Below are 56,295 nucleotides of genomic sequence, written 5' to 3' on the forward strand. Positions count from 1 at the left end.
CACGCTGGCGCCGTCGGGCATCCGGGTGAACAGCGTGTCGCCGAGCTGGGTGTGGTCGGCCCCGATGGCACGGCGTTCGGGAGGCGACCGTGCCCTGGCCGACGAGGTGGCGGCCGGTTTCCACATGATCCCGCGGATGGCCGACGCCCACGAGGTGGCCGACGCGATCCGCTTCCTGTGCTCGGCGTCGGCGTCGTTCGTCACCGGTGAGGACCTGCACGTCGACGGCGGCTACTCGGCGCTCAGCCCGGAGGGGAAGGTCAACCCCTGGGAGCGGCACGCACAGGCCGCGGCCGGGCGCGCAGAATAGTAGACACCTCATAATTCTACTGTGTAATCTATAGATATCAGCGTATTTCCCCGAGAGGCGGGACCCATGAAAATCCAGCGGCAAAAGCTGTTGTCCACGATCACCTATATTCCGGAAAAGGCGTTCGACGGATACACGATCTTCACGCCGCTCGCCGAGACGCCCGGCACCACCTGGCTGGTCGACATGCAGGGACGCATCATCCACCGCTGGGACCTGCCGGGCCAGGTGCGCCTGCAGTCGCACCTGCTGGACAACGGCAACATCCTCACCGGCCTCGCCCACAAATCGAATTACTCGTTCCTGCCGTTCTCCGGCGGCGAGATCGCCGAGATCGACTGGAATGGCGAAACGGTCTGGAGTTACGAGGACAAGGACCTCGACCTGCACGACTGGGTGCTGCGCGAGAACGGCAACCTCATCGTCCTCAAGTACACCGACGTGCCCGACGAGATCGCGCGCCGCGTGCAGGGCGGGCGCAGCGGCGGTCTCGCCGCCGAGATCGACGGGAAGATGACCTCCTACGTGATCCAGGAGATCACGCGCGAGGGCGACGTCGTCTGGGAGTGGACCGCCTACGAGCACATGGACCCCGAGCTCGACGCCGTCGACCCCACCGGCACCCGCTCGATCTGGCCCGGCTGGAACGCGATCGAGGAACTGCCCAACGGCGACCTGATGATGAGCTCGTACAACACGAGCACCGTCGTCATCGTGAACCGCGAGAGCGGCGAGGTGACCTGGCGCTGGGGCAAGGGCGACATCGCCTTCCAGCACAACCCGACGTGGCTGGAGAACGGCCACATCCTGCTGCTGGACAACCAGCGCGTCAGCACCAAGTGGATGCCGCCGGACTCCAGCCGCGTGATCGAGGTCGACCCGGAGACCAAGAAGGTGGTCTGGGAGTACCGCACCGAGAACCCCGTCGACTTCCACAACACCTACATGGGCGGCGCGGAGCGCCTGCCCAACGGCAACACCCTGGTCTGCGACGCGGCGCACGGCCGGATCTTCGAGGTGACGCTCGACGGCGACCTGGCGTGGGAGTACGTCGTCCCGTTCTTCGGGCGCAACGACTCCTACGGCCTGAGCAACGCGATCTTCCGGGCGCACCGGTACGCGCCGGACCACCCCGGGCTTCGCGGACGCGACCTCAGCGGGTCCGCCCATGAGCACCTCAACGCCGAGTTCGGCCCGGGCGCGAAGTTCAGCGAGAAGAAGGCCGTGCCCACCCGCGCGCCACGGTCGGCGAACGGCGCATGAGGCGCGTGCGCGGGGCGGCCGTGGCGGCCGCCGTCATCGCGCTGGCCGGCCTCACCGCGTGCGGATCGGACTCCGGCGGGTCCGGCGGCGCGGACGGCAAGGGCGCGACCCTCACGGTGTCGGTCGTGCCCTCGGCCGAGGCCGCGATGCTCTACGTGGCCCGTGACCAGGGCTTCTTCAAGGCCGAGGGCCTGACGGTCCAGCCGACGCTGTCCGCCAACGGCCCGGCGAACGTGGCGTCGGTCGTCAGCAACAGCTCGCAGTTCGGCCACGGCGCCGACACCGTGGTGCTGCTCGGCCGCGCCAAGAGCCTGCCGCTGGTCGCGGTGGCCGCGGCCGCGGGCACCACGGCGGATCCGAAGCTGAACAACAGCCAGACCCTCGTGATGCCCAAGAGCGGGATCACCCGGTTCCGCGACCTCACCGGCAAGTCCGTGGGCGTCGTCGCGGTCAAGAACCAGCTTGAGCTGTTCATCCGGCAGCTCGTCGACCAGGACGGCGGCGACTCCGGCAAGGTCCGGTTCCTGCAACTGCCCTTCGCCGACATGCCGGACGCGCTCACCAGCGGCCGGGTCGACGCGGTGACCGAGCTGGAGCCGTTCGTGACCGAGCTGGAGTCCAAGGGCGCGGTGAGCATCGGCTCCTACTACGGGATGGTCCTCGGCGACCAGATGCCGTACAACTACTGGTTCACCAACGAGAACTACGCCAAGCAGAACCCCGCGGTCGTCGCCAAGTTCACGCGGGCGCTGGAGAAGGCGGGCCGGTACTCGGTGGACCATCCCGAGGCGGTGCGCAAGGCGCTCACCGAGTACACCGGGCTCCCGGCGGACCGGGTGGAGAAGGTCAGGCTGCCGGACTACAACGTCAAGCTCGACGCCGGCGTGCTGGAGAAGGTCGCGGGCATGCTGGACAAGTACCGGTTCGGCGCCGGCAAGGACAGCGTGAAGGGGGCCGTCTTCACCCCCGCCCAATGACCCCGGCGAAGACCGACGCCCCCGGAAGCCTCACAAGGGCTTCCGGGGGCGTCGTCGTCCGCGCGCCGGGTCAGTCGCGGCGCGGCCCGCCGGCGGCGCGGGGGACCAGCGCCATCACGCGGGCGGGGCTGCCCGTGCCGCCGACCAGGCGCAGCGGCGCCACGATCACCACGGCGCCGCGCGGCGGCAGCCTGTCGAGGTTCGTCAGCGAGGTGACGCCGTACTTGCCCGCCCCGAGCATGTAGTAGTGCACCGGGGTCGGCGGGTCGAAGGTGGGCGAGGCGCCCGCGTCGGTGCCGACCGTCTCGACGCCGACGCCGACGATCCCGGTCTCCTGGGCCAGCCACCGGGCGCACTCCGGGGCGATGCCGGGGGTGCGGGGGCGCCCGGAGGCGTTGTTGAGGAACAGCGCGACGTCGTGGGCGCGGGCGTCCCATCCGGTCCGGTAGAGCAGCCAGCCGCCGTCGGGCAGCGGCCCGTGCTCGCGCGCGAAGTCCTGCAGCTCCTCCTTGGTGAGCAGGTAGTCGGGGTCGGCCGCCGCCTCCGCGGACTTGTCGATGACGACGGCCGGGCCGACCAGGCGCCGCAGCGGCACGCCGGCGACGTCCTCCCCGCCCTGCCCGCTGACCCAGTGGATCGGGGCGTCCAGGTGCGTGCCCACGTGCTCGCCGAGCTCCAGGTCGTGCCAGCGCCAGCGCGGGCCGCGCTCGTCGTAGTGGGAGATCTCCCGCATGCGCAGGCCGCGGGTGTTGACGAAGGGCTCGGGCACGCGCATGACGGGCGTGCCCTCCGACAGCGGCTGGGTGAGGTCGACCAGGTCGACCTCACCGTCGGACAGCGCGGCGAGCAGGGAGCCGAGCGGCGTGGTGGCGGTCACTTTCAGATCTCCAGAAGGTCGGTGCCGAGCAGGATCTCGCCGTCGAACGTCTTCGCCACGAGGCGCACCCACTCGTCGTCGCCGACGAGGTCGTTGTCGGGCAGGATGTGGTTGAGCACGACGGTCCGCACGCCCGCCTCGGTCGCGATGCGCCCCACGTCCTCCGGAGAGGTGTGGTCCTCGCGGTAGTGGCGCAGCACGGCCTCGGGCGCGGCCGGGAAGGTCTGTAGCATGGCCTCGTAGTGCAGGACCTCGTGGACGAGGACGTCGGCGCCTCGGGAGAAGCCGGCGATGTCGTCCTGTCCGCCGCGGTCGCCGCTGAAGACGATGTCGCGGTCGGGCGTGCGGAAGCGGTAGGCCACCGACGGGACGAGCCCGTGGTTGACCCGGATGGCGCTGACGCTGACGCGCTCGTCGCTCATCACCACGACGGGCTCCCGCTCGATGGGCCCGCTCATCTCGAACTCGTGCGGGCGGGGGATGGGGTCGAAGGGAGGCCGGCCGGTCTCCTGTTCCCGCAGCCGGAAGTCGAATTCGTTCAGGCGCGCGTAGTCGGCCAGCAGGCCCACCAGGCGGGGCGGCCCCCAGACGTCGACGGGCGCGCGGCGGCCGGCGAACCACGTGTAGGCGAGGAAGTTCCCCAGCTCGCTGTTGTGGTCGAAGTGCTGGTGGGTGACGAAGACGTTGTCCACCTCGGTGAAGGACAGCCCCGCCCGGACGAACTGGTGCGGCGCCCCCTCGCCGCAGTCCACGAGGTAGGGCACGCCGTCGACGACCACGACGTTGGCCGGGCCGTGCCTGCTCTCGTTCTTGTGGATGGTCGGGCCGCCGCCGCTGCCGAGGAGGATCAGCCTGCTGCGGGCGGGCGCCTGCGGGCCCCCGGGGTCGGTTGACATGTGAGCGCTCCTTCAAAGCTTCGTACAGAAACATTCAACACCTAACTCCGGAAAGGTGTCTACTTAGGTCCCGTCCCGCCGTGGAGGAGCGCCCTTCTGGCCTTCGCCGAGGCGGGGAGTCCGGCGGCCCGGACCGCGCGCCTGCCGCTACGCGCGGGCGCGCAGGGCCGTGCGGAGCCGCTGGGGGCCGCCGAGGAGGTCGGCGGCGGCGGCGTACCCGCTGGCGCCGGCCAGGCCGGGGCCCGGGTGGGTGCTGGCGCCGATGTGCCACAGGCCCTTGACCGGGGTGCGGTGCGACCGGGTCGAGCCGAGGGGCCGCCACACGAGGTTCTGGTCGAGGTCGGTGGCGCCGCCGTACGGGTCCCCGTCCACCAGGTTGACGTCGCGGCGTTCCAGTTCGGCGGGCGGGAGGACGGCCATGGCCGCGATCCGCGCGCGCAGGCCGGGCGCGTGCGCCTCGATCCGGTCGAGCACGCGGCCGGTGTACCGCTCGACCAGCTCGGGGGTCCAGCCGTCCAGCGTCTCCGTACGGTCGGCCGCGTCGCCGGTCGGATGGCGGGGCACCTCCTGGAGCTGGATCCAGAGCGCCGCGCCGCCGGGCGGCACCCGGCTCGGGTCCAGGACGTACTGCTGCCCGACCACGATGGTCGGGTGCGCGGGAAGCAGCCCCGCCTCCGCCTCGGCGCAGGCCAGCGCCACCCCCGCCCCGCCGTCGCACAGGTGGACGAGGGGGACGGCGCCCAGCTCGGCCCGCCGCCAGGCGAGCGGCTCGGTCAGGGCGAGATGGATCTGCATGGCGGCCCGCCCGTGCCGGAACCGGGACGCCTCGGCACGCACCCGGGCCGGCACGGCGCCGGCGTCGGCGAGCAGGCCGCCGTAGAGGGCCCGCGGCGTCACCGACGCCAGGACCTGCCCGGCCGCGAAGAACCGGCCCGCCGCGACCACGCCGCCGACCCGCCTGCCCTTGGTCTTCACGCGGGTGACCTCCGCGCCCACCCGCACCTCGCCGCCGTGGTCCTCGATGACGCCGCGCAGCGCCTCGGCCAGGCGGCCGGCGCCGCCCTCCAGCACGGGAAGCCCGGCCCGGTGCAGGCCCGACAGCATGAGCATGCCGGCCACGCCGCCGGTCGCCCCGCCGGGGGCGAGCCCCGCGTGCAGCAGCCAGGGGGCGAGCAGCGCCTCCACGTCCCCGCCCGCGAAGCGCCGGGACGCGAACCCGTGGCCGCTGGAGAGCGCGTCTCGGACGAACTCCTTCATGCCGAACAGGCCCACGGTGCGGGCGACGCCGAGCAGCCCCCGCATGGCGGCCGGCGAGCGCGGGTCGTGGTTGAGGATCCCGCCGAGGTGGGGGGCGAGCGCCCGGATGCGGGCCAGCTCGGCCAGGTACGCCCGCCCGTCGCCGGACGGCAGGCCGGCCGCGGTGCGCTCGGGGTCGCGGTGCAGGAGCACGACGTCGCCGTCGCGGCGGACCGTGGCGGTGACGACGTCCTCGGCCGCGCGCCAGCGCAGCCCCCGCCCGCGCAGCTCGGCCGCCAGCAGCGGCCAGGCGGGGCCGCCGAGGAAGGTGCCGTGCCAGGAGCTGAAGGTGTCGTGGAGGTAGCCGGGGAGCGTCAGCGGTTCGGTGGCCACGAGCCCGCCCGGCCGCGCCTCACGCTCGAAGACGACGACCCTGCGGCCCGCCTTGGCCAGCAGCGCCCCGGCGACGAGCCCGTTGATCCCGCTGCCGATGATCGCGATGGGGCCGCCGGACGTCATCGGGCGGCCTCGCTGCGGGTCCCCATCCGTCCTCCTTCGATAGACATAGCAGAGGGTTGAGATGTTACCCTTTTGGCCGGCGCCTTCAAGCGGGCGGAGAGGGGATTCGATGAGTTCGATGAGCACGGGACGCGCGCCCCGGATCCACCCGGTGATCCACGTGGCCGGCGTCGCGCAGATGCTCGCCGAGATCGGCAAGGCCGTCGCGCACGACGTGGACGGCGTGTTCCTGATCGACCACGACGCCGACGACGCCCGCCTCTTCCGGTGCGTGGCCGCGGCGCGCGAGCGCCACCCCGGCCTGTTCCTGGGGGCCAACGTCATCAAGCGCGGCCCGCACGCCTCGCTGGCCCTCCTGCACGAGGCCTTCCCCGGCGGCGTGCCGCTCGACGCGCTCTGGACGGACCGGGCCGCGGTCGGCCTCGGCGGGCCGGAGCCGGAGTTCGAGCGGTTCGCCGCCCTGCGCGCGGGCATCGGCTGGCACGGCCTGCAGTTCGGCGGCGTGGCCTTCAAGTACCAGGACCCGGTGCCCGACGCCGTGCTGCCCGACCTCGCGCGCGCCGTCCGCGACCACGTGGACGTGCCGACGACGTCCGGCCCCGGCACCGGCCAGGCCGCCGGCCGCGCCAAACTGGAGGCGCTGAGGTCGGGGCTGGGGGACCGTCCGCTCGCGCTCGCCAGCGGTGTCACCCCGGACAACGTGCGGGTCTTCGCCGACCTGGTGGACCACATCCTCGTCTCGACCGGCGTCAACGCCCCCTCCGGGGGCATCGACGAGCGGTTGCTCGCCGCCCTCCTGCGCGCGGTGCGTGAGGAGCGCTGAGAACGGGCCCGAGAACGGGTACGGAGGCCGCCACAGGACGGCCTCCGTACGACGTTCGGACCCGGCGGGTCACGGCGTCCGGCGGATCAGGCTCTTGAGATCGGGAGCCTGCTTGATCCAGCCGTACTCCTTCATGAAGCCGCCGAGCACCTCGAAGGTCTTCTCGTCCACGTCGGTCCGGTAGTCGGCGATGGCCATCTTCGCCGCGACGTCCGGCTTGATCGCCGTGAAAGTAGGGATGATCTTCCGCACCTCGTCCGGGTGGGCCTGGGCGTACTCGTTGGCCTCCCTGAGCGCCGCGACGAAGTCGTCCACCGTCTTGGCGTGCTCCTGCACGTAGGACCTGGAGGAGAAGTACGTGGAGAAGGCCGTGCCCTTGCCGGCCAGATCGCCCTGCGGGTTGCGCAGGACCACCTCGTCGCCGGCCGCGCTCGCGCCGCTCAGGAACGGCTCGATGAGGAACGCGGCGTCGACGCGCCCGCCCTCCAGGGCCGCCCGCATGTCGGGGTAGGGGAGGGCGAGGAACTTCAGCGAGCCGGGGTCGCCGCCGGCCTTCTCCATGGCGGCGCGGAGCACCAGGTCGTTGACGCCCTGCAGCGCGTTGACCGCGACGGTCTTGCCCGCCAGGTCGCCGATCGCCTTGACGGGGCTGCCCTTCTTGACCACGATCGCCTGGCTCAGCGGGTCGCCCTGGGCGATGGCCCCGGCGATCACCGTGATGGGCAGCCCCTTCGCCTGGGCCTGGATCTCGGGCACGGGCGCCGCGAAGCCGAACTGGTACTCGCCGCTCATCACCGCCGCCGTGGCGGCGGCCCCCGTCTGGACCTCCTTCAGCTCCAGGTTCAGCCCGTGCTTGGTGAAGAAGCCCTTCTGTTTCGCGAGGTAGAGAGGGGCGACGTCGATGGTCGGGATGATCCCGACCTTGACGGTGGTGGTTCCGCCCGCCCCGGGCGCCTCGTCGGCCGTGCCGCCGCAGGCCGCGGCCGCGACGCAGATGAGAAGAACCGCGCTGGCCAGCTTGCGCATGGACCACTCCTTGCGGGTGGGAGTTCTGATGAGAAGTGCTCGGGGCGCCGGCCACCCGGAGTGGGGACAAGTTACGCACTACTTCGGCGAGGTGTCAACGATATGCCGCCGGTCTTGACGGTGGGCATCTCCGCCGATTCAATGGTCAACGCATCACCAGAGTGACGTGTTAATCGTTGGGAGCGCGTATGACCCGGCCGTTGTTGCGGGATACCGGCATGAAACTCGGCATCTTCTCGGCGAACTGCAGTAGCGGGCTGGCCGTGACCAAGGTGCCGGAGCGCTGGTCGGGAAGCTGGGAGGACAACCTGGCCATGGCGCGGCTCGCCGACGCCGCCGGCATCGACTTCCTGCTCCCCATCGCCCGCTGGATCGGCTACGGCGGCGACACGAACTTCCACGAAGGCGTCCTGGAGCCCATCGCCTGGGCCGCGGGGCTGCTGGCCAAGACCGAACGCATCACCGTCTTCTCGACGATCCACACCGCCTTCAACCACCCGCTCGTCACCGCCAAGCAGATGGCGACGCTCGACCACATCGGCCAGGGACGTGCCGGGCTGAACATCGTGGCCGGGTGGAACAAGCCCGAGTACGACGCCTTCGGCGTGGAACTGCCCGAGGGGCACGACGCGCGATACGCGCTCGGACAGGAGTGGTTCGACCTCGTCCGGCGGTTGTGGACCGAACCCGGATCCTGGGATCACCAGGGGACGTACTTCACCCTCAAGGGGGCGGCGAGCGACCCCAAGCCGTTCGCCGGGCCGCTGCCGATCTTCAACGCCGGCGCGTCCCCGCAGGGCAGGGAGTTCGCGGCGCGCAACGCCGACTTCATCTTCACGCCCTTCATCGACCTCGCCATGGCCGCGCAGGTGCGGGCCCGGGTCACCGAGGCCGCGGCGGCGCACGGCAGGACGGTCGGCATGCTCACCTCCAGCCACGTCGTCTGCCGGCCGACCCGCGAGGAGGCCAGGGAGTTCTACCGCTGGTACTCCGAGGAGAACGCCGACTGGGACGCGGTCGACAACCTGATGGCGCTGCAGAACACCCACGCGCAGTCGTTCTCCAAGGAGATGCTCGCCGGCTACCGCTGGCGCTTCGCCGCGGGGCACGGCAGCTATCCGCTGGTCGGCACCCCGGACGACGTCGCCGCCGAGCTGGAGGCGATGTACGGGGCGGGGGTCGGCGGCACGACGCTGGCCTTCTTCGACTACGTCAAGGAACTGCCGTACTTCGCCGACGAGGTCCTGCCGCGCCTGCGTAAGAAGGGCGTCCGCCTCGTGTAGGCGCGCGGCCGTCCCCACAGGACCCCGCCGGACGCTCCGTCCGGCGGGGTCCTCGCGTTCAGCGCACCGAGAACGGGTCCCGCGTGGCGCCGGTGAGCTCCACCCACACGGTCTTCAGCTCGGTGTAGTCGCGCATCGCCTCGAAGCCGTTCTCCCGGCCGATGCCGCTCAGCCCGTAGCCGCCGAACGGCGCGGCGGGGGAGTAGGCCCGGTAGGTGTTCACCCACACCGTCCCGGCCCTGAGCCGGTGCGCGACCCGGTGGGCGCGGTGCACGTCGCGGGTCCACACCCCCGCGGCCAGGCCGAAGCGGGTGCCGTTGGCCAGCTCGACCGCCTCGTCCTCGGTGGAGAACCGCATCACGGTCACGACCGGGCCGAAGACCTCCTCCTGGACGATCTCCATGTCCGGCGTCACGTCCGTCAGCACGGTCGGCGCCACGAAGAGCCCCGGGAGGCCCTCGACCGCCTCGCCGCCGCACGCCACCGTCGCGCCCTCGGCGCGCGCCTGCGCGACGCGGGCCAGGACCTGCTCGTGCTGGGCGGCGTTGACGAGCGGCCCCATCTGGGTGTCCTCGTCGGTGGGCGACCCGAGCCGGATGGCCTGGGTGCGCTCGACCACCTGGCGCAGCACCTCCTCGTACAGGGAGTCGTGCACGAGGAGCCGCGAGCCGGCGATGCACGTCTGCCCCGAGCCGATGAAGACGGCGTTCATCGCCCCGTTGACCGCCGCCTCCACGTCGGCGTCGCCGAACACGACGTTGGCGGACTTGCCGCCGAGCTCCAGCGTCAGGCGGGTCATGTTGCCGAGCGCGGCCCGTCCCACGGCGATGCCGGTCGCCGTCGAGCCGGTGAAGGCGATCTTGTGCACGCCGGGGTGCGCGGTGAGGGCCTGCCCCACGGCGGGGCCGTACCCGGTGACGACGTTGTAGGCCCCGTCGGGCAGGCCCGCCTCGGCGAGCGTCCTGCCGAGTTCGACCGCGGTGACGGGGGTGTGGTCGGACGGCTTGACCACCACCGGGCATCCGGCGGCCAGCGCGGGGGCGAGCTTCCAGGCGAGCAGCAGCAGGGGGGCGTTCCACGGGATGATCGCCCCGACGACGCCGACGGGCTCGTGGCGGGTGTAGACGAACATGTCGGCGCGGTCGGTGGGGATCGTCTCGCCCTGGAACTTGTCGGCCAGGCCGGCGAAGTAGTGGAACCACTCCGCGACGTAGCCCACCTGCGCGCGGGTGTCCTTGAGCAGGCGCCCGCTGTCCCGGGACTCCAGCACGGCCAGGTGCTCCAGGTCACGGGTGATCAGGTCACCGGCGCGGCGCAGCACGCGGGCCCGGTCGAAGCCGGTGAAGGCGCCCCAGGAGCCGTCGAGCGAGGCGGCGGCGGCGCGCACCGCGGCGTCGACGTCGGCCGCGTCGCCGTCCGCGACACGGGCCCAGACCCGGCCGCTCGCCGGGTCGACGCTGTCGAATGTGCGGCCGGAGAGCGCGGCGCGGCCCCGTCCGTTGACGAGCATCGGGAAGGTCTGCACATCGGCGGCAGGTCGGACGTCTGCGGTCATCGATGCCTCTTTCGGTGGGGGACCCCTGCAGAATAGTTAACAGATCACTGAGGTGACAAGTTTAGCATTATGCCTCCCGTCCGGCACCGGCGATATGGGGGTGGCTATCATGACCCGTGGGCAAAACGTGCCATAGGGGTTGATATGGCAAAGGAGTGGTTGATGTTCCAGGACAGTGCCCATGTGGACACCTTCGTCCTCGATCGTCTGCCGCCCCGATCCCAGTGGCCCGAGTTCGGCTACGAGCTGCCCGACCTGCGGCTCCCCGACCGGCTCAACTGCGCGCAGTGGCTGCTCGACGACCGGGTGGCCGGCGGCGCAGGGCCGCGTCCCTGCCTGATCGGTGAGGAGACGAGCTGGAGCTACGCCGAGCTCCAGGCCGCCGCGAACCGCGTGGCCGCCGTGCTGCGCGACGATCTCGGCGTGGTGCCGGGAAACCGGGTGCTGCTCCTCGGCCCCAACTCCCCGATGCTCGTGGCCTGCTGGTACGCCGTCATGAAGGCCGGCGGCGTCGCCGTCACCCTCGTCCCGCACCTCAAGGCCCGGGAGCTCGCCGAAGTGGCCCGCCACGCGGCGATCGAGGTCGCGCTCTGCGACCGGCGGTCGGCGGGGGAGCTGATCGCGGCGCGAGAGTGGTCGGAGCTGTCCCGGATCGCCGCGTGGGGCGGGACGGACGGCGACGCGGCGGACCCGGGCGCCGGCCCGCTGATCGACCTCGACGCGCTCATGGAGGACCGGCCGGACGACTTCGCGACGGTGCCGACCTTCGCCGACGACCCCTGCCTGATCGCCTTCACCTCCGGCTCGACCGGCCGCCCCAAGGCCGCCGTGCACACCCACCGGGAGCTCGCCGCCATGTGCGCCTGCTTCCAGGGGGCCGCGCTCAACCCGGCGCCCGGCGACGTGTTCACCGGCAGCGCGCCCATCGCGTTCACGTTCGGACTGCTGGCGCTGGCCTGCTACCCGATCCACTGCGGCGGCTCGGTGGTCCTGCTGGAGAAGGGCGGCCCCGAGCCCCTGCTGCGGGCCGTGGAGGAGCACGCGGCCACCATCTGCTTCACGGTCCCGACCGTCTACCGCACCTGGCTGCGCGACCACGAGCCGGACCTGGCCCGGCGGGTGGCCACGCTGCGGGTGGCGGTGTCGTCCGGGGAACTGCTGCCCGCCGCGACCTGGCTGGCCTTCCATGAGGCCACCGGCATCTCCCTGGTCAACGTCCTCGGGTCCACCGAGATGCTGCACGCCTTCATGAGCACCGGCGCCGACCCGCCGCGGCCGGGCTCGGTGGGCAAGCCGGTCCGCGGGTACCGGGCCACCATCCTCGGCGCCGACGGGACGGAGCTCAAGGACGGCAGGACCGGGCTGCTCGCCGTGAAGGGCCCCACGGGCTGCCGGTACCTGGACGACGCCCGGCAGGCCGAACAGGTGCGAAACGGGTGGAACCTCACCGGGGACCTGGCCCGCCGGGACGCCGACGGGTACTACTGGCTCGAAGGGCGCTCCGACGACGTGATCGTCTCGGCCGGGTACAACATCTCCGCCATGCAGGTCGAGGAGACGCTGCTGGAGCACCCCCAGGTCAGGGAGTGCGCCGTCGTCCCGCGCCCGGACGGGCTGCGCGGGCACGTGGTCAAGGCCTACGTCGTGCCGGGGGAGGGCCTGCCGCCGGGGGAGGAGGGGGCCCGCGCGCTGCAGGTGTTCGTCACCGAGCGGATCGCGGGCTACAAATCGCCCCGCGTGATCGAGTTCCTGGACAGGCTGCCGCGCACGGCCAACGGCAAGATCGCCCGTCAGGCGTTGCGGCACCGGTCGGCCGGCAGCGGGCAGGTGCGGCTGTTCCCGGACTGAGCCGTTCCCGGCGCGCCCTAGCGCACCCCTTCGTCCGGCGTGGCCAGCAGGTCGAAGTGCCGGTGCGCCTGCTCCTTGAGCGCCGGGTAGACCACGTGGAACAGCTCGACGGACTGTTCCCGCGCCGCGCCGCCGGACGGCAGCCCGGGGTCCAGGAAGGGGAACTGCCGGAAGTTGTGCACGAGCTTGGTGCGCACCCGGAACGCCTCGCCGTCCGTCAGCTCACGGCGCCCCCGCTCCGCGCCGTAGGGCGAGAACTCGGCGAGGAACGTCTCGTAGCGCGCGGTGAGGCCGGCGAGGTCCCAGGCGCGCTCGATCAACGGCCCGAGGCCGAAGCCCGGGGAGGGCTCGCCGGTCATCAGGCTGACGAACCGGTCGATGTCCAGGTCCTTGACGAGGTTGACGACCTCGGGCTCGCGGTCGCCGAGCGAGATCCAGGTCGCGTCCTGGACCGAGCCGAAGCCCAGGAACCGCAGCCGGCGGGCCAGGCGGGCGCGTTCGAGGCGGGAGTCCTCGGGGAGGGTGTGCCACAGGACCGTCATCCGCTGCGGCGAGAGCTCCTCGCGGCCCAGCCGGAAGATCCGGTCGTCGCCTTCGGCGATGACGCGCTCGGTGCGCTCGGTCAGGCGGTAGGCGACCAGGCGTCCGTTCTTCACGCGGGAGATCAGGTCGCGGCGGGCCAGCCGCGTCAGGGCCACACGGGAGGCGCCGACGGAGAAGCCGAACTCGCCGAGCAGCCGGACCAGGCCGCCCGACCACACGCTGTCGAGCCGGTGACGGACGTTGTCGGCGAGTAACGTCACGACGAGGTCCTGAGGCTGTGGCGGCTCCAGCCACCCCGCCATGGGCACCCCGGATGCCTCGCCCGTCTCCGTGACCTTCGACGACTTGCTGTTCTTGGTCATCTGCGCCCTTTACCCCTTACCTGGCCCCGTGTCCTAGAAGGCTGTCAAGTGTCCGATTGGTGACCGGCCTCTTGACAGGCGCTCCCGCCTGGCTGAGTATACCTAACACCTCAGTGCGTTGAGCTGTTTACTGATTTAGGAGGAGCGCCATGGCGTCTCCGCGTACTCATGCACCACCGGAGGTCACCGCCGTGCTCGCCCCTCCCTTGCGCGGTCGCGGCACGACCCGTCCGGCCCCTCCCTGGGTGCTGCCCACGGCGACGGTCGTCGGCGTGCTGGTGGCGGCCGAGCTCGTGATCCGCAGCGGCGTGGTGGGCACGCACTTCCCCACCATCACCGCGACGGGCCGGGCGCTCGGACGGGAGGTGACCCAGGCGGGCTTCTGGACGGCCATGGGCGAGACGACGTACGCCTGGCTCGCCGGATTCGGCCTCGCCACGCTGATCGCCATCCCGCTCGGGCTCGGCATCGCCTCGTCCCGGTTCGCCTTCCGCAGCAGCCGGCTTCTCATCGACTTCCTGCGGCCGATCCCGCCCGTGGCGATCCTGCCGCTCGCGGTGCTGGTGCTCGGCACCGGCACCCAGATGAAGATCTGGCTCGTGGTCTTCTCCGCGCTGTGGCCGGTGCTGTTCCAGACCATCTACGGCGCCCAGGACGTCGACCCCGTGGCCCGCGACACCGCGCGCGCGTACGGGCTGAGCAGGCTGGAGCGGTACCGGTACGTCGTCGTCCCGAGCGCCGCCCCGTACATCGCCACCGGCCTGCGGCTGGCGGCGACGATCGCCCTGGTCGTCACCATCGCGACGGAGCTGATCGTCGGCTCCGCCGGGCTCGGGTACCGCATCAACCAGGTCAGGTACGCCGACGACACCCCCGCGATGTACGCCCTCATCTTCGTCGCGGGCATCCTCGGCTGGCTCATCACCGTGTGCTTCCGATACCTGGAGAAACGCCTGCTGCACTGGCACCACTCCCAGCGCGTGGAGGCCGGCCGATGAGGCGCCGCCTGCTCGGCCTCGCGGCCGAGGCCTGGCTGCCGGTGGCGATCCTGCTGGTCTGGTGGTTCGCCTCAGCATCGTCCACCTCGGCATACTTCCCGTCCCTGCGGACCATCGCGGTGTCCTTCTACGACACGTGGTTCTCCGACCGCATGATCACCGACGTGCTGCCGAGCCTCGGCCGGTTCCTCGCCGGCTTCTGCGTCGCGGCGGTCCTCGGCGTCGCCCTCGGCACGGTGCTGGGTACCGCCCCGGCCCTGCGCCGGGCGGTGGACCCGATCTTAGACTTCTTCCGCTCCCTGCCCAAGCCGGCTCTGCTGCCCATCGCCATCGTGGTGTTCGGCGTCGGCGACGGGATGAAGGTGTTCATCATCGCCTTCAGCACCCTCTGGCCCATCCTGCTCAACACCATCGACGGCGTCCGCGGCGTGGACCCGCTGCTCCTGGACATGTCCCGGGTGTACGGCATCGGCCGCGCCCAGCGCATCGGGCGCGTGGTCCTGCCCGCGGCGAGCCCGCAGATCTTCGTCGGCGCGCGGGTGTCCCTCTCGATCGGCCTGATCCTCATGGTCGTGTCCGAGATGGTCGCCTCCACCAACGGCCTCGGGTACTTCGTGCTGTTGTCCCAGCAGACCTTCGCCATCCCCGAGATGTGGGCCGGCATCATCCTGCTCGGCGTCATCGGCTACCTGACCAACTTCCTCTTCGTCCTGGCCGAGCGCCGCCTCCTCGCCTGGCACAAGGGCTGGCGGGCCACCGCCCTCGGCGAGGCCGTCGCCGCCCCCACGCCCCGGCCGGCGGGGACGGCCGCCGGCACGACACCCCCGGTCGCGTCGAGCTGACCTTCCGCGACCAGCCGATCGGAGAAGACACATGCTCGAGGTCGCAGGACTGTCCAAGTCCTACGGTGAGGGCGACGGCGCCGTGCGCGCCATCGACGACCTCACCTTCACGGTGAACCCTCACGAGTTCGTCTGCATCGTCGGGCCGTCAGGCTGCGGCAAGACGACGCTGCTGAAGTGCCTGTCCGGGCTCATGCCGCCCACCGGCGGCAGGGCCGTGCTCGACGGGACGGTGATCGACGACCCGCCCGAGACGCTCGCCCTGGTCTTCCAGGAGTACACGCGATCCCTGCTGCCCTGGATGACCGTCCTGGACAACGTCGTCCTCCCCCTGCGGGCCAAGGGGATGGGCAAGGCGGAACGGCGCCGGCTGGCGCTGGAGTCGCTGGAGGCCGTGGGCCTCGCCGAGTTCACCCACGTGTACCCGTGGCAGCTCTCCGGCGGCATGCAGCAGCGCGTCGCCATCGCCCGCGCGCTGGCCTACCGGCCCAAGGTCCTGCTGATGGACGAGCCGTTCGCCTCCGTCGACGCCCAGACGCGCGCCGAGCTGGAGGACCTCATGCTGCAGGTGCGCGACACCTTCGACGTCACCGTGGTCCTGGTCACCCACGACATCGACGAGGCGGTGTACCTCGCCGACCGCGTGGTCGTGCTGTCCAAGCGCCCGACGCGGGTCCGCGAGATCGTCGAGGTCGGCCTTCCCCGTGCCCGCGACCAGGTCACCACCAAGGAGGACCCCCGGTTCGCCCGGCTGCGCGGGCACGTCGCGCGCCTGATCGTCGGCGCCCCCGGCGACGCGGCCGCCGCCGGGGACCTCACGTCCGCGCCCGCCGAGGTGGCCTGATGCCCCTCGTCCTGGAGGCCATGGGCCAGGCCCTGCGCGACCTCGGCGTCCCGGTGATGTTCGGCCTGCCGGGCAGCGGCAACTACGAGCTGGTCCACGCCGCCCGCGCCGCCGGCGTCGCCTACTACGGCGCCAACCACGAGGCCGGCGCGGTCGGCATGGCCGACGGCTGGGCGCGGGTGACCGGGGCGACCGGCCTCGCCATGCTCTCGCAGGGCCCCGGGCTCACCAACGGGCTGACCGCGCTCACCGAGGCGGTCAAGAGCAGGACCCCGCTGGTCGTCGTCGTCATCGACACCCCCAGGCTCTCCCTCCACGGCAACCTCAACATCGACCAGACCGCGGTGGTGACCGCGCTCGGCGCCGGCGCCACCACGGTCCGCTCGGCGGCGACCGCCGTGGACGACCTGCGGCGCTCCCTGCGCCGCGCCGCGGTCGAGCGCCGTCCCGTCGTGCTGATGGTCCCGCTCGACCTGGTCCACGCCGAGGTGCCCGCGGGCGCCGCCGTCAGAGAGGGGATCGCCCCGCCCTCGGCGCCCTGGCCGGACCCCGAGGCCATCGCCGAGGCGGCGAAGCTCGTCAGGGCCGCCGCCCGGCCCGTCGTCCTCGGCGGACGCGGGGCCGTGCGGGCCGGCGCCCGTGAGGAGCTTCTCGCCCTCGCCGGCCGGATCGGCGCGCTGCTGACCGTGTCGGCGCCCGCCAAGGGCCTGTTCGCGGGCGCGGAGTTCGACCTCGGCGTCTCGGGCAGCTTCGCCTCGCCGCTGGCCGCGGGCCTGCTCGCCGAGGCGGACCTGGTGCTGGCGTTCGGCGCCGGGCTGAACGCCTGGACCACCGGCAACGACCGGATGCCGCCCCCCGGCGTGCCGGTCGTCCAGGTGGACGTCGACGCCCGCTCGATCGGCGCGCACCGTCCCGCCGCGGTGGCGATCCAGGCCGACGCCCGGGTCGCCGCCCGCGCCCTGTACGAGGAGCTCGGGCCCGGCGACCGGCCGGGCTTCAGGACCGCGGAGGTCGCCGCGCGGATCCGCGGGCACGACCCGGCGAAGGAGTTCACGCCCGCCGACGGCGGCCGGGGCCTGGACCCGCGCGTGTTCACCCTCGCCCTGGACCGGATCCTGCCCTCCGAGCGCACGGTCACCATCGACTCCGGGCACTTCATGGGCTGGCCGGCCAAGTACCTGTCGGCCCCCGACGCCGCCGGGTTCCTCTACCCGCAGGCCTTCCAGTGCGTGGGCCTCGGCCTCGGGAACGCCGTCGGCGCCGCCGTGGCCCGTCCCGACCGGATCAGCGTCCTCGCCGTCGGCGACGGCGGCATGATGCTGAGCCCGCAGGAGCTCGACACCGCCGTCCGCCACGGCCTGCCGCTGCTCGTCGTGGTGTACGACGACTCGGCCTACGGGGCCGAGGTGCACCGGTTCGAGCCGATCGGCCTGGCGGTCGACCTGGTCCGCTTCCCCGACCGCGACTTCGCCGCGATGGCACGTTCCGCCGGCGCGCGCGGCGTCACCGTCCGCGCCGTCGAGGACCTGGAGGAGCTGCGCGACTGGCTCGGCGACCCCCGCGGCCCCATGGTGCTGGACGTCAAGATCGATCCGACCGTGCTCGGCGGCTGGGTCGCCGGCAACTCCAAGGCGGCACTGGCATGACAGGACGGACAGAGGCGCCGGGCATCAAGAGCTACCCGCGGTTCGTCGCCGCCGCCGTGCAGGCCGCACCGGTCTTCCTCGACCCGGACGCGACCGTCGCCAAGGCGCGCTCGCTGATCGCCGAGGCGGCGCGCAACGGGGCCGAGCTGGTCGCCTTCCCCGAGGTGTTCGTCCCCGGCTACCCGTACTGGAACTGGACCATGACCCCGGTCCAGGGCGGCCCGTGGTTCGAGCGCCTGTACCGGGCCTCCGTGGACGTGCCGGGGCCGCACGTGGACGCGATCCGCGCCGCGGCCCGGGAGCACGGCTGCCACGTCGTCATCGGCGTCAACGAACGCGCGCGCTACGGGGCGGGCACCCTCTACAACAGCGTGCTCGTGATCGACGACAGGGGCGAGCTGCTCGGCGTTCACCGCAAGCTCGTCCCGACCTGGGCCGAGAAGCTCACCTGGGCCAACGGTGACGGCAGCTCGCTGCGCGTCCACGACACCGAGGTCGGGCCGCTCGGGGTGCTCGCCTGCGGCGAGAACACCAACACGCTGGCCAGGTTCACCCTGCTGGCGCAGGGCGAGCTCGTCCACGTCGCCAACTACATCGCCCTGCCGGTCGCGCCCGAGGACTACGACATGGTCGAGGCGATCAAGGTCCGCGCCGCCGCGCACGCCTTCGAGGGCAAGGTCTTCAACATCGTGGCCTGCTCCACCGTGTCCGAGGAGATCATCGACACGGTCGCGGGCGGGGACGAGGAGGCGCGCAAGCTGCTGAGCCGGGAGCACAGCGCGTTCTCCGGCGTGTTCGGCCCGGACGGCCGGCTCATCACCGAGCCCCTCATCGACGAGGAGGGCATCGTCTACGCCGAGATCGACCTGTCCCGCTGCATCCAGCCCAAGCAGATGCACGACATCATCGGCCACTACAACCGCTTCGACATCTTCGAGCTGCGCGTCGACACCCGGAGCCGGCGGCCGGTGGTGCTGCTGCGCGACGACCCTCCGCCCGCGAACACCGCGAGGCCGGGCGCCGAGACCACCCGGGCGCACGCCGACCAGCACCCCGTGCGCGCGCCGCGCGCCGGCGACGGCGACTGACGGCGACCGGCCCCACCTGACCCCACCTGACCACGAGACGCACCCGTCGGATGCGCACGAATGAAAGGGAAGCCATGAGAGAGGACGTCATCGGCCGTTCCCGCGTCCAGGACACCGAGGAACTCGAGCGGTACTACGCGGAACTCGGGAAGTTCGACGCCGGAGCCCTGTGGACCGTGGCGAACGAGATCGAGCCCTGGTACCCCCAGCCCCGCTCGGTCCCCATGCACTGGCGCTACCAGGACCTGCGGCCCCTGGTCCTGAAGTCGGCCTCGCTGGTCAGCGGCGACGACGCGGGACGGCGGGTGGTCATGCTCGTCAACGAGGGCCGCAGGGAGCTCAGCGCCGCGGTCGGCCTCCTCTACACCGGGCTGCAGATCATGAACCCGGGGGAGGCCATGACGGCGCACCGTCACGCCGCCGCCGCGCTGCGCTTCGTCATCGAGGGCGAGGGCGCGTGGACCATCGTCGACGGGGACCGCCTCAAGGTCGGGCCGCGCGACTTCGCCATCACCCCCAAGGGCACCTGGCACGAGCACGGCAACGACTCCGCGGAGAACCCGGTCATCTGGCAGGACGGCCTGGACATCCCCCTGATCAACGCTCTTGACGCCAACTTCTACGAGGTGCACCCGGAGCTGCACCAGGTGCCGGGCGCGGTCGTCAACACCTCGCTGCTGCGGCACGGCGCGGGCGTGCTCAAGCCGGACCGCAGGAGCTGGAGCAAGCGGTACTCCCCGCTGCTGGCCTACCCCTGGGACATGACCTACCAGGCGCTGCTCGACCAGGCCAAGGTCAGCGAGGGAACCCCCTACGACGGGGTGATCATGGAGTACGTCAACCCGGTCACCGGCGGCTCGGTCATGCCGACCATGGGCGCCCACATGCAGTTGCTGCGGCCGGGCCAGGCCACCCAGGCGCACCGGCACACCGGCTCGGTCATCTACCACGTGGCCAAGGGCCGGGGCCACTCCATCGTCGCGGGCCGCCGGTTCGACTGGAAGGAGAACGACATCTTCGCCGTCCCCTCCTGGGCCTGGCACGAGCACGCCAACGACGACGACGCCGACGACGCCTGCCTGTTCTCCTTCAACGACTTCCCCATGATCCACTCGCTGGACCTGTGGGCCGAGGAGGCGTACTCCGCCGACGGCGGCCACCAGCCCGTCCTCTGACCGCCCCCGCGGTCCCCGTCCGCGGCGACGGCCGTCCTCGCCCGGCGTTCCACCCCATCCCCAAGGAGTTCCATTGCGACTGCTCACCTTCCAGACCGCCGGCCTGGAGCCGCGCGCCGGTGCGCTCGAAGGCGAGGACGTCATCGACCTCGCCGCCCTCGGTGAGGCCGCGGGCCGGCCGCTGCCGCGCACGACCGGCGGCTACGTCGCCGACGAGACCGCGCTCGCCACGGCACGCGACCTGCTCACCGCGCACCGCGGCGCCTGGCCCGCGGGCACGGCGCACCGGCTCGGCGACGTGACCCTGCGCGCCCCCCTGCGGCCCGGGAAGATCGTGGGGGTGGGGCTGAACTACGTCGAGCACGTGGCGGAGTCGAGCCGCTCCCTGGACACCGCCAAGGAGCTCCCCACCCGGCCGGTGCTGTTCTCCAAGCCGGCGACCGCGGTCGTCGGGCCGGGCGAGCCGATCCTGCACAACGCCGCGCTCACCGAGCAGCTCGACTGGGAGTGCGAGCTGGCCGTCGTCATCGGGAGCACCGCGCGCGGCGTCAAGGCCGGGGACGCGCTCGCGCACGTGTTCGGCTACTCGATCACCAACGACATCAGCGCCCGCGACCAGCGGCGCTCGGGACAGTGGTTCTTCTCCAAGGGCCAGGATTCCTACGCGCCGCTCGGGCCGTGGATCGTGACGGCCGACGAGATCGGCGACCCGCAGGACCTCGACGTGTCCCTCCGCGTCAACGGCGAGGTGAAGCAGAAGTCCAACACCCGCCACATGCTCTTCTCCATCGCCGACCTCATCGCCGACATCACCTCCGGCATGACCCTGGAGCCGGGCGACGTCATCGCGACCGGCTCGCCGTCGGGCGTCGGGGCCGCGCAGGTCCCGCCGCAGTTCCTGCGCCCGGGGGACGTCGTCGAGCTGGAGATCGAGAACATCGGCCGGCTCGTCAACCCCGTCGTCGCCCACCCCTGAGCCGCGGCGCCCCCGACACCACCACCGAAGGAGGACCGTGATCCCCCGCCGTATCAGGATCGGCCAGATCGTTCCCAGTTCCAACATCACCATGGAGACCGAGATCCCCGCCATGTTGCGGGCCAGGGAGCGGGTCGAGCCCGAGCGCTTCACCTTCCACTCCAGCCGCATGCGGATGACGGAGGTGACCAAGGAGCAGCTGGAGGCGATGGACGACGACGCCGTGCGCTGCGCCGTCGAGCTGACCGACGCCCGCGTGGACGTCATGGGCTACGCCTGCCTCGTCGCGATCATGAGCCGTGGTCTCGGCTACCACCGCGACTCGCAGCGGCGGCTGCGGGAGAGCGCCGTCGGCGCCGGGGCCGACACACCGGTCGTCACCAGCGCGGGAGCCCTGATCGAGGGGCTGAACGCGCTCGGCGCGAAGAAGGTCGCGCTGATCGCGCCCTACATGCTCCCCCTGACCAAGGCGGTCGTGGAGTACATCGAGCACGAGGGCATCACGGTCACCGACTACATCGCGCTGGAGATCCCCGACAACCTGGAGGTCGGCGCGCGCGACCCGCGCGTCCTCACCGACATCGTCCAGGATCTCGACCACCAGGACGCCGACGCCGTCGTGCTCTCCGCGTGCGTGCAGATGCCCTCCCTGGAGGCCGTCCAGGAGGTGGAGGACGCCATCGGCAAGCCCGTCGTGTCGGCCGCGGTGTGCACCGTCTACCAGATGCTGAAGCAGCTCGGCCTCAAGACCTACGTGCCGGACGCCGGCGCGCTGCTGTCCGGACGGTACTGACCCCGTACCGGCACCGCGCTGGCCCCGCCGCGTGCGGGCGGCCGCGGCGTCCGCCCGGGATGACGAATGTCATCGCGAACGCCGGAGAAGGGGCACTGAGCACCGTCCCCGCCCCTGCCTAGGGTCGACTTCATGAACGCGATCACCTTCACGGACGTGAGCAAAACCTACGGCGAGGTGCCCGCCGTGGACGGGCTGAACCTCACCATGGAGGCCGGGCGCACGGTCGCCCTCCTGGGACCGAACGGCGCCGGCAAGTCCACGACGATCAACATGCTGCTGGGGCTCGTCCGCCCCGGCGCGGGCCGCGTCGAGATCTTCGGCCGCACCCCCGACGAGGCCGTCGCGGCCGGGATGGTCGGCGCCATGCTGCAGGACGGCGCCCTCATCCCCGAGCTGACCGTCCGCGAGACGGTCGACTTCGTCCGCCGCCTGTACCCGGCGCCGCTCCCGCTGACGGACGTCCTGGAGATGGCCGGGCTCACCGGCCTGGCCGGGCGGCGGGCGGGGGCGCTGTCGGGCGGGCAGGCGCAGCGCGTCCGGTTCGCCCTGGCCGTCGCGGGCGCCCCCGGCCTGCTGGTGCTGGACGAGCCCACCACGGCGATGGACGTCGAGTCCCGCCGGGCCTTCTGGGAGAGCATGCGCGCCTACGCGGACGAGGGCCGCACGGTGCTGTTCGCCACCCACTACCTGGAGGAGGCCGACGCGGCCGCCGACCGCGTGATCGTCATGACCCGGGGCCGGGTGGCGGCCGACGGCACGCCCGCGCAGATCAGGGCGGGCGCGGGCGGCGGCTCGGTCTCCTTCGCGCTCGGCGGGCAGTCCTGCGCGGGCCTGGACGCGCTGCCGGGCGTGAGCTCCGTCGAGATCGACGCCGCCACCGTGCGGCTGCGCACCGTCGACGTCGACGCCACGGTGGACGCGCTCTACCGTGGGACCACGCTGCGGGTGCGCGACCTGCGCGTGCGGGACGCCGCCCTGGAGGACGCGTTCCTCGCCCTCACCCGGCACGCGGAGGACTGACCATGCCGACCCCCATGCCGACCCCCATGCCGACTCCCACCCTCGTCACCGGGCGCGCCCCGAACCCGTTCCCGCGCTACGTCAGGCTCGAAGCGCTCCGCATGCTGCGCAACAAGCGCTACGCGATCTTCGTCGTGGCGTTCCCCGTCGGCCTCTACCTGCTCTACGCGAACCTGTGGGGCGGCGAGGTGGACGAGGCGTCAGGCGTGCGGGCGAGCGTCCAGCTCATGGTCTCGATGGCCGCCTACGGCGCCCTGGCCGCGTCGATCATGTCCACCGCCGTGCCGTGGTCGCAGGAACGGCAGGCCGGGTGGCTTCGCCGGCTCCAGGTCACCCCGCTGCGCGGCCGGACCGTCATCGCCACCAAGCTGGTCTCCTCGCTGCTGCTGGTGCTGCCCTCCCTGGTGCTCGTCTCGGCCGCCGCCGTGCTGACCCAGCACGTGACGCTGCCCGCCGGGCGATGGGCGGCGCTCATCGCGGTCATGTGGGCCGGGACGGTCCCGTTCGCCGCCCTCGGCCTGATCATCGGCTCGCTGGCCAGGCCGGACACCGCCCAGCCGCTGGCGATCGCGGGGATGTTCGGCCTCGCCCTGCTCGGCGGCCTGTGGTTCCCCGTCGACATGCTGCCGGACACCCTCGGCATGGTCGCCCGCGCGCTGCCGTCCTACGACTACGCCGACATCGGCCGGCGGATCGTCGCCGGCGCCGCCCCGCACGCCGGGGCCGTGGGCGGCATCCTGGTCTGGAGCTCGGCGCTCTGCGCCCTGGCGGTCCTGGCCTACCGCAGGGCGACGGCGCGGGGCTGACCGTCATGAGCCTCGGCGACCGCATCGGCGGGACGCTGAACTTCGGCGGGACCGAGCGGCCGTCCCGCTGGAGGCGTCTGCTCGGCACCTCGCTGGGCCTGGTCTACCTCTTCTACCCGATCACCGACGTCACCTCGGGCGAGATCACCGGGGCCAAGGCGGCGTGGGCGGTGGTCGCGCTGGCGGCCTTCACGGCGTCGTACGTGGCCACCGTGCTCAGCCCCGCCGACTACGGCGAGCCCGGCCGGTGGACGCCCGGGTTGCTCGCGCTGACCGTGCTCATGGCGGTGACGCTGCCGCTGGTCTTCGGCGGCGGCTGGCTGGCGCTGCCGATCTACGTCACGGTCCTGCTCAGCATGGCGCTGCCGCTGCGGCGGGCCGTCGCGGGCGTCGCCGGCATGGCGGTGGTCGTGACGGCCGAGGGGCTGGTCAAAGGGGCGGACGCCGCCACGATCGGGCTCCTGCTGCTGCAGATGACCACGCTGTCGGTGCTGTTCATGAGCGTGCGCAACACCCGGAGCCTGCTCGTCCAGCTGCACCGCGCCCAGGGCGAGGTCGCCCGGCTGGCGGCGGGGGAGGAGCGGCTGCGCATCGCCAGGGACCTGCACGACCTGCTCGGGCACACCCTGTCGCTGATCGTGCTGAAGAGCGAGCTGGCCGGGCGGCTGGCCGAGCAGGGCTCGCCGCGGACCGCGGCGGAGATCCGCGACATCGAGCAGGTGGCGCGCACGGCGCTGCGCGAGGCGCGCGAGGCGGTCACCGGCTACCGCCGGCGCGGCCTGGCCGAGGAGCTCGACGGCGCCCGCGCCGCGCTGGACGCCGCCGGGGTCGCGGTCACCGTCCGCACCGCGGGCACTCCCTTGCCCGACGAGCAGGACGGCCTGCTCGGCTGGGCCGTGCGGGAGGGCGTGACCAACGTCGTCCGGCACGCGCGGGCGCGCCGGTGCGAGATCTCCGTCGCCGTCCGGGACGGGGACGCCGTCCTGGAGGTCCGCGACGACGGCCGTCCGGGCGCGGCGTACACGCCCGGCAGCGGGCTCACCGGCCTGGCCGAGCGGGTCCGCGTCTCCGGCGGCTCGCTGGACGCCGGAGCGGCGCCGGGCGGAGGGTTCCGCCTGCGGGTCGTCGTCCCCGCGCCCGTAGACTCGCCCACCTAGAATCCCCCGCCGGCTTCCCCTCCGCGCGTGGGGCCCTTCTCCGAGGAGACCGCGATGATCAGGGTGATCCTCGCCGAGGACCAGGCCATGGTCCGGGGCGCGCTCGCGTCCCTGCTCGGGCTGGAGCCGGACATCGAGGTGGTGGGGGAGGCCGCCACCGGCGAGGAGGCCGTGGCCGTCGCCGTGGCGGCCCGCCCGGACATCGCGCTGCTCGACATCGAGATGCCCGTGCTGGACGGCATCGCGGCGGCGGGCCGGATACGCGCCGAGACGCCCGGCTGCCGCGTCATGATTTTGACGACGTTCGGCAGGCCGGGCTACCTGCGCAGGGCCATGGAGGCCGGCGCGTCGGCGTTCCTGGTCAAGGACAGCCCGGCCAAGGAGCTGGCCGCCGCGATCCGCAGGGTGCTGCGCGGCGAGCGGGTTATCGACCCGGGGCTCGCCGCGGCGGCGCTCAGCGCCGGGCCCAACCCGCTGTCGGGACGGGAGCGCGACGTGCTCAGGGCCGCCTCCGACGGCTCCACGATCATGGACATCTCCCGGCGCCTGCACCTGTCGGAGGGCACGGTCCGCAACTACCTGTCGGCGGCGATCCAGAAGACGCACGCGCGCAACCGGATCGAGGCCGTGCAGCGCGCCGAGGCCCAGGGCTGGCTCTGAGCCCGCCCATGAGCGAATCTACGATGTAAAGGCGGCGGGTCCGGTCACGGCACGCGGGCCACGCCGCCGAGGATCGCGGGCCGCGTCAGGTCGTAGTCGGCCTCCCACTCCACCTGCGGCCGCCAGGCGGCCACCGGCACGAGCCCGGGCCGCAGCAGGTCCATGCCCGCGAAGTAGGCGGCGATGTCCGCGTGCGACCGCGGTTTGGCCCCGCCGCCGGCGGTTCTCGCGTAGAGCGCCCGCACCTCCTGGTCGGTCGGGCCGCCGATGTCACCGCTGTAGCCGTGCGACAGGACCAGGTAGCTCCCGCGCGCCATCTCCGCGCGGAACCGCGTGACGATCGCGCCCGCCCGGTCGTCGTCCGGCACGAAATGCAGGACCGACGCCATCAGCACCGCGACCGGCCGTGACAGGTCAAGGTGCTCGCGGACGGCCGGGTCGCCGAGGATCCCCTGCGGCTCGGTCAGGTCGCCGGGCACGACGATGGTGTCGGCGTTGTCGGCCAGGAGCGCCCGGGCGTGCGCGAGCACGATGGGATCGTTGTCCACGTAGACGACGCGGGAGCCGGGCGCGGCGTCCCTGGCGACCTCATGCACGTTCTGCCGGGTGGGAAGGCCGGTGCCGATGTCGAGGAACTGCCTGATCCCGAGCTCCGCCAGCAGCCGCACGGCCCGGCCGAGGAAGGCGCGGTTGGCGCGGGCCATCTCGCGGATGCCCGGCACCAGCGAGATCACCTTCTCCGCCGCCGCGCGGTCGGACTCGAAGTTGTCCTTGCCGCCCAGGTAGTAGTCGTACATCCGGGCCACGCTCGGGACGGAGGGGTCGACACCCATGGGAACGTCGCCGCGTTCCGTCATGCACCTGTCTCCATAGCGCAGATCCTACGGTGGATCACCCGGATATGGATCATCCTGTCCCGCGGCACGCGCGGCCGCGGCCCGATTCTTCCGGGCGGTCCGCTACGGGGCGGCGGGGCGCAGGTCGGCGACGTGGCGGATGAGGTCGCCGACATGGACGATGCCCATGCAGCGGCCCACCTCGTCCACCACCACGAGGTCGTCGTACACGCGGGCGGAGTCCTTGCCCGCGACCTGCATCGCCGCGATGGCGGGCGTGGTCTTGGGGACGATGCGCGGCGGGTCGGCCAGGCGGTGCGCGGGCTTCTTGGCGTGCAGCGCGTGCCCGTACGGGCCCGCGATCGACAGCAGGAAGCGGCCACGCTCCACGCTCGCCCGCGGCCGCTGGTACTCGTCGACCAGGATCACGCTGGTGATCGACGGCTCGGCGGCGAGCGCGTCGGCCACCTCCTCCGCCGTGGCCTGCGTGCCGAAGGTCACCGCGGGCATGAGGAACTCCTGCACGCGCGGGCCGAGGTCGATCGCCGACGGCTCGGGCTCCGCGGGCACCGGCAGCGGGACGTGCACGCGGCCGTGCGAGGGACGCCAGTCGATCGGGGCCAGCAGCGGTCCCTGGGCCAGCCGGATGCCCCAGCGGCGCAGCATCGTGAGCTGGGCCTCCTCCCGCACCAGGGGCGCGAGCACGTGGATGCCCATGCCCTTGGCCATCTGGGCGACGGCGCGGGCGAGCGCGCCCCGCCGCGGGTCGCCGGGGATGCGGTCGACCAGCTCGGGGGACAGCACGGCCGCGTACGGCGAGGCGTCCGCGATCAGGTCCAGGGGCATGTGCGAGGCGCCGAGGCCGCCGACGGCCACCAGGTAGCCGATCGTGCGCAGGCCCTCCATGCCCACCAGCAGGCCGCGCCGGTGCTCGGGCGGGAAGTCGCCGGAGACCACGAGGACCACCTCGCGCGGGCGCCGCCGGGTGGCGCGCATCGCCTCGTGGAGAGGCGCGAGGGCGGCGGAGCCGTCGATCACCGCGCCGGAGGGGACGGTGAGCACGAGGGGCAGCCGCGCCTCCTCGCGGCCGGCGGCGTAGGCGGCGCTGACGGCGGGGGCGATGTCGCGCGAGTAGCCCGCGGGCGTGCCGCCCGCGGCGGCCTCGACGGCGATGACCCCGCCGGTGTCGAGGTCGACGATCGGCCGGAACATCGGGAGACCGCCCGGAGCCGGGTGGGCGGAGCGGGTCTCGGAGGCGGCCGCCGGGAGTGAAGCGGCCGAGGAGGTCGGACTGTGGACCGTCACATCGCGATTGTCCTGCGCTTTCAGCGGGATCTACCAGCCACAAGGGCAAATTCACCCATTTTTCGTTGTGCGTTGGAAGGAAAGTACTTCTTTACCGGAAGTCCGGAAACGGGTAACGGCGCGTGATCGTGTGCCGCCGCCGCCCTCGCCGCCGCGGGCCCGGGCCCGCCGCCCCGCGATAAGGTGTGCCGTCGGCGCGGCGCGGCGCGCGCCCGGAGCCGGAAGGGGGCATCGTGGCGTCACGTCCCGCGGCCGGCGGCGGGCGCTGGGTTTCGGTCGCCCCGGAGCGCATGGCCGGCTGGGCGCGCGGGTTCGCCGACCGGCACGGGCCCACCGAAGCCGTCGTGGAGCGCGCGGAGGGCGTGGAGAGCGTGGAGAGCACGGTCGTCGTGCTGCGCGCCGCGGACGGCGCGGTGGCCGAGTGCCACGTCCCCTTCCCACCGCTCACCCTTCCCCGGGGGCAGGCCCCGCTGGAGGCCCTGGTGGCGCACGCGATCCGGCCGCGGCGCGTCGGAGTCCTGCTGGTGCGCCTGGGCGGGCACGCGGCCGGCGTCTTCGAGGGCGAGCGCCTGGTGGACTCCAAGGTGGGCTCCCGGCAGGTCCACGGGCGCAGCGCGGCCGGGGGATGGTCCCAGCAGCGGTTCGCCCGGCGCAGGGAGAAGCAGGCCGGCGAGGCCGCGCGGGCGGCGGCCGAGGTCGCGCTGCGGGTGCTCGGCCCCCAGGTGCCCCGCCTGGAGGCGGTCGTGCTCGGCGGGGACCGGCGCGCGGTGGAGGCCGTGCGCGAGGACACGAGGCTCGCCGGGGTGTTCGCGCTGGCGGGCGGCCCGTTCCTCGACGTCCCCGACCCCCGCCTGGCGGTGCTGCGCGCGGCTCCGGGGCTGTTCCGCGCGGTGCGCGTCCGCGTCCTCGACCCGGGCGAGGGCTGAGCGTCAGCGCACCAGCGGGATCGTGAACACGAAGCACGCCCCGCCGCTCGGGGAGTCCTCCACGTGGACGCCGCCCTCGTGCGCCCGGGCGATCTCGTCGACGATCGCCAGGCCGAGCCCGCTGCCCGCGCCGTCGCGCTCGGGGTAGGCCCCGAGCCGGGTGAAGCGCTCGAAGATCCGCTGCCGGTCGGGCTCGGGGACGCCGACGCCGTCGTCGGACACCGCGAGCGTCGCGACGGCGCCGCGCCGCCCGACCTCCACGCCCACGTTCTCCCTGGCGTAGCGCTGGGCGTTGTCGAGCAGGTTGGTGAGCACGCGGGAGATCTCGGCGGGCACGGCCTCCACGGTCACGTGCGAGGTGATGGCCAGGGACACCTGGCGGTGGTCGGCCCGGTCCTTCACCTCCCGGTGGACGCGCTCGCCGAGGTCGAACCGCTCGCGGTGCCCGGCGCGCCGCACCCGCGTGCGGGCCAGCACCAGCAGGTCGGCCACCATGGCCTCCAGGCGGTCGGCGCACGGCAGCAGGCGGGCCGCGAGCGCGGTCACGTCGGTCTCGTCCGGGTGGGTGATCGCGTCCTCCAGCTCCGTGCGCAGCGCCGTGATGGGGCGGCGCAGCTCGTGGGCGACGTCGCCGGCGAAGCCGCGCTCGCGGCCGAGATGGTCCAGCGTGACGCCGAGCGCCTCCAGGAGGCCGGCGATCTCGGCGGGGTCGTTCCCGGCCGGTGCCAGGCGGCGGGCGTGCCCCTCGTTGATCTCGGTCAGGGTGGCGGCGACGGCGGCGACCCGCCGCAGCGGCCGCCGGCCGGCCGCCCGGCCCGCCAGCGCGGCCACCACGGCGAGGGCGGCCGCCGGTCCGGCGCGGCGGGCGAGGTTCCGCGGGATCACGCCGCCCCGGCCGTCCGCGCCCGGCCCGGGACGTCTGCCGGCGTCGCGCGACGGCGAGCGTGCGTGCCCGATGCCCACGAGTGCCTCCCGTGCGGACGCCCCCGGCGCCCATGTGCCCGGCCGGGCCCGCGGAAGCGACCTGCGGCCCGGCGTCGGCGGGGTCGGCGCGGGCGGTGCGCCCGCCGCGCGCCGCGGCGCCGCGAACCCCTTGGCGCCTCACAGACAACTGTACGTCGCGACGGGTCTGACCTGCGAGGACGCCCGTACGGACGTCGCCGGTCCCCGCCGCGCCCGCCGTCCGCGGCGGGGAGGGGATGGCGGGGAACCCACGCCGCTCGCGGCGGGTTTCTCCCCTCGTGGGGGGGGGGGCGGGGTGGCGGGGCGCCCGCGGCGTCCGCGGCGGGGTTCTCCCTCGTGGCGGGGCCGGTACGGGCTCTCGCGGGGACGCTGGCCGTACACTAGGCGTATGCGCACTCCCGATTGATCGGCGCACTCACGGAGGCGGGCCGAGCCGCGCGGCCGTCCCGCGCCCCCCGTCACCTTCCGACAGCACGTTCCCCGCCCGACGTTTCCCCGTTCTGGGAGTGTTCCCTCATCATGATCATCGCCTCCGACATCGAACTGCGCGCCGGTTCCCGCCTGCTCATCGAAGGGGCGTCCTTCCGCGTCAACCCGGGCGACCGCATCGGCCTGGTGGGCCGCAACGGCGCGGGCAAGACCACGCTGTGCAAGGTGCTCGCCGGGGAGGGCCTCCCCGCCGCGGGCACGGTGACCACCAGCGGGAGCGTCGGCTACCTTCCCCAGGACCCGCGCACCGGCGACCTGCACGTGCTCGCCTCCGACCGCATCCTGTCGGCCCGCGGCCTGGACGAGGTGCTGCGCGAGCTGCGCGAGGCCGAGGGCGGCATGGCCTCGGCCGACGATCGCGTCCGCGACCGCGCGGTGCGCGCGTACGGCCGCCTGGAGGACCGGCTGCACGTGCTCGGCGGGTACGCCGCCGAGGCCGAGGCCGCCTCGATCGCCTCCAGCCTGGGTCTGCCCGACCGCGTGCTCAAGCAGCCCCTGGAGACGCTGTCCGGCGGCCAGCGCCGGCGGGTCGAACTGGCCCGAATTCTGTTCAGCGGAGCGGAGACTCTCCTGCTTGACGAGCCGACAAACCACCTCGATGCAGACTCAATCGGGTGGCTTCGTGATTTTTTACGATCGCACCAGGGCGGCTTGATCATTATTAGCCACGACGTCGGGCTCCTTGAAGCGACGGTCAACCGCGTCCTGCACCTCGACGCCAACCGCTGCGTCGTCGACACCTACAACGTCGGCTGGACCGCCTATCTCGCCCAGCGCGAGACCGACGAGCGCCGCAGGAAGCGCGAGCGCGCCAACGCCGAGCGCCAGGCCTCGCAGCTCCTCGCGCAGGCCGACCGCATGCGCGCCAAGGCCACCAAGGCCAAGGCCGCGCAGGACATGGAGCGGCGGGCCCGGCGCCTGCTCGCGGGCGTCGAGGAGGAGCGCCGCAGCGACAAGGTGGCCAAGCTGCGCTTCCCCGACCCCGCCCCCTGCGGGCGCACCCCGCTGACGGCCACGGGTCTGTCGAAGTCCTACGGCTCGCTGGAGGTCTTCACCGACGTGGACGCCGCCGTCGACCGGGGCACCAGGGTCGTGGTGCTCGGCCTCAACGGCGCGGGCAAGACCACGCTGCTGCGCATGCTCGGCGGCCTGGAGAAGCCCGACAGCGGCGAGATCCGCCCTGGTCACGGCCTCAAGCTGGGCTACTACGCCCAGGAGCACGAGACCCTGGACAGCGGGCGCAGCGTGCTGGAGAACATGCGCTCGGCGGGCCCGGACGTGCCGGACGTCACACTGCGCAAGGTGCTCGGCTCGTTTCTGTTCAGCGGCGAGGACGCCGACAAGCCCGCCTCCGTGCTGTCGGGAGGGGAGAAGACCCGCCTGGCCCTGGCCACGCTCGTGCTGTCCAGCGCCAACGTCCTGCTGCTGGACGAACCCACGAACAACCTGGATCCGGTCAGCCGCGACCAAGTACTTTCAGCGTTGAGGTCCTATTCTGGGGCAATTGTCCTCGTTACGCATGATGAGGGCGCCGTGGAGGCCCTGCAACCAGATAGGGTGATCTTGCTACCGGACGGAGTGGAAGACGCGTGGAGCGATGAATTTTCCGATCTTGTGGCACTTGCCTGATCTTAATTTGAGCGGGTACGGATCTTTTCCCGTGGAGTAGGTAGCCGATCCGGCAGAAATGACTGATCATGGCGTGAGTAACGCTGCGGAAGTCTGGCACTACAGGAGGTACTCGTGGCCGAGACTCTGAAGAAGGGCACCCGGGTGACCGGAGCCGACCGTGAAAAACTGGCCGCCGATCTCAAGAAGCGCTACGCCGCGGGTGAGAGCATCCGCGCGCTGGCCGCTTCCACCGGCAGGTCGTACGGGTTCATCCACCGCATCCTCAGCGAGTCGGGCGTGACTCTGCGCGGGCGCGGCGGGGCCACCCGGGGTAAGTCGAAGCGCTAGACGCGGCCGCCTCGAACGCGCGACCGCACCGCTCGCAGGTTCGGCCCGCGGCCGTCCCCGACACGCCGATAGAATCTCATTCTGGAGACTCGGGCGTGGCGGGACCGCGACTGCAGGAACGGAGCGAGCGATGCCGGAAGCGACGGTTGGGGGGAGTGCGGCGAAGATCTCGGCGGGCGAGGGCGCCGGACCGGGCACGAGAGGAACGCGGACGCGTTCCGCGGGGGTGCGCGGCGAGGCTGACAGGGCCCTCGGCAGCGAGGAGCTCGCGGAGATCGGCATGCGCTTCGAGGTGGACGGCGAGATCGCGACGATCACGCTGGACCGGCCGGACAAGCGGAACGCACAGACGTTCGCGACCTGGTCGGCCCTGGCCCGGATCGGCAACACGTTGCCCGGGCAGGTGCGCGTCGTCGTGGTCAGAGGCGAGGGGCCGTCCTTCTCAGCGGGCATAGACCTGCGAATGTTCACTCCGGAGGGCGTACCGGGGCAGGGCTCGTTCGCGTCCGTGGCCGCGCTCGACGCCGATGTGTCCGGCGAGCGGATCAGGCAGGCCCAGCAGGGGTTCCTGTGGCTGAGACGTCCGGACATCGTGTCGATCGCGGTGGTTCAGGGACACGCGATCGGGGCCGGATTCCAACTGGCCCTGTCCTGCGACCTGCGGATTCTCGGCGAAGACGCCAAATTCTGTATGAAGGAGCCCGCTCTCGGGCTCGTCCCCGACCTGACCGGGACCAAGCCGCTGGTCGAGCTCGTCGGCGTGTCCAGGGCCCTGGAGATCTGCCTGACGGCCCGCGTGGTGGAGGCCGCGGAGGCGCTGAGGATCGGGCTCGCCGAACAGGTGGTGCCCGTGGGCGAGCTGGAGGCGGCCACCGCGAGGCTCGCGTCCGCCCTCCTGACGACCGACAGGGCGGCCGCGGCGGCGACCAAGCGCCTGCTGCGGGGCGCGCAGGGCCGCTCGCTGGAGGAGCAGAGCGCGGCCGAGCGCGCGGAGCAGGTGATGCGCATCCAGACCATGTTCGGCGGCCACGGCGGCCCGGGCAACGACGAGCGCACGAAGAACGCGCGAACCGTGCGGGACCAGCCGGAGAACGGCCCCGGCGGCCGGGCGCCGTCCGCGGGGTGATCGTTCGCCGAGAGCTGATCGGGGAATGCCGCGACCGGCCGGCGCGCTGCGCCCGAAGAAGATGACGGGCATCCCGGGCTTATAAGACACGGGGAGAAGATCGGCGAAGGGCGACGATGTCGATGCTGGGCGGGGGAATGGGCGGCGGATACGGCCCCCAGGTGATGCGGTCCCTGCGGCGGGACAGCTCCGTGACCAAGGAGCGGCTGACACCGGGCACCGTCCCGCGCATCGCCCGCTACGCCAGGCCCTACCGATGGCACATCGCCGCGTTCCTCGCGCTCGTCGTCCTGGACGCGGCCATCGTGATCGCCAACCCCCTGCTGCTGAAGGCGATCATCGACCACGGCATCATCCCGCGCCGCACCGACATCGTGATCAACATCTCCCTCGTGATCGCGGGCCTGGCCGTGCTGGACGCCGGGCTCGGGCTCGTGCAGCGCTGGTACTCCTCGCGCATCGGCGAGGGCCTGATCTACGACCTGCGCACCGAGGTCTTCGACCACGTGCAGCGCATGCCGGTCGCCTTCTTCATGCGCGCCCAGACCGGCGCGCTGGTCTCCCGGCTGAACAGCGACGTCATCGGCGCCCAGCGCGCGCTGACCAGCACCCTGTCGGCCGTGGTGTCCAACGTCGTGAGCCTGATCATGGTGCTCGGCGCGATGCTGCTGCTGTCCTGGCAGGTGACGCTGGTCGCGCTGGTGCTGCTGCCCGTCTTCGTCCTGCCCGCCCGCTGGGTCGGCCGGCGCATGTCCGGCCTCACACGCGAGCAGATGCAGCTCGACGCCGAGATGAGCTCGATGATGACCGAGCGCTTCAACGTGGCCGGCGCCATGGTCGCCAAGCTCTACGGCCGCCCCGAGGACGAGGCGCTCCAGTTCGGCCGGCGCGCCGGGCGGGTACGCGACGTCGGCATCACCGTCGGCATGTACGCCACGGTCTTCCGCGTCGCGCTCGGCCTGGTCGCCGCGCTGGCCACCGCCCTGGTGTACGGCGTGGGCGGCGTGCTGGTCGTCGACGGCGCCTTCGCCATCGGCACGCTGGTCGCGCTCGCCGCCATGCTCATGCGCCTGTACGGGCCGCTGACCAGCCTGTCCAACGTGCACGTGGACGTGATGACCGCGCTGGTCAGCTTCGACCGGGTCTTCGAGGTGCTGGACCTGAAGCCCATGGTGGCCGAACGCCCGGACGCCAGGCCCCTGCCGAGCGGGCCGGTCACCATCGAGTTCGACGACGTGAGCTTCCAGTACCCCTCGGCCGAGGAGGTCTCCCTGGCCTCGCTGGAGTCGGTGGCCCGCCCTGACACCGGGCCCGGCCAGGAGGTCCTGAAGGGCGTCGACTTCACCGCCGATCCCGGGCGGCTGGTCGCGCTGGTCGGCCCGTCGGGCGCGGGCAAGACCACGATCACCTCGCTGGTCTCCCGGCTGTACGACGTCACCGGCGGCACGGTGCGGATCAACGGCGTGGACGTGCGCGACGCGACGCTGGCCTCCCTGCGCGACACCATCGGCGTCGTGACCCAGGACGCCCACCTGTTCCACGACACCATGGGCGCCAACCTGCGGTACGCGCGGCCGGAGGCGAGCGACGAGGAGATCTGGGACGCGCTGCGGGCCGCCCAGATCGCCGACCTGGTCGAGGCGCTGCCCGAGGGCCTGGAGACGGTCGTCGGCGACCGCGGCTACCGGCTGTCCGGCGGCGAGAAGCAGCGGGTGGCGCTGGCCCGGCTCCTGCTCAAGGCTCCGCGGGTGGTCGTGCTCGACGAGGCCACCGCGCACCTGGACTCGGAGTCGGAGGCGGCGGTGCAGCGGGCGCTGAAGACCGCGCTGGCCGGCAGGACGTCCCTGGTGATCGCGCACCGCCTGTCCACGATCCGCGAGGCCGACATGATCCTGGTCGTCCAGGACGGCCGGATCGCCGAGCGCGGCCGGCACGACGACCTGCTCGCCCGGGGCGGCGCCTACGCCGAGCTGTACCGCACCCAGTTCGAGCACCAGCGGTGAGCCACGCGGACCCCCGGCCGTCTCACAGGTAGCCGAGCCGCCCCAGCTCGTCCTTGGCGATCTTCTCCACCAGCGCGGCCTGCTCGGGGCGCAGCCCGGAGCGCCACACCCCGACCCGGGGGGCCGCCGCGCCGTACAGGCCGACCGTGGCGACCCGGGCCTCCAGGAAGGCCGAGACCGACGCGAGCGTCTCGGCCGGTGAGGCGGCCATGTCCTCGTAGCGGACGGTCAGGAGCTGCTCGCGCGGCATCTCCTGGCGCAGCGCGGCGCTCAGGCGCACGGCGCTGCGCCAGCGCAGGGCGCACTTGCCCGCCGGGTCCATGCGCGACCACTTGTCGCGGTGCTCGCCCGCGTTGACCCCGAGGAACGGGTTGGGGAACTCGGTCTCGTCGCTGAGCAGGCCCGGCCTGGCCCAGGTCATGGCGGCCCGGTCGGCCAGCATGTCGGCGGCGACGTCCCTGCCGTCGCGGATGAACTGCACCAGCCGGGCGTCGGGGAACGCCTGCAGCAGGATCGGCGCGCTGTAGAGCAGGTCGGGGTTGGCGTCGCCGAACCGGACGACGGCGCCGGCGGACGCGCACGGGCCGCCGCCGCCGACCGCGCCGGCCTCCCGGCACACCGCCGGGCAGTCGGCGCAGGCCCCGGGGACGATCTGCCAGGCCTCGGCGAGCGCGTCGCGCAGCACCCGCACCGCGCCGCCGCCCTTCCTGCGCATGATCGACGGCCGCCGCGCGAAGGCGTACACCACGTGGGCGACCGCGGCGCGGCCGATGGTGACGTGGAAGCCCGGGGAGCGTTTCAGCGCACGGGCGAGGAGGTTCGCGCCGGAGTGCGGGGCGCCGAGCACGAACACCGGTCGACGGACCTTGATGCCGTTGACCACGAGAATGTGGGGCGGGGGTCGCATAAGTGAGGACAGTCTGACACCCTTTGCGAGGTGAACGAACCGGCTACGCCCCGCCTCTCGGTGGTGCATGGCGTCACCTGGGTAAGAGTACTCACCATGGCGGAAGTTTCACCCGATTCGCGGGGCATCGCCGCCATTGATGCCGCGGGCCTCGTCCCCGCGCCGTGCCCTGTCTCCGTGTCATCTGTCTCTTCTGTCCCATCGGTCCCGGGAGCGGTCCGGTGAGCGGCCGGCGCCTGTGGGTGCCCTCGCGCCTGCGGCCGGGCGACCGGGTGGCGATCGTCGCCCCCTCCGGCCCCGTCGACCCGGTCCGCCTCGCGCACGGCCGCCAGGTGCTCACCGAGGCGGGCCTTGAGGTCGAGGTCATGCCGCGGGTCATGCACCGGCGCGGCTACCTGGCGGGATCGGACGCGGGCCGGGCGGCCGACCTGCAGGAGGCCTGGTGCGACCCCGCCTACCGCGCGGTGGTGTGCGCCCGCGGCGGGTACGGCGCCACCCGGCTGCTGGAGCTGTTCGACTGGCCCGCCATGGAGGCGGCCCGCCCCAAGATCCTGCTCGGGTCGAGCGACATCACCGCCCTGCACCAGGCGTTCGCCGCCCGTCTCGGCGTCGCGAGCTGCTTCGGGCCGATGCCGGCCTGCCGGACGCTGGGCGACCTTGAGGGGCCGGAGCCGGCCACCCTCGCCCACCTGCGCGCCTCGCTGTTCGAGACCGAGGCGCCCGGCCCGATCACCGGGGACCGCGTCATCGTGCCCGGCCGCGCCGAGGGCCCGCTGACCGGCGGCAACCTGGCGCTGCTCGCCGCCCTGTGCGGCACGCCGTACGCCCTGCGCGGGCGCGGGCGCCTGGTCCTGCTGGAGGACGTCGGCGAGGAGCCCTACCGCGTCGACCGCATGCTCACCCAGCTCCTTCAGGCCGGATGCCTGGACGGGGTGGCGGGCATCGTGCTCGGCTCCTGGGTGGACTGCGGCGACCCGATGGCGGTGCTGATCGAGCGGCTGGCCCCGCTGGGCGTCCCCATGATCGCGGGGCTGCCGGTCGGGCACGGCTCACCACAGTTCACCGCCTGGATGGGGGCGGACGCGGTTATTGATACGGAATCGTGCTCTTTGACTTGCCTGTTCCGCGACCCTGCGACGGCAATGTAGGCGTCGGTCCGGGGGAAGACAGCGGTAGTTGGGAGCCTCGTGTGGGCTTGTTCAGGCGGCGCCGCGACCGGCGGGCCGGCGCGCGGCGCGCGATCGAGGACGTCGACCTCGACTCGCTGCTCGCGCTGGTCGCCGACGATCTGGGGTACTCGTGGGAGTTCACCCCCGACGGCGCCACGCTCGTGCTGTCCGGCCCCCGGCGGGTCGCCGTCGCGCTCACGGGCCTGCGCCGCGAGGTCGCGCGCCGTCCCCGCGAGGACTGGCCGACGCTGGCCGCCGGCCATCTGACCCGCGCGGTCGAACGGGGCGACCACCTGCCCGACGTGTGCGACCTGGCCCGCGTGCGTCCCCTCCTGCGCACCCGCCTCGTGCGCGCCGACGACCTGCGGGAGGACCCCTCCCGGCTGATCGGCCGCCACCTCGGCTCCGACCTGGTCGAGATCCTCACCGTCTACGGCAGGCCGGTGCGCCCGGAGGAGGCGTTCTGCTGGCCCGTCACCCCCGCCGAGGCCCTGGACCTGGCGGCGGCCAACGTGCTGGCCGACGAGCGGCTCACCTCCGAGCGCGCCGACCTGGACGGCACGCCCGTCTGGATCATGTCCGGCTCGGACTCCGGCGCCGCGGTGCACCTGCGCCGCATCGAGGACTACCTGCTGGTGTCGCCCGACGGCGTCATGGTCGCGATGCCGCACCCCGGCGAGATGATCGTCCACCCGATCGGCGGGCTGTCGGTGATGCGCGCCATCGAGCGCCTGTGGCTGCACGCCCGCCGCGAGTACCGCGCCCGCGACGACGGCCTCAGCCCGCACGTCTACTGGTGGAAGGACGGCACGCTGACCAAGATCCAGGCCGACCTGGTGGTCCAGGACGGCCAGCGCCGCCTGGTCGTCGCCCCGCCACCCGAGTTCGCCCGCATGCTCGCCGACCTGGCCCGGGGCCGCTAGCCCAGCAGGCCGGCGTGGCGGTGCGGGGCGCCCTCGGGCAGGGAGAGGGTGTGGGCGGCGTGGATCAGCGGGACGTGGCTGAACGCCTGCGGGAAGTTGCCGACCAGCCGGCCGTAGCGCGGGTCGTACTCTTCGGCCAGCAGCCCGACGTCGTTGCGCAGGGACAGCAGCTTCTCGAACAGCTCGACCGCCTCGTCCCGCCTGCCGATCATGGCCCGTGCCTCGGCCAGCCAGAAGCTGCACGCCAGGAACGCGCCCTCACCGCCGGAGATGCCGTCGACGGCGTTGCGCTGGGCGAGGGGGTAGCGCAGCACGAAGCCGTCCGACATCAGCTCGCGCTCGACGGCCTCGACGGTGCCGATCACGCGGGGGTCGTGGGGCGGCAGGAAGCCCGTCTGGGGGATCAGCAGCAGCGCCGCGTCCAGCTCCTCCGAGCCGTAGGACTGGGTGAAGGTGTTCCGCTCCGCGTCGAACCCCTTGGCCATGACCTCGGCGTGGATGCGCTCGCGCAGCGCGCGCCACCGGTCGGCGGGCCCGCTCTGGCCGAACCGCTCGACCTGCCGTATCGAGCGGTCGGCGGCCACCCACGCCATGACCTTGGAGTGGACGAAGTGGCGCCGCGGCCCGCGCACCTCCCACAGGCCCTCGTCGGGCTCGTCCCAGTGCGACTCCAGAAAGTCCATCAGCGAGCGCTGGATCGCCCAGGTGCGCGACTGGGCGGGCAGCCCGGAGGCCCGTGAGACGTACAGGCAGTTGATCACCTCGCCGTAGACGTCGAGCTGGAGCTGGTCGACGGCGGCGTTGCCGATGCGCACGGGCCGGGAGTCCTCGTAGCCGTCCAGCCAGGACAGCTCCATCTCCGGCAGGCGCCGCTCGCCCGCGACGCCGTACATGATCTGCAGGTCCTGGGGGCGGCCGGCGATGGCGCGCAGCAGCCACTCGCGCCAGTCGCGGGCCTCCTCGACGTAGCCGGCGCCGATCAGCGCGTCGAGCGTCATGGTCGCGTCGCGCAGCCAGCAGTAGCGGTAGTCCCAGTTGCGCACGCCGCCGAGGTCCTCGGGCAGGGAGGTGGTGGGGGCGGCCACGATGCCGCCGGTCGGGGCGAAGGTGAGGGCCTTCAGGGTGATCAGCGAGCGGGACACCGCGTCGTGCCAGCGCGCCGCGCCGCGCGGCTCCCACTGGTCGGACCATTCGGTCCAGATGGCCTCGGTCTCGGCCAGCTCCGCGATCGGGTCGATGTCGTGCGGCTTGGGGGAGTGGGAGGGGTGCCAGGTGAACACGAACGGCAGCCGGTCGCCCGCACTCATGCGGAACGTGGCGCGGTGGGCGTAGTCGCCGCCCTGCAGCGGGACCGGCGAGTGCAGCCAGACCGAGTCGGGGCCGCCGATGGCCTGCAGGACGCCGTCGCTGCGGCGCACCCAGGGCACGATGCGGCCGTAGTCGAAGCGGATGCGGATCTGCGTGGCCATCTCGACGGTGCCGGCCAGGCACTCGACGACCCGCACCAGGTCGGGGTTGGCCTGGCGGGGCGGCATGAAGTCGGTGACGCGGACGGTGCCCTCGGGGGTGTCCCACTCGGTTTCGAGGATCAGCGTGCCGGGGCGGTAGCGGCGGCGCGTGCTGAGGCGGCGGCCGGGGCCGGCCGGGCCGATCCACCAGCTTCCGTTGCGCTCGCCGCCGAGCAGGGACGCGAAGACGGCGGGGGAGTCGAACCGGGGCAGGCAGAGCCAGTCGATCGAGCCGTCCCGCCCGACGAGCGCGGCCGACTGCATGTCCCCGATGATGGCATAGTCCTCGATCCGCATGCCGTCACGCTAGTACCCCGTGGCGGGATGTGGGTCACGATCCCTGCGGCGGGACGTCCCCCGGCGCCGGTCGCGGGCGGGGGCGCATCCGGGGCATGAAGAACTGGGTCAGCGGGCCGATGGTCAGCGCGAAGACCACGGTGCCCACGCCGACCGTGCCGCCGAGCAGCCATCCGGCCGCGAGGACGGTGAGCTCCACGAGCGTGCGCGCGGCGCGGATGGACAGGCCGAGCCGGTGCAGGCCGGTCATCAGCCCGTCGCGGGGGCCGGGGCCGAGCCCGGCGCCGATGTAGAGGCCGGTGGCGGCGGCGACGAAGACCACGCCCGACAGCAGGTAGGCCCAGCGCAGTACGAGGTTCTCCGGGGTGGGGGCCAGCCAGAGGGTCAGGTCGGCGAACAGGCCGAGGAAGACGATGTTGCTGACCGTCCCGACGCCGGGCCGCTGCCGGAGCGGGATCCAGAAGACCATCACGACCAGCCCCACCAGGATGATCCATGTCCCGATGGACAGCCCGGTGCGGACCGACAGGCCCTGGTGGAACACGTCCCAGGGGCCGTTGCCGAGGTGCGACTCGACCTGCAGCGCCGCGCCGGCGCCGTAGAGGGCGAGCCCGGTGTACAGGCGCAGGAGCCGCTGGGGGAGAGATCCCAGGTACGGGAGGGAGAGTTCGCTCATAATGCTGGTAATGGTGTGATCTGATTGGCTTGCCCATAAAGGGCCAATCCTAGAAAGTGGCCTTATGGAGCGCTATCTGAGCGGGCCGCAGCTCGCCAGGCTCGTCGAGATCCCCGCCGGCGCACGCCCCTACTACCGGGCCCTGGCCCGGTCGGTGCGCACGCTCGTGCTCGACGGCCGCCTGCCCACGCGGGTGCGCATGCCCGCCGAACGCCACCTGGCCGAGGCCCTCGGCGTCAGCCGCACCACCGTCACCGCCGCCTACGACCGGCTGCGCGAGCAGGGCTACCTGGAGAGCCGCCAGGGCGCGGGAAGCTGGACGGCGCTGCCCGCGCCCGGCGCGCTCGGCACCGAGAACCCCTGGACGTTCGCCGACGGCGACGACGGCCGGCTCCCGCTGCACTCCGCCGCGCCGCCCGCGACGGCGCTGCTCCCCGAGGCCCTGGCCGGTGCCGCCGAGGACTACCCCCGCTACGGGCTCGGCACCGGCTACGACCCGGTGGGCATCCGGCCGCTGCGAGAGGCCATCGCCGCCCGGTACGTCGCCAGGGGCCTGCCCACCCGGCCCGACCAGATCCTGGTCACGCTCGGCGCCCAGCACGGCACCCACCTGCTGATGTCCCTGCTCGCCGGGCCGGGCGACCCCGTGCTCGTCGAGTCGCCCACCTATCCGCACGCGCTGGACGCGGCGCGGGCCCGTGGCGCGCGGCTGGTGCCCGTCGGCGTGCAGGAGGACGGGCCGCCCATGGACCTGGTGCGCTCCGCCCTGCGCCAGTCGGCCGCCCGGCTCGCCTACGTCATCCCCGACTTCCAGAACCCGACGGGGGTGCTGATGCCCGACGCCGTCCGCGCGGCCCTGACCGAGGCGGCGCGCCGGCACGACACGACGCTGATCGTGGACGAGAGCTGGGCCGAGATGGCGACCGACGAGGTGCCCCCGGTCTCCCCGCTCGCGGCCTTCGACACCGACGGCCGGGTGATCAGCGTCGGGTCGGCGTCCAAGCTGTGGTGGGGCGGCCTGCGCATCGGGTGGATCCGCGCCACGGCCGCGCTGGTGCGGCGCCTGGTCGCGGTGCGCGCCTCGGTCGACATCGCCGCGCCGCTGTTCGAGCAGCTCGTGGTGACCCGCCTGTTCGCGCGGGTCGAGGAGGTCAGGGCCGAGCGCCGCCGCACGATCACCGCCTCGCGGACGGCGCTGGTGGAGTCGCTGCGCGAGCGGATCCCCGAGTGGCGGTTCACCCTGCCCCGCGGCGGCGCCTCGCTGTGGGTGTGCCTGGACGCCCCGGTCGCCACGCCCCTGGCCGACGCGGCCGCCGCCTGCGGCGTGCGGCTGGCCCCGGGCCCGTGGTTCGGCGTGGACGGCACGCTGGAGCGGTACCTGCGCCTGCCCTACACGATGTCCCCGGTGGCGCTCACCGAGGCGGTCCGCCGCCTGGACGTGGCCCGCACGCTCGGCCCCGGCGCCGTCCCCTGCCGTCCCGGCGCGCCGCTGACGCCCACGCTGTGAGGCGGGCCTAGGCCGGCACCTCGCCCATCAGCACGCGCAGCCGCCGCGAGAAGCCCAGCAGCACCGCCGCGGCGGCCACGGCGATCACGGCCAGCGTGGCGAAGTAGGCGGGCTCGGACATGTGCCCGAGCAGCCGCGCGGTCTGGCCGCCGATCGCGTCGCCGACGGCGAACGACAGGAACCACACCCCGAGCATCTGGCTCCGGAACGCGCGCGGGGCCAGCTCGGTGGTCACCGACAGGCCCACCGGGCTGAGCGACAGCTCCCCGAACACCTGGATCAGGTACACCAGGAACAGCCACCACACCGAGATCCTGCCGGACTGGGCCAGGTGGGCCGCGTAGGCCATCACCAGGAAGCTCGCGCCGACCAGGAACAGCCCGGCGGAGAACTTCTGCGCGGCCCCCACCCGGGCGCCGAGCCGCACCCACAGGGCCGCGAACACCGGCACGAAGATCAGGATCAGCAGCGGGTTGAACGACTGGGTGGTCGCGGCGGTGATGGAGTGCCCGAAGAGCCGCAGGTCGGTCTTCTCGGCCGCGAAGTCGTTGAGCACGGTGGGGGCCAGGTCGTAGATCATCCAGAACACGGCGGCGGCGGCGAACAGCCAGACGTACGCCTTCATCTTCGTCCGCTCGCCGGAGGTCAGGTTGTGGCTGCCGAGCAGGATGTAGGCGAAGTAGGCGATCGGCACCAGGATCGTGACCACGGTGAGCGCGACCGTGAACCTGTCGATGGTGAGCGTGCCCGACAGCGCCCACAGGCCGAGGGCGAGCGCCGTGGTCGCGAGCCCGGCGACCGCCATGCTGCCGAAGCGGCGGCCCTCCTCCGGCGTGAGGCGGTGGCCCGGCTCGTCGCCGGCCCCGCGCAGGTGCCGTCCGCCGAGGGCGTACTGGGTCAGGCCGATGGCCATGCCGACGGCGGCGGCGCCGAAGCCGAGGTGCCACCTGCCGTCCTTGGCCAGGTTGCTGACGACGTAGGGGGCGGCGAAGGCGCCGAGGTTGATGCCCAGGTAGAAGATGGAGAATCCGGCGTCGCGCCGCGCGTTGTCGCCCTCGGGGTACAACCGGCCGACCATGGTCGAGATGTTCGGCTTGAGCAGGCCGGTGCCGGCCACGATCAGCCCCAGGCCCAGCCACACCAGCGTGGCCCCCTCGATCGGGACGGCCATGCAGATGTGCCCGAGCATGATCACGCAGCCACCGGCGAGCACCGCCTTGCGCGCGCCGAGCACCCGGTCGGCCAGCCATCCGCCGGGCAGCGCCAGCAGGTAGACCAGCGCGCCGTAGACGCCGACGACCGCGGTCGCGGTGGTCTTGGGCAGGCCGAGCCCGCCGCCGGACACCGTGGCGACCAGGAAGAAGAACAGGATGGCGCGCAGCCCGTAGAAGCTGAAGCGCTCCCACATCTCGGTCATGAAAAGCGTGACGATGCCGCGCGGATGACCGAAGATCGTTCTCTCCCGCGCGCGCTGGCCGGCCTCTACGGACATGCCGGTACGCCCCCGTTTCGCTCAGGTGCCGCGATCTCCCCCGAGACCGCGTGATCGCCTCCGGACGGGCGTCAGGCACGCTCCGACCAGATGGGCCGATTGTCCTGAATATCCGAAAAAGTGCTCACTGTACAAATATGGGCGCTCGCTGTCCGTCTACCTGATCACGCCGCGTGGCCGTCCGGACACCCCCCGGGGCCGCCGGGAGGAGGGGCGTCCCTTCTCACCCGCGAGGTCTTGTCTGCCATGAACGCCTGTGGTGCGATGCATGCCACCTGTGCACGCGGGATCACCAGGAGGCGCGACATGGCCGACCCCCGGGTCATTGCGGAACGTTCCGAGATCGAGGCCGAGATCGCCGGCCGCACCATCTGCGATCAGCTCAAGCTCACGGCCGAGCGCTTCCCCGACGCCCCAGCCTACTCCGACCCCGCGCCCGAAGGCGGCTGGACCACCCTGACCTACGCCGAGGCCCGCCGCCGCGTCCTCGCGATCGCCGCGGGCTTCGCCGCGCTCGGCCTCGGCCCCGGCGAGGCCGTCGCGCTCATGATGGTGAACCGCAGCGAGCACGTCCTGGCCGACCTCGGCGCCGTCCACGCCGGCGGCGTGGCCTGCTCGATCTACTCGACCTTCGCCCCCGACCAGGTCGCCTTCGTCGCCGGGGACGTCGGCGCCCGCATCGCGGTGCTCGGCGGCCCCGACGACCTCGACCGCTGGCGGCAGGTCCTGGCGGGGCCCGGCGGCCCGCGCAAGGTCATCGTGCTGTCCGGCGCCCCCGAGGGCGAGCGGTTCATGAGCTGGGACGACTTCCTCGCGCTCGGCGAGCGCGAGCTGGCGCGCGACCCGGCGGCCGTGGAGGCCCGCGCCGCCGCCGTCACCGCGGGCGACGTGCTCAGCGTGCTGTACACCTCCGGCACCACCGGCGACCCCAAGGGCGTGCCGCTCACCCACGCCGGCATCTTCTACGAGGTCGTGGGCACCGACCGCCTGACCCGGCTGCCCGAGCGCGGCCCGCAGATCTCCTACCTGACCTACGCCCACATCGCCGAGCGCGTGCTCAGCCTGTACCTGCCGCTGTTCAAGGTCTCCCACATCCACTTCTGCACCGACATGGCCCAGCTCGGCGCCGTCCTCGGCCAGGTCAAGCCCGTGCTCTTCTTCGGCGTGCCGCGCGTCTGGGAGAAGATGATGGCCCGCCTGCAGGCGCTGCTCAGCACCCAGCCGGAGGAACAGCAGGACCAGGTGCGCGCCGCCATGGCCGCCGGCCTCGCGTACGTGGAGGCGCTGCAGTACGGCCGCACGCCGTCCCCCGAGGTCACCGCGGCCTACGACCGCGCCGACGCGGCCCTGCTGGCGATCATCCGGTCCATGATCGGCTTCGAGAACGCCCGCTGGCTGGCCACGGCGGCGGCGCCCATGCCGCTGGAGGTGCAGCGCTTCTTCGCCGGCCTCGGCATGAAGGTCCTGGACGTGTACGGCATGACCGAGACCAGCGGGGCGTTCACCGCCAACAGCGACGGCGAGTTCAAGCTCGGCACGGTCGGGCGGCCCGGCCCCGGCGTCGAGGTTCGCATCGCCGAGGACGGCGAGATCATCACCCGCAGCCCGGCCAACACCCCGGGCTACCTGCACCGCCCCGAGGCCACCGCCGAGCTCATCGACGAGGACGGCTGGCTGCGCACCGGCGACGTCGGCTCGATCGACGAGGACGGCTTCGTCAGCATCCTCGACCGCAAGAAAGAACTGATCATCACCGCGGGCGGCGAGAACATCTCCCCGGCCAACACCGAGAACTACCTCAAGGAGCACCCGCTCATCGGCCAGGCCCTCGCCTACGGCGACCGCAGGCCCTACGTCGTGGCGGTCCTCACCCTGGACGGCGAGGTCGCCCCGGTGTGGGCGCGCGGGCACGGCATCGAGTTCACCACCCTCGCCGAGCTGGCCGCGCACCCCGACGTGCTCAAGGAGGTCGAGGCCGCCGTCGCCGCCGCCAACGGCAAGCTCGCCCGCGTCCAGCAGGTCAAGAAGTGGCGCCTGCTGCCGGACGAGTGGACCGCCGAGACGTTCGAGCTCACCCCGAGCCTCAAGCTCAAGCGGCGCGTCATCCACACCAGGTACGCCGAGGTGATCGACGCCATGTACGAGGGCTGACCGGCGGCCCCCTCCGTCCCGGCGGTCCTGTCCCCGTCTGTGTCCCGGCGTCGTCCCGGCGTCGTCCCGTCGGCCGGTGTTTTACCCGAGGGGGCGCGTGTCGGGCTCCGGGGGTTTACCGGCCGGTGCCTAGCCTCCACCGCATGACCATGAGACGTCTGCTCACGTCCTCGGTGGCCGGGCTGGTGGGGCTCGCGGTCCTGGCGGAGGCGCCGGCGGCGCCCGCCGCGGCGCCCCCGCCCTCGTCCCGGGGGACTCCGGCGGCGGGGCCCGCGCGGGCTCCCGAGCGGCCGGCCATCCGGTCGGTGCGGATCCGCCCGAGGAGCCCGGTGGCCCGGCCCCGTGGCGTGGTCCGCCTGGTCGTCGAGGTGGTGGCCCGGGGCGCCTCCGGCAGGAACGGGGTCACCCTGCGCGTCGAACCGGCACGCCGCCGCGCCGTGAAGCGCCCCCGGGCGCACGTGAAGCGCTCACCGGCGCAGGTGAAGCGCTCCCCGCGGAAGCGCCCCCCGGCCCGTGGGAGGCCCGCCACGCGGCCCGCGGTCGCGGCGCGGCCCTCCCTGGCCGCCCGCTCGGGCGCCGCCGTGGCCGGCCTCGCGGGGCCGGGCTGGGAGCTGTGGCGGTTCGATCCGCCGGTCGGGCTCACCCGCTGGTACCCGGCGGGCCGGTGGCGGGTGGTCGCGACCGCGAGGAACGCCGGGGGAGCGCGCTCGACGGCCTCCTCGACGTTCCTGTTCCGCAAGGCCACGATGTTCAGCGGGGTCCGCGTGACCCCGGTGCGCGGGCGCGCGTGGCGGGTGCGCGTCTCCGGCACCCTCATGCGGGTCGATCCCACGGGCAGGTATGACTACTGGTCCTTCCCCGGTCAGCGGGTCACGGTGCAGTTCAGGAAGCACGGGGGCCGGAAGTGGCGGAGCGTCGCCAAGGCCCGCACCGACGGGGAGGGCCGGTTCGCACGGCAGGTGAGACGGGCACATGGGACATGGCGCGTGATATATCCAGGAAACTCGCATTATTCTCGAAGTGCTACCTCACGCCGACATGTAGCTAGGAAATAGGACAAATAGGCATACGTCCTGCCGTAACCTGTGTGGCGGAGTGTCCATTTTGTAATAATCAGTGGGGCGATTCCCGGCAACTTTCCCCGTCCTGAGAGCGTCTATGACGTAGGCACACCCCCGCTTGGGATGCCTTTCTCTACGGGGAGAGGAAAGTCCGCATGATGAAACGCATCGCCACCGCTCTGGTGGCGGCCGCCATGGGCGCCTCGGTGCTCACGGTGGCGGCTCCGGCGCTGGCCGACCCGGCGCCGGACGACCCGGTGAGCATCGAATCCGTCAAGGTGACCCCCGACCCGGTGGTCATCCGCGGGTCCGATGACGTCACGGTCACGGCCACGGTCCACACCGTGAACGCCACGGACGTCAAGATCGGCTTCGGGCCGACGGGGCAGGGCGGCGCGCGTGACTGCAACCCGTGCCCCGGCGCCGCGAAGGCGTCCGCCGGTGGCGCGGAGTGGAAGACCTGGACCCGGAGCGTCGTCCTGGACCGCCACGACCCGGACGGCAAGTGGGTCGTGTACGTCGAGGCGACCGGACGCGACGGCAAGGTCGTCAAGGCCGAGTCCTCCTTCCACGTCCGGCACGTGACCGTGCACAAGCCGTACCGCGGCCCCCGCGCGACGCGGATCGAAGGGTTCGACGCGAGCCCCGAGCCGGTCAGGAAGGGCCGCAAGCTGACGCTCGAAGGCAGGCTCACCGCCGCCAGGTGCCGTGGCAACTGGTGGTGGAACGGCGACGTCTTCGTCGTCGGCGACGGCCGCTGCCGCGACGACCACCGCTGGAGCAGCTGGCGCCAGGTCGGCTGGCAGGACGTCAAGGTGTACTTCCACCCCGCGCGCGGCGGCCGGTGGCAGTACGTTGACACGATCGGGACCAACCCGGACGGGACCTTCTACACGAGGATCCCGGCCTACTGGTCCGGCACGTGGAAGGTCGTCTTCGAGGGCGCGCGCGGCCTGTACGGGTCGTCGGCGACCGACTACGTGAAGGTCGTCGGCTGACGGGCCGATGAGCGAACGGCGGAACGCCCGGTCCCCACGCGGGGCCGGGCGTTCCGTCGTCTCCGGACGGTCTACGGCTCCCGCGCGAGCTCCAGGGCGGTCAGGTCCAGAGCGCTCAGCGTGAGGATGTTCGCGATCTGGTCGACCGGCATCCCGGCGTCGCCGAGCTGGGTGATGGTGACCGCCGCGCGCAGGAACACCCGGCCGATCACCACCTCGTCCACGTCCGGCATGTCCCTGCGGAAGAAGTCCGCCAGCTGCTGCCCCACCTCGCGGTCGGCGTGCACGCGCGGGTGGTTCAGCTCGGGGCTGGACAGGATGTCGGCCAGGTCCCTGCGCTCGTCGTCGGTGAGCTTGCTCAAAGGTGGTCGCCTCCCGCAGCGGTGTCCGTCACAGGGAGACTATGCGGTGGCGATCTCCGGGAGAACGCCACCCCGCCGGTGATCGGCGGGGCCGTGCCGGACAGTGCGCCGAACCCTGGGCCGGCCGTGCCGCACGCTCAGCGGGTGACCGCTTCGACGAGCTTGCGCCGCTGCTGCGCGCCGAGGCCGCCGACGCGCCGCTTCTCGTCCACGCCGGCCCGCTCCATCAGCGCGGCGGCCTTGGTGGGGCCGATCCCGGACAGGGCGCGCAGGGCCTGCGACACCTTGATCTTCTTGGCCGTGTCGTCTTCGCGGTCGAACAACTGGGCCAGCGTCAGCTCCCCGGTCTTCAAGCGCGCGAGGAGCGCCGCGCGCGCCTGCCGGGCCTCGGTCGCCTTGACGAGAGCGGCCTGGCGCTGCTCGGGGGTGAGGACAGGGAGGGCCATCAAGTACTCCTTGGATGGTTCGATGTCGTGGGGCGTATGACCGCTTCGTTGCGGTCGGGGGTGTGTTACCCCCACGTCGGGCGTTAATCATGGGTTCTCCAGGCCAGGGCCTGTTCCGGGCCGCTGCCCATCTCCCTCGACATGTCACATAAATCGTAAAATTTGGGTCTTCAAAGTTCGGACTCACGGCCTGACTCTCAGTGAAGGCGCGTGGCGAAACCCCCGAGCGCGCGCCTGAGGGAGGAACACGTGAGACGACGTCTGTACGTCGCGTTCGCCGTCCTGGCACTGCTGCTGACCAGCGGCGTCACCGCGGTGGGCGCCGCCGCCGAGCCGCCGGGCAACTACCAGTACCTGGTCCAGGGGCCGAGCACGGCCCAGGAGCGGACCGCCGTGGTGCGGACCGGCGCCGCGATCGACGAGGTGGCCGCCGCCTCGGTCGTGGTCACCGCCAGCGAGGCCGAGGTCGCCGCCATCAAGGACCTCGGGTACACGGTCAAACGGCTGCCGCGGCCGCTCGCCCCGTCGCTGCCGCGCCCGCAGGACTTCCCCTCCGCGGACTCCGGTTACCACAACTACGCCGAGATGACCGCCGAGATCAACCAGCTCGTCGCCCGGTACCCGAACCTGCTCAGGAAGACGAGCTACGGCACCTCCTACGGCGGCCGCGACCTGATCGCCGTCAAGGTGAGCGACAACGCCGGCGTGGACGAGGACGAGCCCGAGGTGCTGTTCACCCACCACCAGCACGCCCGTGAGCACCTGACCGTCGAGATGGCGCTCTACCTGCTCAACCTGTTCACCAGCTCCTACGGGACCGACACCAGGATCACCAACCTGATCAACACCCGGGAGATCTGGATCCTGCCCGACCTCAACCCCGACGGCGGCGAGTACGACATCGCCACCGGCTCCTACCGGTCCTGGCGCAAGAACCGGCAGCCGAACTCCGGCTCGTCCTATGTCGGCACCGACCTGAACCGCAACTGGGCCTACAAGTGGGGCTGCTGCGGCGGGTCCTCCGGCTCGACCTCCAGCGAGACCTACCGCGGCCCGTCGGCCGAGTCCGCGACCGAGGTGCGCGCGGCGGCGAACTTCGTGCGAGGGCGGGTCGTGGGCGGCGTCCAGCAGATCAAGGCCCACATCGACTGGCACACCTACTCGGAGCTGGTGCTGTGGCCGTACGGCTACACCTACAACGACACCGCGCCCGGCCTGACCGCCGACGACGCGAGCGCGTTCGCCACGCTCGGCCGCAACATGGCGAGCACCAACGGCTACACCCCCGAGCAGTCCAGCGACCTGTACATCACCGACGGCAGCGTCAACGACTGGATGTGGTTCAACCACAAGATCTTCAGCTACACCTTCGAGATGTACCCGCGCGGCAGCTCGCCGGGGTTCTACCCGCCCGATGAGCAGATCGTCCCGCAGACCACGCGCAACAAGGAGGCGGTGCTGCGCTTCCTGGAGTACGCCGACTGCGTCTACCGCATCATCGGCAAGCAGTCGCAGTACTGCGCGTAGCGTCCCCGCCGCTCCCGGACCCGCGTACCACGGCGACGGGAGATGACGGGCCTGTCCCAGGGGTCCCGCGGATTCGCTTCTTTCTCAGCAGTCACCAGGTAATGCGAATTTTCGGGACCTTTCGCTTTTTGCGGGCAGACGTGACTCTCAGTACAGACACCTGCAAATCTCCTGACCAGGCGTCGGGAAGCGACCAGGTGCGACGGCGTCCGCCGACCCGGCCGGGATTCGTGGCCCCCCGGGAACGCGGCGCCGTCCGTCGCCGCGCCGGTGTCCCGGGACGCCGGCGCGGCCGTCGCCCCGGCCGTGACCCCGTCCGGAATCGGGGGTGGGATCACGGCCGGACCGGCGGCGCGGACACCCGCCCGGATCCGCGGGACGTCGTGCGGCGATACGGGCCCCCGGCGGTCTGAAGTAAGCTTTCCTGTCCCGTAGGCATCAAAGGACCGCTCCCACCACAGGGAGCGCGGCCTGGCGCGTCCGGGGGCGCCATCCCGGGTCGGCCGAAGCCGCCGGTGCGGGCCCCCGGCGGACGGTGGGCGTGCCGCGGGTTGGAACCATAGCACCTGGTAGGGGAGCACCCCTGCGCGTCCGCCCTGGAACGAGGAGCCCGATCATGACCCCCGACGTCACCGAGGACACCATGGCCTTCGCCGACCTCGGGCTGCGGCCCGAGCTCCTGCGCGCGCTGCTGGCCCTGGGGTACGAGGAGCCGACGCCGATCCAGCGCGAGGCGATCCCGCCGCTGCTGGCCGGCCACGACCTGCTCGGCCAGGCGGCCACCGGCACCGGGAAGACCGCGGCCTTCGCCCTGCCGATCCTGCAGCGCATGCCGCGGGAGGAGCGCGAGGGCGGCGCCCCGACGGCGCTGGTGCTCGTGCCGACCCGCGAGCTGGCCGTCCAGGTGTCGGAGGCGATCCACCGCTACGGCCGCGAACTCGGCGCCCGCGTGCTGCCGATCTACGGCGGCCAGCCGATCGGGCGCCAGCTCAGGGAGCTGCAGCGGGGCGTGGACGTCGTCGTCGCCACCCCCGGCCGCGCGCTGGACCACATGGGCCGCAAGACGCTGCGCATGGAATCGCTCAAACTGGTCGTGCTCGACGAGGCCGACGAGATGCTCGACATGGGCTTCGCCGACGACATCGAGGCCATCCTCACGGAGACCCCCGAGGACCGCCAGACCGTGCTGTTCTCGGCCACGATGCCCCCGCGCATCGACTCGATCGCCCGCGCCCACCTGAAGGAGCCGGTGCGCATCCAGATCGAGCGCGAGTCCACCGCCCCCGGCGAGGCGCCCCGCGTCCGCCAGAGCGCCTACGTCGTCTCCCGCGCGCACAAGCCCGCCGCGCTCGGCCGGGTGCTGGACGTCGAGGCCCCCGAGGCCACGATCGTGTTCTGCCGCACCCGCGAAGAGGTCGACCAGCTCACCGAGACGATGAACGGCCGCGGCTACCGCGCCGAGGCCCTGCACGGCGGCATGGGGCAGGAGCAGCGCGACCGGGTGATGGCGCGGCTGCGCGCCGGCACCGCCGACCTGCTGGTGGCCACCGACGTCGCCGCGCGCGGCCTGGACATCGAGCAGCTCACCCACGTCGTCAACTACAACGTCCCCTCCGCGCCGGAGTCCTACGTCCACCGCATCGGCCGGGTCGGCAGGGCGGGGCGCGAGGGCGTGGCGATCACGCTGGCCGAGCCGCGCGAGCACCGCATGCTCAAGACCATCGAGCGGGTCACCAAGAGCCGCATCGTGGTCGAGAAGGTCCCGACGGTCGCCGACCTGCGCGCCCGCCGCCTGGAGCTGACCCGCTCGGCCCTGGAGGCCAGCATCCTGGAGGACGACCTGGAGCACTTCCGGGTCGTGGTGGACACCCTGGCCGACGAGTTCGACGTCATGGAGATCGCCATGGCGGCGGTCAAGCTGGCGCACGAGGCCAGCGGCGCCGCCGCCGACGAGGAGGAGATCCCGGACCTTCCCCTGCGGCCGGAGCGCGAGGGCCGCGGGCGCCGCGAGCAGGGCGGGCGCGAGGAGCGGCGCGGCCGCGCGTCCTCCAGCGGCATGACCCGCATCTTCGTGGGCGCCGGGCGCAGCGCCGGGGTGCGCCCGCAGGACCTGGTGGGCGCGATCGCCAACGAGTCGCGCCTGAGCGGGCGCGACATCGGCGCGATCGAGATCGCCGACCGGTTCTCGCTGGTGGAGGTCCCGCAGCAGGCGGCGGACGACGTCATCGCCTCGCTGCGCCAGAGCACCATCAAGGGCAGGAAGGTCACCGTACGCCGCGAGCGCTTCTCTCCCCGCTGACCCCGGCTCAGGCCAGCGCGTTGACGGCGGCGGCGAACACGGCGGGCAGCCGGCGCGCCGCCGGGACCACCAGCCGCGCCGTGCCGGGGCGCCGCCGCGCGGCCAGCAGCGCCTCGGTGAGCAGCCGGTGGCGCAGCGACAGGCGCCGCCACGCCCCCTCGTACGCCTCGGGCCGCCCGGCCCGCAGGCAGGCGACCAGCGCGCGGGCCGAGGTCAGGCCGAGCGACACCCCCTCGCCGGTCAGGGCGTCCACGTACCCGGCGGCGTCGCCGACCAGCAGCACCCGCCCGGCCACGCGGGCGCGCACCCGGCGCCTGAGCGGCCCGGCGCCGCGCACCGGCGTCGCGGCGGGGCCGTCCAGCCGGGCCAGCAGGTGGGGGAACGCCGCCAGGTGCTCGTCGTAGCGGCGGCGCTCGCCGCTCAGCACGGCCACGCCCACAAGGTCGTCGGCCACGGGCGTCACGTACGCCTCGCCGCCCCGGGCCCAGTGCACCTCGACGAAGTCGGTCCAGGGGGCCAGGCGGTAGTGCCGGCGCTGCCCGTACCGGCGCGGCGCGCGGGCCGGCAGCTCCAGCCCGAGCAGGGCGCGCAGCGGCGAGTGCAGGCCGTCGGCCGCCACCAGCCAGCGCGCCCGCATCCCCACCGCCTCCACGTGGTCCTCGTACTGGCGCAGCCCCTCCACCCGCCCGGGGACGAGCTTCACCCCGACCTCGGCCGCGCGCCCGGCCAGGGCCGCGTGCAAGGTCGTGCGGCGCACGCCGAGGCCCGGGCCGTGCCGGAACTCCGCGCCCACCCGGTGGCGCTCGTCGGCGTAGAGGATGCCGCGCAACGGGCGCCCGGGCGCGGTGACGCCGAGGGCGCGCAGGGCGGCGGCGCCGGTGGGCATCAGGCCCTCGCCGCACGCCTTGTCGACGGGCGTGGCCCGGGGCTCCACCACCACGGCCTCCATACCGGCGAGCGCCGCGTGGATGGCGGTGGCCAGGCCCGCGGGCCCGCCCCCGGCGACCAGCACGTCGATCACGCGGCCGCCTCGCCGGGCGCGCGGGCCGGCGCGAGCGTGGTGAGCGCCGCCGCCTCGCAGCGGACGCGCACGACCATCAGCACCGCGTTGAGCACGGTGAAGACCGCCGCGGTCGCCCAGGCCCCGTGCACCAGCGGCAGCGCGGCGCCCTCCACGGCGACGGCCACATAGTTGGGGTGGCGCAGCCAGGACAGCCGGTAGGGGCCGCGCGTCACGCGGGGCAGGCCGGGCACGACGATGACCTCGGTGTTCCACTGGCGGCCGAGCGCGGTGATGCACCACCAGCGCAAGCCCTGGGCGGCGGCCACCAGGACGAGCATGGGCACGCCGAGGGCGGGGACGAAGGGGCGGTGCGCCAGGCCGGTCTCCAGCAGGCAGCTCGCGAGCAGGCCGGTGTGCAGGGCGACCATCCACGGGTAGTGGCCACGGCCGAACACCTCGCCGCCCCGGGCGAGGCTCCAGCGGGCGTTCCGGCGTGCCACGACGAGCTCGGCGACGCGCTCGGCGCCGACGAGGAGCACCAGAAGGACGTACCAGGGTGACATGGCGCCGAATGATAGGGGGTCGATGATCTGCGCGAGGGCCTGCGGCGACATCCGCGCCCTACCAGCGCAGCAGGACGAGCTCGGAGCAGAAGCCCGGCCCCATGGCCATCAGCACCCCCGGCGTGCCCGGCGGGGGAGGACGCAGCGCGAGCGTGTCGCGCAGCACGTGCAGCACCGACGCCGAGGACAGGTTGCCGGTGTCCGCCAGCGACCGCCAGGTCAGCTCCAGCGCGCCCTCGGGCAGCGCCAGGCTCTCGGCGACCGCGTGCAGCACCTTCGGGCCGCCCGGATGGCAGACCCACGCCGCCACGTCCCGCGCGGTGAGGCCGTGCGCGGCCAGCAGCGCGTCCACGTCGGCGGGCAGGTAGGCCCGCACGACGTCCGGGACGCCGGTGTCCAGGACCACCCGGAAACCGGTGTCGGAGACGTCCCACCCCATCACGCCCTCCGAGCCGGGGTACAGGTGCGCGCGGGTGCCGACGACCTCGGGCCCGGCGGCCGGCCTGTCGTCCCCGCAGGCCACCACGGCCGCCGCGCCGTCGCCGAACAGGCCGCTCGCCACGAGGTTGACCGGGGAGGCGTCGCCGCGCTGCAAGGTGAGCGAGCACAGCTCGACCGACAGCAGCACGGCCACGTGCCCCGGCCACCCGCGCAGGTAGTCGTGCAGGCGGGCGATCCCCGCCGCGCCGGCGACGCAGCCGAGCCCGAAGACCGGCACCCGCTTGACGTCCGGGCGGAACCCGAGCCGTCCGGCCAGCCGGGCGTCCACCGAGGGGGCGGCGATGCCGGTGACGGACGTGAACATGATCATGTCGACGTCGGCGGGGGCCAGCCCGGCGGCCTCCAGGGCGGACGACACCGCCTCGGCGCCGAGGTCGACGGCCACCTCGATGAACTTCTCGTTGGCCGCGCCGAAGCCGTCCAGCTTGCCGTACTCCTCCAGTGGCAGGGCCAGGTGGCGGTGCCGGACCTGGGCGGCGGTGTGCACACGGTCCAGCAGGCGCCGGCTCGCCCCTGGGGGCAGGCAGATGCGCGCGAACGCGTCCGTGATCTCGGCCTGGGGATAACGATGGGGGGGAAGGGCACCGCGGACCGCCGCGATTCGCGTCATAGGAATGTTCCCGCTTCGCCGACAGTGGGGGACATCTCTGTCTTGCCCACCCCGCCCGCGCGCATACCCCGGCCGCGGCGGTGAGACGATCAGCCGGGCACGCGCACCCCGGCGAGCTGGGTGGCGTGCGCGACCAGGCGGCCCTTGTCGTCCCAGGCGTGGGCGGTCTCGTCGAGGCGCTCGCCGGTCAGGTCCAGGGCCCGCATGCTCACCCGCAGCGGCCCCGGCGCGGGCAGCCTGCGGATGTAGGCGGTGAACTGCACGGTCGGCGCCCAGCCGGGGACTCCGAGGTCGTAGGAGACCGGCGGCACCGGGTCCAGGGCGACCAGCAGCGACAGCGGATCCCAGGCGGAGCCGTCGGCCAGGCGCTGCCAGCCGGAGATGACGCCGCGCCGGGCCGGGATGCCCAGGGCGAAGCCGAGGCCGGCGGGGTCGAGCCGCTGCTCGACGACCTCCATGAGCGGGACGGGGAAGCCCGCGCCCGGGGCCTCCGGGGGCGTGAGGAGGCACTCCTGCTCGGCGGGGAGCGCGACCGGCTCCGCGTCCGACCACCACGCGTCCTCGCCGGTGAGCGTCCCGAGCGTGAGCAGCGCCTCGACGCGGGGCCTGCCGTCCTGGAGCAGGCGGGCGCGGGCGTGGGTGAGGCTGCGGCCCTCGCGCAGCGGCTCGACCCGCACGGTGACGGCGCCGAAGGCGGGCGGTTCGAGGAAGGACGCGCTGATCGAGGTGAGGTGGGGGTGCGCCTCGCCCGCGCTCGCCGCCGCGGCCCGGCCGAGGACGGCGAGCAGGTAGCCGCCGTGCGGCCGGCCGCCGACGCTCCACTGCGGGTCCACGGCGGCCTCGTACTCGTCTCCGCCCGGCGTCGCGCGCCGGGCGGAGACCGCGGTCGCCTCCGCGAAATACGCCATATCTGCCCCTTTCATATTTGGTCAGGGTGACATCCTCACCTGACGGCGTCACGCGGCGCGCGCTCTGGCGCGCGGCCCGCGCGGGGAGGACGATGAGGCGATGGAGCCGTCCCCCACGGCCGGGCCGCCGGAGCCGTTCCTGGTCGCCGCCGAGGAACTGCTGGCCGTGCCGTCCACCGCCGACCGCCCCGCCGACCTGCGCAGAGCCCTGGACCTGGTGCTGGAGTTCGTCGGCCCCGGCTTCACGGTGGAGC

Annotated in this window: 51 protein-coding genes (2 of these 51 only partly in view); 31 read left to right on the forward strand and 20 right to left on the reverse strand. The window is 73.0% G+C overall.

What is annotated here, in order from left to right:
* From BJ982_RS24885 to BJ982_RS24895, 3 genes are all read left to right on the forward strand, one after another.
* Positions 1-310 carry the 3' portion of an SDR family oxidoreductase gene (locus BJ982_RS24885; RefSeq protein ID WP_184883894.1) on the forward strand. It extends 494 nt beyond the left edge of the window, so only the last 310 of its 804 coding nucleotides appear in the window; its start codon lies off the left edge, out of view; its stop codon occupies positions 308-310.
* A 66-nt stretch (positions 311-376) separates the two neighbouring features.
* Complete coding sequence (locus BJ982_RS24890; RefSeq protein ID WP_184883896.1) at positions 377-1,573, forward strand: arylsulfotransferase family protein; 1,197 nt, start codon at positions 377-379, stop codon at positions 1,571-1,573.
* Positions 1,570-2,550, forward strand: a complete 981-nt coding sequence (locus BJ982_RS24895; protein WP_184883898.1) for an ABC transporter substrate-binding protein — start codon at positions 1,570-1,572, stop codon at positions 2,548-2,550. Before BJ982_RS24890 ends, BJ982_RS24895 begins: the two co-directional genes overlap by 4 nt.
* 70 nt (positions 2,551-2,620) lie before the next feature.
* On the opposite strand, the gene BJ982_RS24900 is transcribed toward BJ982_RS24895, so the two are convergent.
* From BJ982_RS24900 to BJ982_RS24910, 3 genes are all read right to left on the reverse strand, one after another.
* Positions 2,621-3,427, reverse strand: a complete 807-nt coding sequence (locus BJ982_RS24900) for a cyclase family protein (RefSeq protein WP_184883899.1) — start codon at positions 3,425-3,427, stop codon at positions 2,621-2,623.
* A 2-nt stretch (positions 3,428-3,429) separates the two neighbouring features.
* Positions 3,430-4,323 carry an MBL fold metallo-hydrolase gene (locus BJ982_RS24905; protein WP_184883900.1) on the reverse strand — a complete coding sequence of 298 codons (894 nt, stop codon included), beginning with the start codon at positions 4,321-4,323 and terminating at the stop codon, positions 3,430-3,432.
* Between the two features lie 147 nt (positions 4,324-4,470).
* Positions 4,471-6,078, reverse strand: coding sequence for a phytoene desaturase family protein (locus tag BJ982_RS24910; RefSeq protein WP_184883901.1), 1,608 nt, complete (start codon positions 6,076-6,078; stop codon positions 4,471-4,473).
* Between the two features lie 118 nt (positions 6,079-6,196).
* Here BJ982_RS24910 and BJ982_RS24915 point away from each other — a divergent pair, with 118 nt between their 5' ends.
* Positions 6,197-6,901 carry a BtpA/SgcQ family protein gene (locus tag BJ982_RS24915; protein WP_184883902.1) on the forward strand — a complete coding sequence of 235 codons (705 nt, stop codon included), beginning with the start codon at positions 6,197-6,199 and terminating at the stop codon, positions 6,899-6,901.
* A 69-nt stretch (positions 6,902-6,970) separates the two neighbouring features.
* Here the strand turns inward: BJ982_RS24915 and BJ982_RS24920 are convergent, their stop codons facing one another.
* Positions 6,971-7,927, reverse strand: coding sequence for an ABC transporter substrate-binding protein (locus BJ982_RS24920; RefSeq protein WP_184883903.1), 957 nt, complete (start codon positions 7,925-7,927; stop codon positions 6,971-6,973).
* Positions 7,928-8,145: 218 nt separating this feature from the next.
* Between BJ982_RS24920 and BJ982_RS24925 the strand changes: the two genes are divergently transcribed.
* The gene (locus tag BJ982_RS24925; RefSeq protein WP_203959333.1) at positions 8,146-9,210 is read left to right on the forward strand and encodes an LLM class flavin-dependent oxidoreductase; all 1,065 of its coding nucleotides are present in this window, start codon (positions 8,146-8,148) and stop codon (positions 9,208-9,210) included.
* Positions 9,211-9,268: 58 nt separating this feature from the next.
* Here the strand turns inward: BJ982_RS24925 and BJ982_RS24930 are convergent, their stop codons facing one another.
* Entirely contained in the window at positions 9,269-10,765 is a 1,497-nt protein-coding gene (locus BJ982_RS24930; protein ID WP_184883906.1) for an aldehyde dehydrogenase, read from the reverse strand.
* Positions 10,766-10,927: 162 nt separating this feature from the next.
* On the opposite strand from BJ982_RS24930, the gene BJ982_RS24935 reads away from it, so the two are divergent.
* Positions 10,928-12,613, forward strand: coding sequence for an AMP-binding protein (locus BJ982_RS24935; RefSeq protein WP_203959332.1), 1,686 nt, complete (start codon positions 10,928-10,930; stop codon positions 12,611-12,613).
* Positions 12,614-12,630: 17 nt separating this feature from the next.
* Here BJ982_RS24935 and BJ982_RS24940 read toward each other — a convergent pair whose 3' ends face one another.
* Positions 12,631-13,518, reverse strand: coding sequence for a PaaX family transcriptional regulator (locus BJ982_RS24940; protein ID WP_203959331.1), 888 nt, complete (start codon positions 13,516-13,518; stop codon positions 12,631-12,633).
* Positions 13,519-13,667: 149 nt separating this feature from the next.
* On the opposite strand from BJ982_RS24940, the gene BJ982_RS24945 reads away from it, so the two are divergent.
* The 12 genes from BJ982_RS24945 (at position 13,668) to BJ982_RS25000 (ending at position 25,526) form a co-directional block, all read left to right on the forward strand.
* A complete protein-coding gene (locus BJ982_RS24945; protein ID WP_184883909.1) occupies positions 13,668-14,516 on the forward strand; it encodes an ABC transporter permease in 849 nt (282 codons plus the stop codon).
* Positions 14,513-15,358, forward strand: a complete 846-nt coding sequence (locus BJ982_RS24950) for an ABC transporter permease (protein ID WP_184883910.1) — start codon at positions 14,513-14,515, stop codon at positions 15,356-15,358. The genes BJ982_RS24945 and BJ982_RS24950 overlap by 4 nt, the downstream gene beginning before the upstream one ends.
* Before the next feature lie 31 nt (positions 15,359-15,389).
* A complete protein-coding gene (locus BJ982_RS24955; RefSeq protein WP_184883911.1) occupies positions 15,390-16,202 on the forward strand; it encodes an ABC transporter ATP-binding protein in 813 nt (270 codons plus the stop codon).
* Positions 16,202-17,848 carry a thiamine pyrophosphate-binding protein gene (locus tag BJ982_RS24960; protein ID WP_184883912.1) on the forward strand — a complete coding sequence of 549 codons (1,647 nt, stop codon included), beginning with the start codon at positions 16,202-16,204 and terminating at the stop codon, positions 17,846-17,848. The genes BJ982_RS24955 and BJ982_RS24960 overlap by 1 nt, the downstream gene beginning before the upstream one ends.
* Complete coding sequence (locus tag BJ982_RS24965; protein WP_203959330.1) at positions 17,845-18,936, forward strand: carbon-nitrogen hydrolase family protein; 1,092 nt, start codon at positions 17,845-17,847, stop codon at positions 18,934-18,936. Before BJ982_RS24960 ends, BJ982_RS24965 begins: the two co-directional genes overlap by 4 nt.
* A gap of 74 nt (positions 18,937-19,010) precedes the next feature.
* Positions 19,011-20,111, forward strand: a complete 1,101-nt coding sequence (locus BJ982_RS24970; RefSeq protein WP_203959329.1) for a cupin domain-containing protein — start codon at positions 19,011-19,013, stop codon at positions 20,109-20,111.
* Between the two features lie 73 nt (positions 20,112-20,184).
* On the forward strand, positions 20,185-21,087 hold the full coding sequence (locus tag BJ982_RS24975) for a fumarylacetoacetate hydrolase family protein (RefSeq protein WP_184883915.1): 903 nt from the start codon (positions 20,185-20,187) through the stop codon (positions 21,085-21,087).
* Positions 21,088-21,124: 37 nt separating this feature from the next.
* Positions 21,125-21,880: a maleate cis-trans isomerase family protein gene (locus tag BJ982_RS24980; protein ID WP_184883917.1), complete on the forward strand. Its 756-nt coding sequence runs from the start codon at positions 21,125-21,127 to the stop codon at positions 21,878-21,880.
* 132 nt (positions 21,881-22,012) lie between these two features.
* Positions 22,013-22,903 (forward strand): ABC transporter ATP-binding protein, encoded by an 891-nt coding sequence (locus BJ982_RS24985; RefSeq protein ID WP_184883919.1) that lies wholly within the window; start codon positions 22,013-22,015, stop codon positions 22,901-22,903.
* Between the two features lie 2 nt (positions 22,904-22,905).
* Complete coding sequence (locus tag BJ982_RS24990; RefSeq protein WP_184883921.1) at positions 22,906-23,709, forward strand: ABC transporter permease; 804 nt, start codon at positions 22,906-22,908, stop codon at positions 23,707-23,709.
* Positions 23,710-23,714: 5 nt separating this feature from the next.
* Positions 23,715-24,866 (forward strand): sensor histidine kinase, encoded by a 1,152-nt coding sequence (locus tag BJ982_RS24995; RefSeq protein WP_184883923.1) that lies wholly within the window; start codon positions 23,715-23,717, stop codon positions 24,864-24,866.
* 54 nt (positions 24,867-24,920) lie between these two features.
* Complete coding sequence (locus BJ982_RS25000) at positions 24,921-25,526, forward strand: response regulator transcription factor (RefSeq protein WP_184883925.1); 606 nt, start codon at positions 24,921-24,923, stop codon at positions 25,524-25,526.
* Positions 25,527-25,570: 44 nt separating this feature from the next.
* On the opposite strand, the gene BJ982_RS25005 is transcribed toward BJ982_RS25000, so the two are convergent.
* Together BJ982_RS25005 and BJ982_RS25010 are read right to left on the reverse strand one after the other, a co-directional pair.
* Positions 25,571-26,383 (reverse strand): SAM-dependent methyltransferase, encoded by an 813-nt coding sequence (locus BJ982_RS25005; protein WP_184883927.1) that lies wholly within the window; start codon positions 26,381-26,383, stop codon positions 25,571-25,573.
* Between the two features lie 102 nt (positions 26,384-26,485).
* On the reverse strand, positions 26,486-27,667 hold the full coding sequence (locus tag BJ982_RS25010; RefSeq protein ID WP_239123384.1) for an EAL domain-containing protein: 1,182 nt from the start codon (positions 27,665-27,667) through the stop codon (positions 26,486-26,488).
* Between the two features lie 233 nt (positions 27,668-27,900).
* Between BJ982_RS25010 and BJ982_RS25015 the strand changes: the two genes are divergently transcribed.
* The gene (locus BJ982_RS25015) at positions 27,901-28,593 is read left to right on the forward strand and encodes an acVLRF1 family peptidyl-tRNA hydrolase (RefSeq protein WP_203959328.1); all 693 of its coding nucleotides are present in this window, start codon (positions 27,901-27,903) and stop codon (positions 28,591-28,593) included.
* Between the two features lie 3 nt (positions 28,594-28,596).
* Here the strand turns inward: BJ982_RS25015 and BJ982_RS25020 are convergent, their stop codons facing one another.
* The gene (locus BJ982_RS25020) at positions 28,597-29,556 is read right to left on the reverse strand and encodes a sensor histidine kinase (RefSeq protein WP_184883929.1); all 960 of its coding nucleotides are present in this window, start codon (positions 29,554-29,556) and stop codon (positions 28,597-28,599) included.
* A gap of 519 nt (positions 29,557-30,075) precedes the next feature.
* Between BJ982_RS25020 and BJ982_RS25025 the strand changes: the two genes are divergently transcribed.
* The 4 genes from BJ982_RS25025 (at position 30,076) to BJ982_RS25040 (ending at position 35,133) form a co-directional block, all read left to right on the forward strand.
* A complete protein-coding gene (locus BJ982_RS25025) occupies positions 30,076-31,674 on the forward strand; it encodes an ABC-F family ATP-binding cassette domain-containing protein (protein ID WP_184883931.1) in 1,599 nt (532 codons plus the stop codon).
* Positions 31,675-31,788: 114 nt separating this feature from the next.
* Positions 31,789-32,004, forward strand: a complete 216-nt coding sequence (locus BJ982_RS25030; RefSeq protein ID WP_093173121.1) for a helix-turn-helix domain-containing protein — start codon at positions 31,789-31,791, stop codon at positions 32,002-32,004.
* 280 nt (positions 32,005-32,284) lie between these two features.
* Positions 32,285-33,130, forward strand: a complete 846-nt coding sequence (locus tag BJ982_RS25035) for an enoyl-CoA hydratase/isomerase family protein (RefSeq protein WP_239123382.1) — start codon at positions 32,285-32,287, stop codon at positions 33,128-33,130.
* A gap of 116 nt (positions 33,131-33,246) precedes the next feature.
* The gene (locus BJ982_RS25040; protein ID WP_184883935.1) at positions 33,247-35,133 is read left to right on the forward strand and encodes an ABC transporter ATP-binding protein; all 1,887 of its coding nucleotides are present in this window, start codon (positions 33,247-33,249) and stop codon (positions 35,131-35,133) included.
* Positions 35,134-35,155: 22 nt separating this feature from the next.
* Here BJ982_RS25040 and BJ982_RS25045 read toward each other — a convergent pair whose 3' ends face one another.
* Entirely contained in the window at positions 35,156-36,040 is an 885-nt protein-coding gene (locus tag BJ982_RS25045; RefSeq protein ID WP_184883937.1) for a sulfotransferase family protein, read from the reverse strand.
* A 221-nt stretch (positions 36,041-36,261) separates the two neighbouring features.
* Between BJ982_RS25045 and BJ982_RS25050 the strand changes: the two genes are divergently transcribed.
* Positions 36,262-37,188: a S66 peptidase family protein gene (locus BJ982_RS25050; RefSeq protein WP_239123378.1), complete on the forward strand. Its 927-nt coding sequence runs from the start codon at positions 36,262-36,264 to the stop codon at positions 37,186-37,188.
* A gap of 41 nt (positions 37,189-37,229) precedes the next feature.
* The gene (locus tag BJ982_RS25055) at positions 37,230-38,132 is read left to right on the forward strand and encodes a hypothetical protein (RefSeq protein ID WP_184883939.1); all 903 of its coding nucleotides are present in this window, start codon (positions 37,230-37,232) and stop codon (positions 38,130-38,132) included.
* Here the strand turns inward: BJ982_RS25055 and BJ982_RS25060 are convergent.
* Together BJ982_RS25060 and yczE are read right to left on the reverse strand one after the other, a co-directional pair.
* Positions 38,129-39,937 (reverse strand): glycoside hydrolase family 15 protein, encoded by a 1,809-nt coding sequence (locus tag BJ982_RS25060; RefSeq protein WP_184883941.1) that lies wholly within the window; start codon positions 39,935-39,937, stop codon positions 38,129-38,131. The two genes, BJ982_RS25055 and BJ982_RS25060, sit on opposite strands and share 4 nt — an antisense overlap.
* A gap of 34 nt (positions 39,938-39,971) precedes the next feature.
* Positions 39,972-40,613 carry a membrane protein YczE gene (gene yczE / locus BJ982_RS25065; RefSeq protein WP_184883943.1) on the reverse strand — a complete coding sequence of 214 codons (642 nt, stop codon included), beginning with the start codon at positions 40,611-40,613 and terminating at the stop codon, positions 39,972-39,974.
* Positions 40,614-40,677: 64 nt separating this feature from the next.
* Here yczE and yczR point away from each other — a divergent pair, with 64 nt between their 5' ends.
* Positions 40,678-42,120 carry a MocR-like transcription factor YczR gene (gene yczR / locus BJ982_RS25070; protein WP_184883945.1) on the forward strand — a complete coding sequence of 481 codons (1,443 nt, stop codon included), beginning with the start codon at positions 40,678-40,680 and terminating at the stop codon, positions 42,118-42,120.
* Positions 42,121-42,127: 7 nt separating this feature from the next.
* On the opposite strand, the gene BJ982_RS25075 is transcribed toward yczR, so the two are convergent.
* Positions 42,128-43,612, reverse strand: a complete 1,485-nt coding sequence (locus BJ982_RS25075) for a peptide MFS transporter (protein ID WP_184883947.1) — start codon at positions 43,610-43,612, stop codon at positions 42,128-42,130.
* A gap of 306 nt (positions 43,613-43,918) precedes the next feature.
* Here BJ982_RS25075 and BJ982_RS25080 point away from each other — a divergent pair, with 306 nt between their 5' ends.
* On the forward strand, positions 43,919-45,763 hold the full coding sequence (locus BJ982_RS25080; protein ID WP_184883949.1) for an AMP-dependent synthetase/ligase: 1,845 nt from the start codon (positions 43,919-43,921) through the stop codon (positions 45,761-45,763).
* 115 nt (positions 45,764-45,878) lie between these two features.
* Here BJ982_RS25080 and BJ982_RS25085 read toward each other — a convergent pair whose 3' ends face one another.
* A complete protein-coding gene (locus BJ982_RS25085) occupies positions 45,879-46,580 on the reverse strand; it encodes a hypothetical protein (protein WP_184883951.1) in 702 nt (233 codons plus the stop codon).
* A 399-nt stretch (positions 46,581-46,979) separates the two neighbouring features.
* On the opposite strand from BJ982_RS25085, the gene BJ982_RS25090 reads away from it, so the two are divergent.
* On the forward strand, positions 46,980-47,822 hold the full coding sequence (locus BJ982_RS25090; protein WP_184883953.1) for a hypothetical protein: 843 nt from the start codon (positions 46,980-46,982) through the stop codon (positions 47,820-47,822).
* A gap of 71 nt (positions 47,823-47,893) precedes the next feature.
* Here BJ982_RS25090 and BJ982_RS25095 read toward each other — a convergent pair whose 3' ends face one another.
* A complete protein-coding gene (locus tag BJ982_RS25095; protein WP_184617432.1) occupies positions 47,894-48,184 on the reverse strand; it encodes a hypothetical protein in 291 nt (96 codons plus the stop codon).
* Positions 48,185-48,321: 137 nt separating this feature from the next.
* A complete protein-coding gene (mihF, locus tag BJ982_RS25100; protein WP_184883955.1) occupies positions 48,322-48,630 on the reverse strand; it encodes an integration host factor, actinobacterial type in 309 nt (102 codons plus the stop codon).
* Positions 48,631-48,879: 249 nt separating this feature from the next.
* On the opposite strand from mihF, the gene BJ982_RS25105 reads away from it, so the two are divergent.
* Positions 48,880-50,157: a M14 family metallopeptidase gene (locus tag BJ982_RS25105; protein ID WP_184883957.1), complete on the forward strand. Its 1,278-nt coding sequence runs from the start codon at positions 48,880-48,882 to the stop codon at positions 50,155-50,157.
* Positions 50,158-50,773: 616 nt separating this feature from the next.
* Positions 50,774-52,456 carry a DEAD/DEAH box helicase gene (locus tag BJ982_RS25110; protein WP_184883959.1) on the forward strand — a complete coding sequence of 561 codons (1,683 nt, stop codon included), beginning with the start codon at positions 50,774-50,776 and terminating at the stop codon, positions 52,454-52,456.
* Positions 52,457-52,463: 7 nt separating this feature from the next.
* Here BJ982_RS25110 and BJ982_RS25115 read toward each other — a convergent pair whose 3' ends face one another.
* From BJ982_RS25115 to BJ982_RS25130, 4 genes are all read right to left on the reverse strand, one after another.
* A complete protein-coding gene (locus BJ982_RS25115) occupies positions 52,464-53,477 on the reverse strand; it encodes an NAD(P)/FAD-dependent oxidoreductase (RefSeq protein WP_184883961.1) in 1,014 nt (337 codons plus the stop codon).
* The gene (locus tag BJ982_RS25120; protein WP_184883963.1) at positions 53,474-54,022 is read right to left on the reverse strand and encodes an isoprenylcysteine carboxyl methyltransferase family protein; all 549 of its coding nucleotides are present in this window, start codon (positions 54,020-54,022) and stop codon (positions 53,474-53,476) included. The genes BJ982_RS25115 and BJ982_RS25120 overlap by 4 nt, the downstream gene beginning before the upstream one ends.
* Before the next feature lie 58 nt (positions 54,023-54,080).
* The gene (locus BJ982_RS25125; protein ID WP_184883964.1) at positions 54,081-55,133 is read right to left on the reverse strand and encodes a type III polyketide synthase; all 1,053 of its coding nucleotides are present in this window, start codon (positions 55,131-55,133) and stop codon (positions 54,081-54,083) included.
* Between the two features lie 89 nt (positions 55,134-55,222).
* Positions 55,223-56,041, reverse strand: coding sequence for a thioesterase family protein (locus tag BJ982_RS25130; protein ID WP_184883966.1), 819 nt, complete (start codon positions 56,039-56,041; stop codon positions 55,223-55,225).
* A gap of 100 nt (positions 56,042-56,141) precedes the next feature.
* Between BJ982_RS25130 and BJ982_RS25135 the strand changes: the two genes are divergently transcribed.
* Positions 56,142-56,295 carry the 5' end (the start) of a M20 family metallopeptidase gene (locus BJ982_RS25135; protein WP_184883968.1) on the forward strand. 950 nt of this gene lie beyond the right edge of the window, so 154 of the gene's 1,104 nt are visible here — the first part of the coding sequence; it begins with the start codon at positions 56,142-56,144; its stop codon lies beyond the right edge, outside the window.

Origin of the sequence: Sphaerisporangium siamense (assembly GCF_014205275.1) — a bacterium.
Classification (GTDB): domain Bacteria; phylum Actinomycetota; class Actinomycetes; order Streptosporangiales; family Streptosporangiaceae; genus Sphaerisporangium; species Sphaerisporangium siamense.

Bases quoted from the DNA above. Each gene is read 5' to 3' on its own strand.
- BJ982_RS24890 (WP_184883896.1), top strand. From the start codon at position 377: ATGAAAATCCAGCGGCAAAAGCTGTTGTCCACGATCACCTATATTCCG.
- BJ982_RS24895 (WP_184883898.1), top strand. From the start codon at position 1,570: ATGAGGCGCGTGCGCGGGGCGGCCGTGGCGGCCGCCGTCATCGCGCTG.
- BJ982_RS24905 (WP_184883900.1), bottom strand. From the start codon at position 4,323: ATGTCAACCGACCCCGGGGGCCCGCAGGCGCCCGCCCGCAGCAGGCTG.
- BJ982_RS24910 (WP_184883901.1), bottom strand. From the start codon at position 6,078: ATGACGTCCGGCGGCCCCATCGCGATCATCGGCAGCGGGATCAACGGG.
- BJ982_RS24915 (WP_184883902.1), top strand. From the start codon at position 6,197: ATGAGCACGGGACGCGCGCCCCGGATCCACCCGGTGATCCACGTGGCC.
- BJ982_RS24920 (WP_184883903.1), bottom strand. From the start codon at position 7,927: ATGCGCAAGCTGGCCAGCGCGGTTCTTCTCATCTGCGTCGCGGCCGCG.
- BJ982_RS24925 (WP_203959333.1), top strand. From the start codon at position 8,146: ATGAAACTCGGCATCTTCTCGGCGAACTGCAGTAGCGGGCTGGCCGTG.
- BJ982_RS24930 (WP_184883906.1), bottom strand. From the start codon at position 10,765: ATGACCGCAGACGTCCGACCTGCCGCCGATGTGCAGACCTTCCCGATG.
- BJ982_RS24935 (WP_203959332.1), top strand. From the start codon at position 10,928: ATGTTCCAGGACAGTGCCCATGTGGACACCTTCGTCCTCGATCGTCTG.
- BJ982_RS24940 (WP_203959331.1), bottom strand. From the start codon at position 13,518: ATGACCAAGAACAGCAAGTCGTCGAAGGTCACGGAGACGGGCGAGGCA.
- BJ982_RS24945 (WP_184883909.1), top strand. From the start codon at position 13,668: ATGGCGTCTCCGCGTACTCATGCACCACCGGAGGTCACCGCCGTGCTC.
- BJ982_RS24950 (WP_184883910.1), top strand. From the start codon at position 14,513: ATGAGGCGCCGCCTGCTCGGCCTCGCGGCCGAGGCCTGGCTGCCGGTG.
- BJ982_RS24955 (WP_184883911.1), top strand. From the start codon at position 15,390: ATGCTCGAGGTCGCAGGACTGTCCAAGTCCTACGGTGAGGGCGACGGC.
- BJ982_RS24960 (WP_184883912.1), top strand. From the start codon at position 16,202: ATGCCCCTCGTCCTGGAGGCCATGGGCCAGGCCCTGCGCGACCTCGGC.
- BJ982_RS24965 (WP_203959330.1), top strand. From the start codon at position 17,845: ATGACAGGACGGACAGAGGCGCCGGGCATCAAGAGCTACCCGCGGTTC.
- BJ982_RS24970 (WP_203959329.1), top strand. From the start codon at position 19,011: ATGAGAGAGGACGTCATCGGCCGTTCCCGCGTCCAGGACACCGAGGAA.
- BJ982_RS24985 (WP_184883919.1), top strand. From the start codon at position 22,013: ATGAACGCGATCACCTTCACGGACGTGAGCAAAACCTACGGCGAGGTG.
- BJ982_RS24990 (WP_184883921.1), top strand. From the start codon at position 22,906: ATGCCGACCCCCATGCCGACCCCCATGCCGACTCCCACCCTCGTCACC.
- BJ982_RS24995 (WP_184883923.1), top strand. From the start codon at position 23,715: ATGAGCCTCGGCGACCGCATCGGCGGGACGCTGAACTTCGGCGGGACC.
- BJ982_RS25000 (WP_184883925.1), top strand. From the start codon at position 24,921: ATGATCAGGGTGATCCTCGCCGAGGACCAGGCCATGGTCCGGGGCGCG.
- BJ982_RS25005 (WP_184883927.1), bottom strand. From the start codon at position 26,383: ATGACGGAACGCGGCGACGTTCCCATGGGTGTCGACCCCTCCGTCCCG.
- BJ982_RS25025 (WP_184883931.1), top strand. From the start codon at position 30,076: ATGATCATCGCCTCCGACATCGAACTGCGCGCCGGTTCCCGCCTGCTC.
- BJ982_RS25035 (WP_239123382.1), top strand. From the start codon at position 32,285: ATGCGCTTCGAGGTGGACGGCGAGATCGCGACGATCACGCTGGACCGG.
- BJ982_RS25040 (WP_184883935.1), top strand. From the start codon at position 33,247: ATGTCGATGCTGGGCGGGGGAATGGGCGGCGGATACGGCCCCCAGGTG.
- BJ982_RS25045 (WP_184883937.1), bottom strand. From the start codon at position 36,040: ATGCGACCCCCGCCCCACATTCTCGTGGTCAACGGCATCAAGGTCCGT.
- BJ982_RS25060 (WP_184883941.1), bottom strand. From the start codon at position 39,937: ATGCGGATCGAGGACTATGCCATCATCGGGGACATGCAGTCGGCCGCG.
- yczE (WP_184883943.1), bottom strand. From the start codon at position 40,613: ATGAGCGAACTCTCCCTCCCGTACCTGGGATCTCTCCCCCAGCGGCTC.
- yczR (WP_184883945.1), top strand. From the start codon at position 40,678: ATGGAGCGCTATCTGAGCGGGCCGCAGCTCGCCAGGCTCGTCGAGATC.
- BJ982_RS25075 (WP_184883947.1), bottom strand. From the start codon at position 43,612: ATGTCCGTAGAGGCCGGCCAGCGCGCGCGGGAGAGAACGATCTTCGGT.
- BJ982_RS25080 (WP_184883949.1), top strand. From the start codon at position 43,919: ATGGCCGACCCCCGGGTCATTGCGGAACGTTCCGAGATCGAGGCCGAG.
- BJ982_RS25085 (WP_184883951.1), bottom strand. From the start codon at position 46,580: ATGAGGGTGCCGGAGACGCGCACCCGCCACGCGCGCCCGCGCACCGGG.
- BJ982_RS25090 (WP_184883953.1), top strand. From the start codon at position 46,980: ATGATGAAACGCATCGCCACCGCTCTGGTGGCGGCCGCCATGGGCGCC.
- mihF (WP_184883955.1), bottom strand. From the start codon at position 48,630: ATGGCCCTCCCTGTCCTCACCCCCGAGCAGCGCCAGGCCGCTCTCGTC.
- BJ982_RS25110 (WP_184883959.1), top strand. From the start codon at position 50,774: ATGACCCCCGACGTCACCGAGGACACCATGGCCTTCGCCGACCTCGGG.
- BJ982_RS25120 (WP_184883963.1), bottom strand. From the start codon at position 54,022: ATGTCACCCTGGTACGTCCTTCTGGTGCTCCTCGTCGGCGCCGAGCGC.
- BJ982_RS25125 (WP_184883964.1), bottom strand. From the start codon at position 55,133: ATGACGCGAATCGCGGCGGTCCGCGGTGCCCTTCCCCCCCATCGTTAT.
- BJ982_RS25130 (WP_184883966.1), bottom strand. From the start codon at position 56,041: ATGGCGTATTTCGCGGAGGCGACCGCGGTCTCCGCCCGGCGCGCGACG.